Source organism: Streptomyces sp. NPDC056628 (assembly GCF_042792555.1).
GTDB lineage: Bacteria > Actinomycetota > Actinomycetes > Streptomycetales > Streptomycetaceae > Streptomyces.
Genome location: NZ_JBHTWG010000024.1, coordinates 56,529 through 108,053 on the forward strand (window position 1 = coordinate 56,529; position 51,525 = coordinate 108,053).

At 72.7% G+C, this 51,525-nt stretch carries 50 protein-coding genes, 2 tRNA genes and 1 pseudogene (1 of these 53 cut by a window edge); 32 read left to right on the forward strand and 21 right to left on the reverse strand.

The window, feature by feature from the left end:
- The 5 genes in view from ACFRAC_RS25180 to ACFRAC_RS25200 are tightly spaced (at most 36 nt apart) and all read right to left on the reverse strand, a layout consistent with a single transcriptional unit that may run on beyond the window.
- Positions 1-478, reverse strand: the 5' portion of a protein-coding gene (locus tag ACFRAC_RS25180; protein WP_382927957.1) for a sulfite oxidase. It extends 812 nt beyond the left edge of the window; only the first 478 of its 1,290 coding nucleotides appear in the window; the start codon lies at positions 476-478; its stop codon lies beyond the left edge, outside the window.
- 36 nt (positions 479-514) lie between these two features.
- Positions 515-1,279 carry an amino acid ABC transporter ATP-binding protein gene (locus ACFRAC_RS25185; protein WP_382927965.1) on the reverse strand — a complete coding sequence of 255 codons (765 nt, stop codon included), beginning with the start codon at positions 1,277-1,279 and terminating at the stop codon, positions 515-517.
- An 18-nt stretch (positions 1,280-1,297) separates the two neighbouring features.
- Entirely contained in the window at positions 1,298-2,251 is a 954-nt protein-coding gene (locus tag ACFRAC_RS25190; RefSeq protein ID WP_382927972.1) for an ABC transporter substrate-binding protein, read from the reverse strand.
- Positions 2,248-2,763 carry a GNAT family N-acetyltransferase gene (locus tag ACFRAC_RS25195; protein ID WP_382927978.1) on the reverse strand — a complete coding sequence of 172 codons (516 nt, stop codon included), beginning with the start codon at positions 2,761-2,763 and terminating at the stop codon, positions 2,248-2,250. Before ACFRAC_RS25195 ends, ACFRAC_RS25190 begins: the two co-directional genes overlap by 4 nt.
- Positions 2,760-3,887 carry an LLM class flavin-dependent oxidoreductase gene (locus tag ACFRAC_RS25200; protein ID WP_382927990.1) on the reverse strand — a complete coding sequence of 376 codons (1,128 nt, stop codon included), beginning with the start codon at positions 3,885-3,887 and terminating at the stop codon, positions 2,760-2,762. The genes ACFRAC_RS25195 and ACFRAC_RS25200 overlap by 4 nt, the downstream gene beginning before the upstream one ends.
- Positions 3,888-4,451: 564 nt before the next feature.
- Here ACFRAC_RS25200 and ACFRAC_RS25205 point away from each other — a divergent pair.
- The 6 genes from ACFRAC_RS25205 (at position 4,452) to ACFRAC_RS25230 (ending at position 10,625) form a co-directional block, all read left to right on the forward strand.
- Positions 4,452-5,456 carry an amino acid ABC transporter permease gene (locus tag ACFRAC_RS25205; RefSeq protein WP_382928402.1) on the forward strand — a complete coding sequence of 335 codons (1,005 nt, stop codon included), beginning with the start codon at positions 4,452-4,454 and terminating at the stop codon, positions 5,454-5,456.
- The gene (locus ACFRAC_RS25210; protein WP_382927998.1) at positions 5,453-7,429 is read left to right on the forward strand and encodes an FAD/NAD(P)-binding protein; all 1,977 of its coding nucleotides are present in this window, start codon (positions 5,453-5,455) and stop codon (positions 7,427-7,429) included. The genes ACFRAC_RS25205 and ACFRAC_RS25210 overlap by 4 nt, the downstream gene beginning before the upstream one ends.
- A gap of 83 nt (positions 7,430-7,512) precedes the next feature.
- Complete coding sequence (locus tag ACFRAC_RS25215; protein ID WP_382928005.1) at positions 7,513-7,614, forward strand: putative leader peptide; 102 nt, start codon at positions 7,513-7,515, stop codon at positions 7,612-7,614.
- 164 nt (positions 7,615-7,778) lie between these two features.
- On the forward strand, positions 7,779-8,888 hold the full coding sequence (locus ACFRAC_RS25220; RefSeq protein WP_382928014.1) for an ABC transporter substrate-binding protein: 1,110 nt from the start codon (positions 7,779-7,781) through the stop codon (positions 8,886-8,888).
- 41 nt (positions 8,889-8,929) lie between these two features.
- On the forward strand, positions 8,930-9,727 hold the full coding sequence (locus tag ACFRAC_RS25225; protein WP_382928023.1) for an ABC transporter ATP-binding protein: 798 nt from the start codon (positions 8,930-8,932) through the stop codon (positions 9,725-9,727).
- On the forward strand, positions 9,714-10,625 hold the full coding sequence (locus ACFRAC_RS25230; protein ID WP_382928034.1) for an ABC transporter permease: 912 nt from the start codon (positions 9,714-9,716) through the stop codon (positions 10,623-10,625). Before ACFRAC_RS25225 ends, ACFRAC_RS25230 begins: the two co-directional genes overlap by 14 nt.
- A 23-nt stretch (positions 10,626-10,648) precedes the next feature.
- Here ACFRAC_RS25230 and glpK read toward each other — a convergent pair whose 3' ends face one another.
- Positions 10,649-12,163 (reverse strand): glycerol kinase GlpK, encoded by a 1,515-nt coding sequence (gene glpK, locus ACFRAC_RS25235; RefSeq protein ID WP_382928043.1) that lies wholly within the window; start codon positions 12,161-12,163, stop codon positions 10,649-10,651.
- A 39-nt stretch (positions 12,164-12,202) separates the two neighbouring features.
- On the reverse strand, positions 12,203-12,970 hold the full coding sequence (locus tag ACFRAC_RS25240; protein ID WP_382928055.1) for an IclR family transcriptional regulator: 768 nt from the start codon (positions 12,968-12,970) through the stop codon (positions 12,203-12,205).
- Positions 12,971-13,113: 143 nt separating this feature from the next.
- Here ACFRAC_RS25240 and ACFRAC_RS25245 point away from each other — a divergent pair, with 143 nt between their 5' ends.
- Positions 13,114-13,530 (forward strand): ATP-binding protein, encoded by a 417-nt coding sequence (locus ACFRAC_RS25245; protein ID WP_382928072.1) that lies wholly within the window; start codon positions 13,114-13,116, stop codon positions 13,528-13,530.
- A gap of 90 nt (positions 13,531-13,620) precedes the next feature.
- On the opposite strand, the gene ACFRAC_RS25250 is transcribed toward ACFRAC_RS25245, so the two are convergent.
- A tRNA-Pro gene (locus ACFRAC_RS25250) sits at positions 13,621-13,694 on the reverse strand.
- A gap of 42 nt (positions 13,695-13,736) precedes the next feature.
- Positions 13,737-13,988: a hypothetical protein gene (locus tag ACFRAC_RS25255; protein WP_382928077.1), complete on the reverse strand. Its 252-nt coding sequence runs from the start codon at positions 13,986-13,988 to the stop codon at positions 13,737-13,739.
- Between the two features lie 321 nt (positions 13,989-14,309).
- Between ACFRAC_RS25255 and ACFRAC_RS25260 the strand changes: the two genes are divergently transcribed.
- Complete coding sequence (locus ACFRAC_RS25260; RefSeq protein WP_382928082.1) at positions 14,310-14,654, forward strand: cupin domain-containing protein; 345 nt, start codon at positions 14,310-14,312, stop codon at positions 14,652-14,654.
- On the opposite strand, the gene ACFRAC_RS25265 is transcribed toward ACFRAC_RS25260, so the two are convergent.
- Positions 14,644-15,648 carry a LacI family DNA-binding transcriptional regulator gene (locus ACFRAC_RS25265; RefSeq protein ID WP_382928090.1) on the reverse strand — a complete coding sequence of 335 codons (1,005 nt, stop codon included), beginning with the start codon at positions 15,646-15,648 and terminating at the stop codon, positions 14,644-14,646. The two genes, ACFRAC_RS25260 and ACFRAC_RS25265, sit on opposite strands and share 11 nt — an antisense overlap.
- A gap of 134 nt (positions 15,649-15,782) precedes the next feature.
- Between ACFRAC_RS25265 and ACFRAC_RS25270 the strand changes: the two genes are divergently transcribed.
- Entirely contained in the window at positions 15,783-16,943 is a 1,161-nt protein-coding gene (locus tag ACFRAC_RS25270) for a Gfo/Idh/MocA family protein (protein ID WP_382928099.1), read from the forward strand.
- A 313-nt stretch (positions 16,944-17,256) separates the two neighbouring features.
- Here the strand turns inward: ACFRAC_RS25270 and ACFRAC_RS25275 are convergent, their stop codons facing one another.
- On the reverse strand, positions 17,257-18,285 hold the full coding sequence (locus tag ACFRAC_RS25275; protein ID WP_382928108.1) for a LacI family DNA-binding transcriptional regulator: 1,029 nt from the start codon (positions 18,283-18,285) through the stop codon (positions 17,257-17,259).
- Between the two features lie 106 nt (positions 18,286-18,391).
- On the opposite strand from ACFRAC_RS25275, the gene ACFRAC_RS25280 reads away from it, so the two are divergent.
- From ACFRAC_RS25280 to ACFRAC_RS25295, 4 genes and pseudogenes are all read left to right on the forward strand, one after another.
- Positions 18,392-19,558 (forward strand): phytanoyl-CoA dioxygenase family protein, encoded by a 1,167-nt coding sequence (locus ACFRAC_RS25280; RefSeq protein WP_382928112.1) that lies wholly within the window; start codon positions 18,392-18,394, stop codon positions 19,556-19,558.
- Positions 19,559-19,579: 21 nt separating this feature from the next.
- Entirely contained in the window at positions 19,580-20,356 is a 777-nt protein-coding gene (locus tag ACFRAC_RS25285) for an SDR family oxidoreductase (protein ID WP_382928117.1), read from the forward strand.
- Positions 20,357-20,406: 50 nt separating this feature from the next.
- Positions 20,407-21,411, forward strand: a complete 1,005-nt coding sequence (locus tag ACFRAC_RS25290) for a Gfo/Idh/MocA family oxidoreductase (RefSeq protein WP_382928123.1) — start codon at positions 20,407-20,409, stop codon at positions 21,409-21,411.
- A pseudogene (locus ACFRAC_RS25295) lies at positions 21,408-21,821 on the forward strand (Gfo/Idh/MocA family oxidoreductase); the annotation flags it as partial. The gene ACFRAC_RS25290 and the pseudogene ACFRAC_RS25295, both read left to right, overlap by 4 nt.
- Positions 21,822-21,837: 16 nt before the next feature.
- Here ACFRAC_RS25295 and ACFRAC_RS25300 read toward each other — a convergent pair.
- From ACFRAC_RS25300 to ACFRAC_RS25320, 5 genes are read right to left on the reverse strand one after another with little or no spacing between them, the layout of a single operon-like run.
- Entirely contained in the window at positions 21,838-22,863 is a 1,026-nt protein-coding gene (locus ACFRAC_RS25300; RefSeq protein ID WP_382928135.1) for a Gfo/Idh/MocA family protein, read from the reverse strand.
- Positions 22,864-22,887: 24 nt separating this feature from the next.
- Positions 22,888-23,790 (reverse strand): sugar phosphate isomerase/epimerase family protein, encoded by a 903-nt coding sequence (locus ACFRAC_RS25305; protein WP_382928141.1) that lies wholly within the window; start codon positions 23,788-23,790, stop codon positions 22,888-22,890.
- 1 nt (position 23,791) lies between these two features.
- A complete protein-coding gene (locus ACFRAC_RS25310; protein ID WP_382928153.1) occupies positions 23,792-24,700 on the reverse strand; it encodes an ATP-binding cassette domain-containing protein in 909 nt (302 codons plus the stop codon).
- Between the two features lie 5 nt (positions 24,701-24,705).
- Positions 24,706-25,785: an ABC transporter permease gene (locus ACFRAC_RS25315; protein ID WP_382928165.1), complete on the reverse strand. Its 1,080-nt coding sequence runs from the start codon at positions 25,783-25,785 to the stop codon at positions 24,706-24,708.
- A complete protein-coding gene (locus tag ACFRAC_RS25320) occupies positions 25,785-26,801 on the reverse strand; it encodes a sugar ABC transporter substrate-binding protein (protein WP_382928180.1) in 1,017 nt (338 codons plus the stop codon). The genes ACFRAC_RS25315 and ACFRAC_RS25320 overlap by 1 nt, the downstream gene beginning before the upstream one ends.
- A gap of 296 nt (positions 26,802-27,097) precedes the next feature.
- Here ACFRAC_RS25320 and iolC point away from each other — a divergent pair, with 296 nt between their 5' ends.
- Genes iolC through ACFRAC_RS25350 form a run of 6 tightly spaced genes read left to right on the forward strand, consistent with a single transcriptional unit; the run spans position 27,098 to position 34,129 of the window.
- Positions 27,098-28,057, forward strand: coding sequence for a 5-dehydro-2-deoxygluconokinase (iolC, locus tag ACFRAC_RS25325; RefSeq protein WP_382928185.1), 960 nt, complete (start codon positions 27,098-27,100; stop codon positions 28,055-28,057).
- Between the two features lie 34 nt (positions 28,058-28,091).
- Entirely contained in the window at positions 28,092-28,970 is an 879-nt protein-coding gene (locus ACFRAC_RS25330) for a deoxyribose-phosphate aldolase (protein WP_382928189.1), read from the forward strand.
- 45 nt (positions 28,971-29,015) lie between these two features.
- Positions 29,016-29,903, forward strand: coding sequence for a 5-deoxy-glucuronate isomerase (gene iolB, locus ACFRAC_RS25335; protein ID WP_382928411.1), 888 nt, complete (start codon positions 29,016-29,018; stop codon positions 29,901-29,903).
- Between the two features lie 8 nt (positions 29,904-29,911).
- Entirely contained in the window at positions 29,912-31,789 is a 1,878-nt protein-coding gene (iolD, locus tag ACFRAC_RS25340) for a 3D-(3,5/4)-trihydroxycyclohexane-1,2-dione acylhydrolase (decyclizing) (RefSeq protein ID WP_382928194.1), read from the forward strand.
- 38 nt (positions 31,790-31,827) lie between these two features.
- The gene (locus ACFRAC_RS25345) at positions 31,828-33,321 is read left to right on the forward strand and encodes a CoA-acylating methylmalonate-semialdehyde dehydrogenase (RefSeq protein ID WP_382928230.1); all 1,494 of its coding nucleotides are present in this window, start codon (positions 31,828-31,830) and stop codon (positions 33,319-33,321) included.
- Between the two features lie 22 nt (positions 33,322-33,343).
- Positions 33,344-34,129: a GntR family transcriptional regulator gene (locus ACFRAC_RS25350; protein WP_382928241.1), complete on the forward strand. Its 786-nt coding sequence runs from the start codon at positions 33,344-33,346 to the stop codon at positions 34,127-34,129.
- A gap of 217 nt (positions 34,130-34,346) precedes the next feature.
- On the opposite strand, the gene ACFRAC_RS25355 is transcribed toward ACFRAC_RS25350, so the two are convergent.
- The gene (locus ACFRAC_RS25355) at positions 34,347-35,009 is read right to left on the reverse strand and encodes an NUDIX domain-containing protein (protein ID WP_382928251.1); all 663 of its coding nucleotides are present in this window, start codon (positions 35,007-35,009) and stop codon (positions 34,347-34,349) included.
- 140 nt (positions 35,010-35,149) lie between these two features.
- Positions 35,150-35,223 (reverse strand) — tRNA-Pro (locus ACFRAC_RS25360).
- A gap of 113 nt (positions 35,224-35,336) precedes the next feature.
- Here ACFRAC_RS25360 and ACFRAC_RS25365 point away from each other — a divergent pair.
- Both ACFRAC_RS25365 and cobF read left to right on the forward strand, forming a co-directional pair.
- Positions 35,337-35,861, forward strand: coding sequence for a DUF309 domain-containing protein (locus ACFRAC_RS25365; RefSeq protein ID WP_382928262.1), 525 nt, complete (start codon positions 35,337-35,339; stop codon positions 35,859-35,861).
- A gap of 55 nt (positions 35,862-35,916) precedes the next feature.
- Complete coding sequence (gene cobF / locus ACFRAC_RS25370) at positions 35,917-36,690, forward strand: precorrin-6A synthase (deacetylating) (RefSeq protein WP_382928271.1); 774 nt, start codon at positions 35,917-35,919, stop codon at positions 36,688-36,690.
- A 102-nt stretch (positions 36,691-36,792) separates the two neighbouring features.
- Here the strand turns inward: cobF and ACFRAC_RS25375 are convergent, their stop codons facing one another.
- Positions 36,793-37,548 carry a cobalt-precorrin-6A reductase gene (locus ACFRAC_RS25375; RefSeq protein ID WP_382928279.1) on the reverse strand — a complete coding sequence of 252 codons (756 nt, stop codon included), beginning with the start codon at positions 37,546-37,548 and terminating at the stop codon, positions 36,793-36,795.
- Between the two features lie 232 nt (positions 37,549-37,780).
- Between ACFRAC_RS25375 and ACFRAC_RS25380 the strand changes: the two genes are divergently transcribed.
- Positions 37,781-39,202, forward strand: coding sequence for a hypothetical protein (locus ACFRAC_RS25380; RefSeq protein WP_382928417.1), 1,422 nt, complete (start codon positions 37,781-37,783; stop codon positions 39,200-39,202).
- A gap of 15 nt (positions 39,203-39,217) precedes the next feature.
- Here the strand turns inward: ACFRAC_RS25380 and ACFRAC_RS25385 are convergent, their stop codons facing one another.
- Together ACFRAC_RS25385 and ACFRAC_RS25390 are read right to left on the reverse strand one after the other, a co-directional pair.
- Positions 39,218-39,991 (reverse strand): sulfite exporter TauE/SafE family protein, encoded by a 774-nt coding sequence (locus tag ACFRAC_RS25385; protein WP_382928287.1) that lies wholly within the window; start codon positions 39,989-39,991, stop codon positions 39,218-39,220.
- Positions 39,992-40,079: 88 nt separating this feature from the next.
- Positions 40,080-41,267: a thiolase family protein gene (locus ACFRAC_RS25390; protein WP_382928295.1), complete on the reverse strand. Its 1,188-nt coding sequence runs from the start codon at positions 41,265-41,267 to the stop codon at positions 40,080-40,082.
- A 270-nt stretch (positions 41,268-41,537) separates the two neighbouring features.
- Here ACFRAC_RS25390 and ACFRAC_RS25395 point away from each other — a divergent pair, with 270 nt between their 5' ends.
- From ACFRAC_RS25395 to ACFRAC_RS25440, 10 genes are all read left to right on the forward strand, one after another.
- The gene (locus ACFRAC_RS25395; protein ID WP_382928300.1) at positions 41,538-42,020 is read left to right on the forward strand and encodes a Dps family protein; all 483 of its coding nucleotides are present in this window, start codon (positions 41,538-41,540) and stop codon (positions 42,018-42,020) included.
- Positions 42,021-42,066: 46 nt separating this feature from the next.
- A complete protein-coding gene (locus ACFRAC_RS25400; RefSeq protein ID WP_382928306.1) occupies positions 42,067-42,399 on the forward strand; it encodes a DUF3140 domain-containing protein in 333 nt (110 codons plus the stop codon).
- Between the two features lie 300 nt (positions 42,400-42,699).
- Positions 42,700-43,557, forward strand: coding sequence for a hypothetical protein (locus ACFRAC_RS25405; protein ID WP_382928315.1), 858 nt, complete (start codon positions 42,700-42,702; stop codon positions 43,555-43,557).
- 133 nt (positions 43,558-43,690) lie between these two features.
- Positions 43,691-44,500 (forward strand): SAM-dependent methyltransferase, encoded by an 810-nt coding sequence (locus ACFRAC_RS25410; RefSeq protein WP_382928327.1) that lies wholly within the window; start codon positions 43,691-43,693, stop codon positions 44,498-44,500.
- A gap of 53 nt (positions 44,501-44,553) precedes the next feature.
- Positions 44,554-45,957, forward strand: a complete 1,404-nt coding sequence (locus ACFRAC_RS25415) for a glutamine synthetase (protein ID WP_382928337.1) — start codon at positions 44,554-44,556, stop codon at positions 45,955-45,957.
- A gap of 1 nt (position 45,958) precedes the next feature.
- Complete coding sequence (locus ACFRAC_RS25420; protein WP_382928348.1) at positions 45,959-47,143, forward strand: amidohydrolase family protein; 1,185 nt, start codon at positions 45,959-45,961, stop codon at positions 47,141-47,143.
- A gap of 16 nt (positions 47,144-47,159) precedes the next feature.
- Positions 47,160-47,687 carry an NUDIX hydrolase family protein gene (locus ACFRAC_RS25425; protein ID WP_361354668.1) on the forward strand — a complete coding sequence of 176 codons (528 nt, stop codon included), beginning with the start codon at positions 47,160-47,162 and terminating at the stop codon, positions 47,685-47,687.
- 122 nt (positions 47,688-47,809) lie between these two features.
- A complete protein-coding gene (locus ACFRAC_RS25430) occupies positions 47,810-48,022 on the forward strand; it encodes a hypothetical protein (protein WP_382928352.1) in 213 nt (70 codons plus the stop codon).
- 652 nt (positions 48,023-48,674) lie between these two features.
- Positions 48,675-50,825 carry an RICIN domain-containing protein gene (locus ACFRAC_RS25435; protein ID WP_382928426.1) on the forward strand — a complete coding sequence of 717 codons (2,151 nt, stop codon included), beginning with the start codon at positions 48,675-48,677 and terminating at the stop codon, positions 50,823-50,825.
- A 103-nt stretch (positions 50,826-50,928) separates the two neighbouring features.
- A partial coding sequence (locus ACFRAC_RS25440; RefSeq protein ID WP_382928362.1) for a lectin occupies positions 50,929-51,525 on the forward strand: 597 nt, incomplete at its 3' end.

A 51,525-nucleotide genomic window follows, 5' to 3' on the forward strand; every position in this document is an offset into this window, starting at 1 on the left:
ACTCCACGAACGCGGTCCGGGTGACGGACGGCAGGGCACGCAGGTCGTCGTAGCCGAACTCCACCGGCCGGTCCTCGGCGGGGGTGCCGCGCAGTCCGCCGCCCCACAGCCGCAGCCGCCAGTCGGCGGCCTCCAGGACGGGGGTGGCGGTGTGGTTGCGGACGAAGAACCGGTCGTTGGGGGTGTGGTGGCCGGTGCCGCGCAGTGCCTCCCAGCGGGTCTCCGCGTTGGTGCCGCGCTGGATGAACCACTCGGGCGGCAGCGGTTTGACGATGGGTCCGGCGGCGGCGTGGGCGGTTCGCGGCGCGGGCAGGGCGGTCACGGCCGCGGTGGCGGCGAGCAGGGTGAGCATGCGGCGCCTGCTGACGCCGTCCGCTCTGGCGTCACCGGCCAGCCACTGGCGCAGTCTGCGGCGGTCGTAGGCGGTCTCGTCGAGCCGGCCGGCGGGTGCGGCCGGGGCGGTGCCGGGCGGGATCATGGCGGGTCCTCCTCGAAGGGGCGGGGGGCGGACGGGTCAGAGGACCTTGGACAGGAAGGCGCGGGTGCGTTCGTGCCGGGGGGCGTCGAGGACGGCGCCGGGAGGTCCCTGTTCGACGACGAGTCCGTCGTCCATGAACACCACGGTGTCGGCGACCTCGCGGGCGAAGCCGATCTCGTGGGTGACGACGACCATGGTGGTGCCCGTGCCGGCCAGGTCCTTGATGACGTCGAGGACCTCGCCGACGAGTTCCGGGTCGAGCGCGGACGTCGGCTCGTCGAAGAGCAGCACCTTGGGTTCCAGGGCGAGCGCGCGGGCGATGGCCACGCGCTGCTGCTGGCCGCCGGAGAGCTGACGGGGATAGGCGTCGGCCTTGTCGGCCAGGCCCACCCGGTCGAGGAGCCGGCGGGCCGTCTCCACCGCCGTGGCCCGCGGTACGCGCCGCGCGGAGACGGGGGCCTCGACGAGGTTGTCCAGGACGGTCAGATGCGGGAACAGGTTGAAGTTCTGGAAGACGAACCCGATGCGGGTGCGCTGCCGCCGGACGTCCTTCTCCTTCAGTTCGTGCAGTCTGTCGCCCGCGCGGCGGTACCCGACGAGTTCGCCGTCGACGCTGATCCAGCCCCGGTCGACCTTCTCCAGGTGGTTGATGGTGCGCAGCAGTGTCGACTTGCCGGAGCCGGACGGGCCGAGGATCACGGTGACCTCGCCCGCCCGGACCCGCAGGTCGATCCCGCGCAGGACGTCCAGCGGCCCGAAGCTCTTGTGGACGCGGTGGACGTCGATCATGACGTCGCTCATGGGTCCTCCCCGGGCCTGTCAGGCGTGTTCGGGCGGGTTGATGCGCGAGGCGTCGATCGCGGAGGCGGTCGTGCCCCACTTGGCGAGGATGCGCCGGTAGGTGCCGTCCTCGATGAGCCGGTCGACGGCGGCGCGGAACGCCTTGGTCAGCGGGGAGCCCTTCTTGAAGGCGAAGCCGACGTCGAGGCGGTGGTACTCGCCGAGGAAGCGGGTGTGGGAGGCGGGCTGGGCCGCCTGGTACCGCAGTCCGTTGATGGTCGACATGATGACGTCGATCCGGCCCTGCTGGAGCGCGGTGAGGGTCGCGGCGTTCTCCGAGTAGACCTTCACGTCGTACGGCTTCTTGCCGGCCTTGGCGCACACGTCCTTCTGGGCGGTCAGGGTGGCCTCGAAGGTGGTGCCGGCGCCGGTGCCGATGGTCAGCCCGCACAGCTGGGTCAGGTCGGTGACCTTCTTGGTGAGGGTGCCGTTGTCGTCCTTCACGGCGAAGCCCTGGCCGTCGTTGATGTAGGTGACGAAGTCGATGGTCTTCAGGCGTTCGCTGGTGACGCCGAAGTTGCCCGTGCCGACGTCGTACTTGCCGCTGCCGAGGGCGGGCAGGATCGTCTCGAAGGACGCGTCCTGCCGCTCCAGCTTCAGGCCGAGGACCTTGGCCACGGCGTCGGCGAGGTCGATGTCCTGCCCCGCGGGCGCCTTGTCGGTGCCGTTCGGGTAGTACGCGCCGGGCGGGAAGCCGATCGAGCTGCCGATCTTGAGCGTGCCGGCCTCGCGGACGTCCGCGGGCAGCAGGGCGGCGACGGAGTCCACCTCACGGACGGCGGCGACCGGGTCGTCGGTGGGCGCGGGCGAGCCCTGGGCGCCCACGGCGGCCGCGCCGCTGTCGCCGGAGCCGCAGGCCGTCAGCGTGAGCAGGGGCAGCAGGGCGAGGGCGGCGGTGGCACGCAGCCGTGTGCCGAGGGGGCGGAGTGTCACTGGTCCTGGGCCTTTCCGGGGTGTTCCGGCGCGGTGAGGTCTTTCTCGAAGGGCAGCGGGCCGATGGTCTCCGGGTCGGCCCGGGTGTCGAACAGCGGTGTGTAGCCGGTGGCGAGGTAGAGGCCGCGCGCCTCCGGCTGGCGGGGCCCGGTGGTCAGGTACACCCGTTGGTATCCGCGCTCGCCGGCCTCGCGCTCCAGTTCGGCGACGACCCGGCGGGCGAGGCCGCGGCGGCGGTGCGCGGAGTGCGTCCAGATCCGCTTGAGCTCGGCCGTGGTGGCGTCGTGGCGGCGGAAGGCGCCGCCCGCGACGGGCTCGCCGCGTTCCAGGAGCAGCAGGAGCAGGCCGCCGTGGGCGGGGGTGAACTCCTCGTCGGGGTACCGGGTGATCTCGGCGTGCGCGTCCTTGCCGTAGCGCGTGGAGTACTCGTGCACGAGTTCGCGCAGGAGGGGTCTGACGCGCGGGTCGGAGACGGGGACGTGCACGACGGTCAGTTCGGGGGCGGAGGTCATCCGGTCACCGCCGCCAGGGTGTGGGTCCCGCGGGCGGTGCGCTCGGCGTCGCGCTTGGCGACCTCCTCGCGGACGATCGGGATGACGTGGCGGCCGAAGTCGATGGCGTCGTCGAGCAGGTGGTAGCCGCGCGCGGAGAGGATGTCGACGCCGAGGTCGTAGTAGTCGAGGAGAGCCTGCGCGACCGTCTCGGGCGTGCCGACCAGGGCGTTGGAGTTGCCCGCTCCCCCGGTGGCGGCGGCGGTCGGGGTCCACAGGGCGCTGTCGTAGCGCTCGCCGGCCTCGGCGATGGCGACGAGCCGCTGGGAGCCGGTGTTCTCGGGTGTGTCGCCGCGGTGGTGGCGGACGACTCCGGACGAGCGGCGCTCGCGGATGGCGCCGACGGTGCGGTGCGCCTTCTCCCAGGCCAGTTCCTCGGTGGGCGCGATGATCGGGCGGAAGGCGACCTGGATGCGGGGGACGTCGGTGCGGCCGGCAGCCCGGGCGGCGGCCTTGACGTGCTCGATCTGCTCGGCGGTCCTCGCGAGGGGTTCGCCCCACAGGCAGTAGACGTCGGCCTCGGCGCCGCCGGCCGCGTACGCCGCCGGGGACGAGCCGCCGAAGGAGACGCCGGGGCGGGGCCGCTGGACGGGGAAGACGTCGCTGACGAAGTCGTGGAAGCGGTAGTGCTCGCCCTCGTGGTCGAAGGGTTCGCGGGTGGTCCAGATCTTCTTGACGATCCGGATGTACTCCCGGGTGCGGGCGTACCGCTCGTCCTTGGTGAGGGTGTCGCCCTCGCGGCCCTGCTCGTGGTCGTTGCCGCCGGTGATGAAGTGCACGGTGAGCCGGCCGTCGCTGATCTGGTCGAGGGTGGCGAACGTCTTGGCGGCGAACGTCGGGTAGGAGACGTTGGGCCGGTGGGCGAGGAGGATCTGGAGGCGCTCCAGGTGGCTCGCGATGTAGGCGGCGGCCGGGGCGGGGTCGGGCGATCCCGATCCGTAGGCGAACAGCACCCGGTCCCAGCCGTGCTCCTCGTGGGCGCGGGCGAGCCGGAGCGTGTAGTCCTTGTCGAACGCGGGGCCGGAGCGCGGTGTGGTTTCGGATCCGTCGTTGGTGGCGGCGATGCCGAGGAACTCCACGGGCATGGAGGGGTGCCTTTCAGCGCGGGCGGCGGCCGGCGGGCATGGGGAACTGCCCTGCGGCGGCGCGCGGGTGAGGAGCCGTCAGGTGGACGGCGGGGATACGGGCGTGACGACGACGGACGTCGGTTCAGGAGGAGCTGCGGCAGCGCGCGTGAGAGGAGAGCTCGGCCCGCGACGGGGTCACCGAGGGAGGGAAGGGCCGGTCAGACGGCCCGCTGCCGCGTCAGGCGCAACACGCCGCGGACCACACCCGACCGAAGTCGATGTGATCGCGCGTGACCAAGCGCTGCTGGGCAGTCATGCGCACCATTGAGCAGTACATCGTCCGGTCCGTCAAGCAGCGCCCGTATGCCGGACCGGGCCGGGCCCGTGCGTCGCCGCCCTGTTGACACGGCGACGTCAGGGGCACATACGATCGACGGCGGACCGGCTGTGCGCTGTGCGGCAGCCTCTCCGGCCGCGTTGAGGGACGCGGCGAGCGTGACGACACCGGACACCCCCGGCACCCCCGTGCGTGCCGCGGGGGTCACCCACGCCCGCGTTCCCTCCCTCCCGGAGAGCCCTTCCATGGTCACCTCGCCCGACGTCTCGTCCCTCCCTGCCGCCAAGAGCCCCGGCACGTCCGGTCCTCCGGGCGCCGAACCCAGGATCGTGCCGCGCCGGCACACCGGCCGGTGGCTGACCGCCGCGCTCGCTCTGCTGCTGTTCGCGATGGTGGTGAACTCCGTCGTCCGCAACGAGGCCTTCCAGTGGGGCGTGGTGGGCCGGTACTTCACCACGACCGCCGTGCTCGACGGGCTGCTGCTGACCCTGTGGCTGACCGCCGTGGTCATGGTGCTGGGCTTCGCGCTCGGGGCCGTGCTCGCGGTGACGCGGCTGTCGGCGAACCCGGTGCTGCGCACGCTGAGCTGGGGCTATGTGTGGATCTTCCGGTCCACTCCGCTGCTGGTGCAGCTGCTGTTCTGGTTCAACATCGGCGCGCTCTACCCGGCGCTCGGACTCGGCATCCCCTTCGGTCCGCAGTTCGTCACCGTCAAGACGGTCAACCTGCTCGGTCCCACGCTCACCGCCGTCATCGGCCTCACTCTGCACGAGAGCGCGTACGCGGCCGAGGTGGTGCGCGGCGGCATCCTGTCCGTGGACGCCGGGCAGACGGAGGCCGCGCAGGCGCTCGGGCTCAGCAGGGGCCGTACGCTGCGGCGGATCGTCGTCCCGCAGGCGATGCGCTCGATCGTGCCGACCGCCGGGAACATGCTGATCGGCACGCTCAAGGGCACCAGCATCGTCAGTGTGCTCGCCGTGCACGACCTGCTGTACTCGGTGCAGCTGATCTACAACCAGACGTACCAGATCATCCCGCTGCTCATGGTCGCCACGCTCTGGTACATCGCCGTCACGACGGTGCTCGGCGCGGGGCAGTTCTACGTCGAGCGGTACTACGCGCGCGGCAACTCCCGTGCTCTGCTGCCCACTCCGCTGCAGCGGGCGCGTGACCGGCTGCGCCTGCTGCGCCGCCGGCTGGGTACGGCGACGGCGTCCGACGCCCGTCCGGTGATCGGCGGTGACCGGTGAGCGCGGACTCCTCGACACCGGTCCTGGTCGTCGTCGGCGCGGGACCCCGCGCCACGGGACTGCTGGAGCGCATCGCCGCCAACGCCCCCGAACTGTGGGGCGAGGGCGACCGTTTGCGCGTCCATCTGGTCGACCCGCACCCGCCGGGGCCCGGCCGTATCTGGCGCCAGGAGCAGTCCGCGCTGCTGCGGATGAACTCCATGGCGGAGGACGTCACCATGTTCACCGACGAGTCCTCCACCATCGACGGGCCCGTGCGGCCGGGGCCGTCGCTCGCCGAATGGGCCGCCCAGTTCTCCGGGCGGCAGCCGCGGCACGCGCCGTACGCCGAGCCCGCCGACCCGGACGTGCTGGCAGAGCTGCGGGAGCTCGCCGGCTCCGACTTCCCCACCCGGCGGGCCCAGAGCGCCTATCTGGACTGGGTGTTCCGCCGCGTGCTGACCGAACTCCCGTCAGGGATCACGGTCGAGTGGCACCGCACCACCGCGACCGCCGTCACCGGCCCGCCCGACGGGCCGCAGCACGTGCATCTGGCCGGCCGTTCCGCCCCGCTCGTCGCCGACCTCGTGGTGCTGGCCCAGGGGCACCTCGGCTCGGCACCGGACGCCGGGCACCGCGAGCACGCGGACTTCGCCCGCCGCCACGGGCGCTTCCACCTGCCGCCCGCGTTCTCCTCGGACGCCGACCTGTCCGCGCTGCGGCCCGGCGAGCACGTCGTCCTGCGCGGCTTCGGTCTGGCCTTCGTGGACCTGGTGTCGCTGCTCACCGAGGGCCGCGGGGGCGCTTTCCGCACCGAGGCCGACGGCACACTCACCTATGTGCCGTCCGGTCGCGAGCCGGTGCTGCACGTCGGCTCACGGCGCGGGGTGCCGTACCACTCGAAGACGCGCTACCGGCTCCAGGGACCGCGACCGCCCCTGCCCCGCCACTTCGGGCCCGCGGCCGTCGACGCGCTGCTCGCCGAGGGCCGCCCCCTGGAGCTGCGGCGCGACGTGTGGCCGCTGATGGCCAAGGAGATCGGGTTCGGCCACTACCACGAGCTGTTCCACGCCCACCCCGAGCGCACGGCGCTGCCCTGGGCGGAGTTCGCCGCCGCCTACGACCGGCTGGGCTGGTACGACGACGCCATGAGCGCCCTCGTGGCCCGGGCCGTGCCCGAGCCGGCGGACCGGCTGGACTTCGAGGCGCTCGACCACCCCCTGGACGGTCTCGCGTTCACTACGGCGGAGGCCTTCCAGGAACATCTGCGCGACCACGTGGCCGCCGACGTCGCCCGCCGCGAGGACCCGGCGTACAGCGCCGACCTCGGGGCGTTCCACGCCCTGCTCTCGGTGTACGGGCAGCTGCCGCGCCTGGTCGCCGCCGGACGGCTGACCGCGCGGTCCCTCGCCACGGAGCTGGACGGCTGGTGGCACGGGTTCTTCAGCTTCCTGGCCTCCGGGCCGCCCGGCTTCCGGCTGCGGCAGCTGCTGGCCCTCTCGCGCGCCGGTGTCGTCCGCTTCCTGGGCGCCGGCGTCTCGATCGGCACCGACGAGGAGACCGGCACCTTCACCGCGTCCAGCCCCACGGTGCCCGGTCACGTCGTCCGCGCGGACGCCCTGATCGAGGCGTATCTGCCGGGCCCCAGCCTGGAGCGGACCGAGGACCGGCTGCTGCAAGGGCTGTACCGGGCGGGTGCGCTGGCCGAGGAGGTCGTCTCCGACGCCGGGCACCGGCACCGCTCGGGCCTGCTGGCCGTCGTTCCCACGGACGGCCACGTCCTCGACCCGTCCCTGGGCGGCCCGCACCCGCGCCGGATCGCGCTGGGCGCCCCGACCAACAGCCGTGCCGTCGCCGCGTTCGCCCGTCCCCGCACGGACGCGCCCGGTTTCCGGCAGAACGACGCTGTCGCACGCGCTCTTCTGCGCGCCCTGCGCGCCTCCCCCGCGAGCTGCGACATCTCGGATGGCGAGAAGGAAGTGTCCATCATATGAAAAGCCTCTTGGGGTAGCGCCCGCCTTCTGCCACGATCCCCATCAACCAGGTAGGAAAACTATGGATCTGCGGGGTGGGGGCCATGAGCACGCGTGACCACGCAGACCTGTGCCGTCCGCTGCTGACCTCGCGGCGGCACATCGACTTCGCCCGCACGTCCAGCGCCATCTGTCGGGACCGCTGACGCCCGCGCGGGACCTGTCCTCACCATCCTGGGTCACCCCCGCCGGCACCGTCCGTGCCGGCGCTCCGCCGCGGCGCGCGATGTGCGCGCCGGCGCTCCGCCGCGGCGCGCGATGTGCGCGCCGCCGCCCTTTCCTGCTCACTCATCCCTGAGAGGACACCTCCGTGTCTGCCGCTCGCCCGCTCACCACCCTGCGCACCTTCGCCGTCATTGCGGCGCTTCCCCTGCTGCTGACCGCCTGCGGCTACGGCGCCGACTCCTCCGACGACGACGGCAAGCAGCCCGAGGTCGCGGCGGACGCCAAGAAGCTCTCCGCCGACACGGTGAAGATCGGCTACTTCCCGAACCTGACGCACGCCACCGCCCTGGTGGGTGTCCAGGAGGGCCTGCTCCAGAAGGAGCTCGGCGGCACGAAGATCCAGCCGTCGACCTTCAACGCCGGCCCGTCCGAGATCGAGGCGCTCAACTCGGGCTCGATCGACATCGGCTGGATCGGCCCGTCCCCCTCCATCAACGGTTACACCAAGGCGCAGGGCAAGAACCTGCGGATCATCTCGGGCTCGGCCTCCGGCGGCGTCAAGCTCGTCGTGAACCCGAAGAAGATCAAGTCCCTCAAGGACGTCAAGGGCAAGAAGATCGCCACCCCGCAGCTCGGCAACACCCAGGACGTGGCCCTGCTCAACTGGATCTCCGAGCAGGGCTGGAAGGTCGACGCCGAGAGCGGCAAGGGCGACGTGTCCGTCGTCCGCACCGACAACAAGATCACCCCGGACGCCTACAAGTCCGGCTCGATCGACGGCGCCTGGGTGCCCGAGCCGACCGCCTCCAAGCTGGTCGCCGACGGCGCCAAGGTGCTCCTGGACGAGTCCGACCTGTGGCCCGACAAGAAGTTCGTGATCACGAACATCATCGTGTCGCAGAGCTTCCTGAAGGACCACCCGGACGTCGTCGAGGCCGTGCTGCGCGGTTCGGTGAAGACCAACGAGTGGATCAACGCCAACCCGGACCAGGCCAAGGCGTCCGCGAACAAGGCGCTGGAGAAGCTCTCCGGCAAGGCACTGCCCGCGAACGTGCTCGACCCGGCGTGGAAGTCGGTCACCTTCCTCGACGACCCGCTGGCGGCGACCCTCGACACCCAGGCCGAGCACTCGGTGGCGTCCGGCCTCCTGGAGGAGACCGACCTGAAGGGCATCTACGACCTTCGTCCGCTGAACAAGGTCCTGAAGGCCGAGGGCAAGGACTCGGTCGACGACGCCGGTCTCGGCGTCAAGTAGCCGCACCACCGCATCCGTTCAGTCCCCAGGAGGTGACGACCATGGCCACCACGACGGCCACGACCGAGAAGGTCGCCGAGGACGCCGCGCCGGCGCCCCGGGCCGCCCGGATCGAGCACGTCTCGAAGTCCTTCGCCGGCCCGGGCGGGCAGCAGCTCGTCCTCGACGACATCACCCTCGACGTCGCCCCCGGCGAGTTCGTCACCCTCCTGGGGGCCTCCGGCTGCGGCAAGTCCACCCTGCTCAACCTGGTCGCCGGCCTCGACCGGCCCAGCGCGGGCACCCTCACCACCGACGGCCGCCCCGCCCTGATGTTCCAGGAACACGCCCTGTTCCCCTGGCTCACCGCGGGCAAGAACATCGAACTCGCCCTCAAACTCCGCGGCGTGGCCAAGGCCCAGCGGCGCGAACGCGCCGAGGAACTGCTGGAGCTGGTCCGCCTGAAGGGCGCGTACGGCAAGCGCGTGCACGAGCTGTCCGGCGGCATGCGCCAGCGCGTCGCCCTGGCACGGGCCCTCGCCCAGGACAGCCGCCTGCTCCTGATGGACGAGCCGTTCGCCGCGCTGGACGCAATCACCCGGGACGTCCTGCACGACGAACTCACCCGCATCTGGCGGGAGACCGGCGTGTCCGTGCTGTTCGTGACGCACAACGTCCGCGAGGCCGTCCGGCTCGCCCAGCGCGTCGTACTGCTGTCCTCCCGCCCCGGCCGCGTCGCCCGGGAGTGGACGGTCGACATCCCGCAGCCCCGCCGCATCGAGGACACCGCGGTCGCCGAACTGTCCGCCGAGATCACCGAAGAACTGCGTGGGGAGATCCGCCGCCATGGCCGGCACTGACAACGGCGTCGACACCAAGGTCGACACCGGCAAGAACGACACCGAGGACCTGGCCGGACTGGAGGCCGGGCTCGACGCCCTGGACTCGGTGCGGGTCCGCCGGACGTCGCTGCGCGAGACCCTGATCCGCAAGGTGCTGCCGCCGGTCACGGCGGTGGCGCTGGTGCTGGCGGTGTGGCAGGTGCTCGTCTGGGCGGAGGTCGTCCCCGCCTACAAGCTGCCCTCGCCGTCCGAGGTGTGGGGCGAGGTGCGCGACGCCTGGCTCCAGGGCACCCTGCTCGACTACATCTGGACGTCGGTCTCGCGCGGCCTGCTCGGATTCCTGCTGGCACTCGCGATCGGCACCCCGCTCGGACTGCTGGTCGCCCGGGTGCGGTTCGTCCGGGCCGCCATCGGCCCGGTCCTGTCCGGACTGCAGTCGCTGCCGTCCGTGGCCTGGGTGCCGCCCGCCGTGCTGTGGCTGGGCCTGGACAACTCGATGATGTACGCCGTGATCCTGCTGGGCGCGGTGCCCTCGATCGCCAACGGGCTCGTCGCGGGCATCGACCAGATCCCGCCGCTGTTCCTGCGGGCCGGCCGCACCCTGGGCGCCACCGGGCTGCGCGAGGCGAGGCACGTGGTGATGCCGGCCGCGCTGCCCGGCTATCTGGCGGGTCTGAAGCAGGGCTGGGCGTTCTCCTGGCGGTCCCTGATGGCCGCGGAGATCATCGCCTCCTCCCCCGACCTGGGCGTGGGCCTCGGCCAGCTCCTGGAGAACGGCCGCAACAACAGCAGCATGTCCCAGGTGTTCCTGGCGATCCTCCTCATCCTGCTCGTCGGTGTCGCCATCGACCTGCTGATCTTCAGCCCGCTGGAGCGCCGGGTGCTGCGCGGCCGGGGCCTGCTGGTCAGCGGCTGACGCGGGGCCCGCGCCCCGCGGGCTCACGGGCGCCGGGGAGCACGGACCCAGCCGAGCGACCGCTCGACGGCATGCTGCCAGGACTCGTACTCCCACTCCCGGCGCTCGGCGTCCATGTCGGGCAGCCACTGCGCGGCCCGGTGCCAGTTGCGGCGCAGGACCGCCAGGTCCGGCCAGTACCCGGCGGCGAGCCCGGCCGCGTAGGCGGCGCCCAGCGACACCGTCTCGGCGACCAGGGGCCGTACGACGGGGACGTCGAGGACGTCGGCGAGGATCTGCATGAGCAGGTTGTCCGAGGTCATGCCGCCGTCGACCTTGAGCTGTTTCAGGGCGAGTTCGGAGTCGGCGTTCACCGCGTCCACGACCTCGCGGGTCTGCCAGCCGGTGGCCTCCAGGACGGCCCGGGCGAGATGCCCCTTGGTGATGTAGGAGGTGAGGCCGACGATGACGCCCCGGGCGTCGCTGCGCCAGTGCGGGGCGAACAGGCCGGAGAACGCGGGCACGATGTAGCAGCCGCCGTTGTCCTCGACGGTGCGGGCCAGCGTCTCGATCTCGGGGGCGCTGTGGATCAGGCCCAGCCGGTCGCGGAACCACTGCACCAGGGAGCCGGTGACGGCGATCGGTCCCTCCAGCGCGTAGACGGTGGGCTGATCGTCGATCTTGTAGGCGACCGTGGTGAGCAGCCCGTGCTCGGAGCGCACGAGGTCGGTGCCGGTGTTCATGACCAGGAAGCTGCCGGTCCCGTAGGTGCACTTCGCCTCGCCCGGTGAGAAGCAGGTCTGGCCGAACAGGGCAGCCTGCTGGTCGCCGAGGGCGGCCGTGATGGGGACGCCGGGCAGCACGGCGCGAGCCTCGCCGTAGCGCTCGGCGGAGGAGCGGATCTCGGGGAGCATGGTGCGCGGCACCCCGAAGAAGTCCATGAGCGCCCGGTCCCAGGTGAGCGTCCGGATGTCCATGAGCATGGTGCGGCCGGCGTTGGTGGCGTCGGTGATGTGCAGTCCGCCGTCCGTGCCGCCGGTGAGGTTCCAGATCAGCCAGCTCTCGATGGTGCCGAACAGCACCTCGCCGTCCCGGGCGCGCCGCTCGAGTCCGTCGACATGGTCGAACAGCCAGCGGATGCGGGGCGCGGAGAAGTAGGTCGACGGGGGCAGGAGGCAGTGGTCGAGGAAGAAGTCGTCGCCCGGGTCCCGGCGCAGTTCCTCGACGAACGGGGCGGTGCGGGTGTCCTGCCAGACGATCGCCCGGCCCAGCGGGACGCCGGTGCGCGGATCCCACAGGACCGTCGTCTCGCGCTGGTTGGCGATGCCGATGGCGGAGATCTGGTCCGGTGCCACCTGGGCGTTGGCCAGGGCTTCGGGGACGACGCGCTGGAGGTTGCGCCAGATCTCGACGGCGTCGTGCTCGACCCAGCCGGGCTGCGGGAAGTACTGCTGGTGCTCGCGCTGGGCGACGGAGACCAGCCGTCCTCCGTGGTCGAACAGGATGCACCGGGTGGAGGTGGTGCCCTGGTCGATGGACATCACATACCGCTCCACCATGATCGGCCCTCCTTCCGGTGTGTCGTGGGGTGCCCCGGCCTACCAGCGGGCCGCGCCGAGGTCCCTGGAGATCGCGCGAGCCGCCTCGCGCAGCACGGTGATCAGCGCCGGCTGGGGCCGGCCTTTGGTGTCGCAGATCCGCTCGACGGCGCCGGACACGCCGATCGCCCCCACGACGAGCCCTCCCTGCCCTCGGATCGGCGCGGCGATCCCGGCCTCGCCCATGCTCATCTCCTGCACCTCGGCGCCCCATCCCAGGTCCCGTATCTCGGCGAGCGCGCGGTGGAGGTCGGCGAAGTGGACCAGGGTGTGCCGGGTGTACGCCTCCAGGGCGGTCTCCAGCAGCTGCTCGACGGGGGCGGCGCCGAAGGCCAGCAGGACCTTGCCGAGCGAGGACGCGTGCAGCGGCAGCAGCGCGCCGACGTCCAGGGTCTGGAGGGTGTCGTCGGGCCGGAAGACATGGTGGATGACGAGCACCCTGCCCTCCAGGGGGGTGCCGAGCCGGACGGCCTCACCGCTGCGGGCGGCGAGGGCGTCGGCCCAGTTGATCGAGCGGGACCGCAGTTCGTTGACGTCGAGGTAGCTGGTGCCGAGGTGCAGCAGCGCCGCCCCGAGCTGGTACTTGCCGGTCGCCGGGTCCTGTTCGACGAAGTCGACGTGCTGCAGGGTGCGCAGGATGCCGTGGGCGGTGCCCTTGGCGAGGCCCAGGGAGGAGGCGACCTCGCCGAGTCCCAGCCGCCGGGAGCCGCCGGCGAGCAGCCGGAGGATCGCCGCGGCCCGCTCGATGGACTGGACGGGGCCGGCCATGGCATGAGCCTAGTCCGATTTACCCCTTTGGGGACTGTCGTTCGGTAATGCCGACTCGGGTTCGTTGACCGGGTCTGCTTACCTTTCTACCGTTTTTATCGACCCAGCTTTTACCGGAGGGCTTTCCCCGAGGAGGAGGACCGATGATCACTGCGCTGCCGTGTGCCGCGCCCCAGGGGGAAGTCGAGCACGTCTTCAGCCTGCCGCACGCGCCGGAGACCGCGGGCGGCGTACGCCGCAGGGTACGCGGCGTGCTGGCGGACTGGAACCTGACGGCGGACGCCGCCGCGGACGTCCTGCTGGTGGTCTCCGAGCTGGTCACGAACGCGATCGTGCACGCCCTGCCGCCCGCGACCCTGCGGGTCTCCCGCGACCGGGGGGAGGCGTGCGTGGCGGTCCGCGTCGAGGTGACCGACACCGGTCCCGCCGCCCCGCCGTCCGCCGTCGACCCGGACGAGCACGGCCGGGGTCTGGAGATCGTCAGCACGCTGGCCGAGCGCTGCGGGGTGCGGGTGCAGTCCGGCGGCACGTGCCGATGGGCGGAGCTGCGGGTGAACTAGGGGGTGACACCACGAGGAGGGCCGGCCCCGCGGCGCCCGCCATGCGAAAGGGCCCCCGCGGACTGCCGCCCGCGAAGGCCCCGCACACCGTCGGGACGACAGGATTTGAACCTGCGACCCCTTGACCCCCAGTCAAGTGCGCTACCAAGCTGCGCCACGTCCCGGTGTCCACCACACGGGCAACCGTGTGATCACGCAGGTCAACCCTACCGCATGGGCGGCGCGGCGCCGACGGACGCCTCGTCCGAGGGCGCGGCCGCATCCCGGTCGGCCATGGGGTGCGCGGGTCGGCCCGCCGGACCCCGGGGGACGCTGCCGTGCCGCCCCCGGCCGGGACTCCAGGACATGCCCCCGACGAACCCCGCCATCAACATGGTCACCAGCGCGACCACCCACCACGGCAGACCCGCCGTCGCCATGAAGGCGACGACCGCCACCAGCGCGAGAAGTGCCACCACGTCCCGCTCCCCCTTCACCCGTACCTCACCGGCCCCCGGTCTCCCGAAAGCAGCCACGCGTCACAGCGGGCATATGACGCAACAATACGCGAGACCGTCGTACAACCCACTTCGGACCATCCGCACATATGACAGGACGGTTCATATGACGGGCAGGCCGGGGTCGCTCGGGTGCGTCGACGTGGTCCAGGCGCCCTGACGCCGTTCGCCCGGTCTCGCCCCCTCGGCGCCTCGGGCACGACGGAGTGTCCGTCCGGCACCTTCGCCACCCCACACTGTGTACGGACCGGACGGTCACCGCCCCCGGCTAGGGTCGGCCGCATGACGCACAGCTTCGCTCTCCACATCCCCGACGCCGAGCTCGAACCCGAGCCCCTGGCCCCGGAGCAGATCGTCTCCGGTACGCCCGAGGTGACCGGGAAGGTGGTGTGGGAGTCCGCCGACGGACGTCAGGTGCGGGGCATCTGGCAGATCACGCCGGGCGTGGTCACCGACACCGAGGCCGACGAACTCTTCGTCGTGGTCCGGGGATCGGCCACCATCGAGGTCGAGGGCGGCCCGACGCTCCGGGTCGGGCCCGGTGACATGGCCGTGCTGCGCGAGGGCGACCGTACGACGTGGACCGTGCACGAGACGCTGCGCAAGGCGTACGCGATCACTCTGTGAGCGGGGGGCCCGTGGTGCCCCTGATCTCCAGCGCGGGCGCGGCGAGCCGGACCCCGCCCGCTCCCCCGGTGCCGGCGAACCGGTCCAGCAGGCACCGGGCGGCGCGCCGGCCGACCTCGTAGCCCGCGTTGTCGACGGTGGTCAGCCAGACGTGGCGGAGCCGGGCGATGCTGGTGTTGTCGTAGCCGACCACCGACAGGTCGTGCGGCACCCGCAGCCCCGACTCCTCGGCCGCGGACAGCGCGCCGATGGCGCAGATGTCGTTGACCGCGAAGACGGCCGTCGGCCGCTGCGCACGGCTCAGCAGCCGGACCGTCGCCCGGTAGCCGCCCTCCTCGGTCATGTCGCTGCCCTCGACGACCGCCCCGTCCGCCAGGCCGTGCTCGCGCATCACCGCCTCGAAGCTGCGCCTGCGCAGCTCGCCGACCGCCCCGTAGCCCGCGATGTGCGCGATGCGCCGGTGGCCGAGGCCGATGAGGTGCTCGGTGACCAGTCGGGCGCCGCGCTCGTCGTCGTTGGCCACCACGTCCACCCCCGCGGGCGCCGGTTCGCGCGCCCCGGCGACCACCACCGGCAGCCGCTCGGCCGCCTCGGCGAGCGCCGCCGGATCGGGCAGGGTGCCGACCACGACCAGCCCGTCCACGCGCAGGTCCAGCAGCGGGCCCGCGGGGTCCTGGCCGGTACGCCGGTTGAGGCGGGCGTCGGCCAGCAGCATGTGCAGGCCGTTGTCGTGGAGCAGGGAGTTCAGGCCGTCGAGGAGTTCGACGAACCAGGGGTTGCGCAGGTCGTTCAGCAGGACACCGACCGTGCGCGTGCGCTGTTCGCTGAGGCTGCGCGCGGCGGCGTTGGGCCGGTAGCCGAGCTCGCGCACAGCGCGCAGGACGGCCTCGCGCTTCTCCGGGCGCACCTGCTCGGAGCCCCGCAGCACCAGCGAGACCAGCGACTTCGAGACGCCGGCGCGGTCGGCCACGTCGCGGATGGTCGGGGGTCTCATGGAGATGGACCGTTCCACGCGTTCAGGGTGCTTGTCAAAGGCGGACGCCGCGCGGGAAGAGGGGTTGACACCGGTCACGGCGGCGACCGAAGGTGGCCCCGACAGAGAATGGACCGGTCCAATGAGGGGCTGCAATGGTGGACACGCTCGGCGTCGCCGTCGTCGGATTCGGCTGGATGGGGCGCGTGCACACACAGGCGTACGCCCGCCTCGCGCACCACTACCCGGACCTGCCCCTGCGCCCGGAGCTGGTGACCGTCGCCGAGGAGGTGCCCGGCCGGGCCGAGGAGGCCGCCGCGCGCTTCGGGTTCGCCTCGGCGACCCGGGACTGGCGCGAGGTGGCCGCAGACCCGCGCGTCCGGGCGGTCAGCGTCACCGCGCCGAACTTCCTGCACCGGGAGATCGGCGTGGCAATGGCCGAGGCCGGCAAGCACCTGTGGATCGAGAAGCCGGTCGGGCTGACCGCCGGGGACGCCCGGGCCGTGGCCGACGCGGCCGCACGGGCCGGGGTGCGCTCAGCGGTCGGCTTCAACTACCGCAACGCGCCCGCCGTCGAGACCGCCCGCGACCTCATCGCGTCCGGTGACATCGGCACCGTGACCCATGTGCGCATCCGCCTGTTCAGCGACTACGCGGCCCATCCGCAGGGGGCGCTGACCTGGCGTTACGAGCGTGAGCGCGGCGGCAGCGGCGTGCTGGGCGACCTCGCCTCGCACGGCGTGGACCTCGCCCGCTTCCTGCTCGGTGACATCGCCTCCCTGACCGCCGACACCGCGGTCTTCGTCCCCCAGCGGGCCCGGCCGACCGGCGCCACCGCCGGGCACACCCTCGCGACCGGCGAGCTCGGCCCGGTCGAGAACGAGGACTACGTCAACTGCCTGCTGCGGTTCGCCTCCGGGGCGCGCGGCGTGCTGGAGGCCTGCCGGGTCTCGGTCGGCGAGCAGAACAACTACGGCTTCGAGGTGCACGGCACACGGGGCGCGGTGTTCTGGGACTTCCGGCGGATGGGCGAGCTGAGGGTCAGCCGCGGCACCGCCTACCAGGACCAGCCGGTCGCCACCGTCCACGTCGGCCCCGGTGACGGCGAGTTCGGCGCGTTCCAGCCGGGTGCGGCGAACGCGATGGGCTACGACGACCTCAAGGTCGTCGAGGCGTACCGGTTCCTGCGCTCGATCGCCGAGGGCACGTCGTACGGGGCCACCCTGGACGACGCGGTGCACAGCGCGGCCGTACTGGACGCGATGGTGCGCTCGGCGGGCAGCGGCACCTGGGTGGACGTGGCGGCGGAGGACTGAGGGCGCGCCTCGGCGCGCCCTCAGGGAGCGCCTCCCGACGGCAACCTCGACGGGCGCCGTCACCAGCCAGAGCCACACGGCCGCCTGGGCGAGGGGCACGCCGGCGACGAACACCACCACCGTCACCGTGAGGTCGAGGTTGAACAGCCGGAAGCCCTCCGGCGGTCCCGCCGTGTCACGCGGCCAGGGGCGCCGGGCCAGGACGGGGACCACCGCGAGGCCGGCGGCGCCGAGGGCGGCGACCGTCGCCGCGAACACGGCGACCGCCTCGGGCTCCCCGCCGTACTGCACGCCCGGCCCGGTCCCCCGTCCGTCACCCGACGGGCGCCGGCATGTTGTACGGCGTCACCACCTGGATCGCCGACGGCACCGTCGGGCCGGCCGGCGGCAGCGCGCCGTGCGCCCGCATCACGACGTGGCACACCTCGCGCAGATCGTGCCGCAGGTCGTGGTGGAGCACGACGGACAACCGGTGCTCGCGCAGCAGCCGGGTGTTGTCCCCGTCGAGGTCGTGGGCGACGAACACCGCGCACTCGCGTCCAAGGTCCTCGAAGGCGCGCAGGGTGGCGATGTTGCCGCCACCGATGGAGTAGACGGCGCGGATGTCCGGGTCGCGTTCCAGCGCGGCCCGCACCAGGTCGTACTGGGTGGCGTCCAGTCCGTGCCCCTCGGCGATCTCCACGAGGGTGCGCTCTGGGTGCAGGCTCCGCATGGCGCTGCGGAAGCCCATCTCGCGCTCCTCCTCGTTGCGGAAGAACCCGCTGCTGAGGCTGGTCAGCACATTGCCGGGCCGGTCCCCCAGCCACTGGCCCATGAGATAGGCGGCGGTGGCGCCCGCGGCCCGGTTGTCGATGCCCACGTAGGCGAGACGGGCCGTGGCGGGAAGGTCCGTCACCAGGGTGACGACCGGGATGCCGGCGTCCACGAGCCGGGCGACGGCGGCGGTGACCTCGGGGACGTCCGGGGCCTTGAGGATCACGCCCTGCGAGCCGCGCCGGGCGATGCGGTCGAGCGTGCCGGTCAGTTCCGCGACCGGACCCGTCTCGCGGAAGTGGAAGCGGGAGCGCACCACGGCGGGGTGCAGGGACGGCAGTTCGGCCTCCAGGGCCGCGCGGACGGCCGTCGTGAACCGCTGCGGGGCCTGCACGACCATGTCGACCATGAAGGTACGGCCCTGGAGGCGGACCTGGGTGCGCTGGCGGTCCAGGTCGGCGATGGCCCGGCGGACCTCGCGCGCGGTGCTCTCGCGCACGCCTTTGCGGCCGTTCAGGACCCGGTCGACCGTGGCCTCGCTCAGACCCGCCTGACGTGCGATCTCACGGATCGGGAAGGGATGGCCCATGCGACGGCTCCTGAGGGGTTTTTGATGGCTTCCTGCTGGTTGTTCGAGGGTATTGTCAGGACAAGAATGACATCACTGAGCCGCCCCTGTCATCGAGAGGACGACGATGTCTCTCACCTCCGCGCACCGCCCGGCCTGGCTGTCCGAGCGCGACTGCGACCTCGCGGACTTCCGTGAGCTGGTCGAACGGACCACGGATCGCGCCGACTACCCGTACGCCCGTGCCGTGGAGCAGGGCGTCCTCGTGTACGACAGCGACCGCCTGCGCGCGGCCGGCGACCCGCGGGACGTGCGGGCCGAGCTGGTGCGCGCCCTCGCGGACGGGCCCGGCATCGTGGTCCTGGAGGGCGCCTTCCCCGCCCCGGCGGTCGTCGACCGGCTCACCGCGGTGTTCGACGCGCTGATCGCCGAGCAGCGCGCCGCGGGCACCGCCGCCGGCGACCACTTCGCCCCGCCCGGCGCCAACGACCGGGTCTGGAACGCCCTGGAGAAGGCAGCCCTGTACGATCCCGCCGCGTTCGCCGACTACTACGCCAACGACATGCTCGCCCTGGTGTCGACGGCCTGGCTGGGTCCCGGCTACCAGGTCACCTCGCAGGTGAACGTGGTCAACCCGGGCGGCGCCGCGCAGACCGCGCACCGCGACTACCACCTGGGCTTCCTGTCCGCCGAGGCCGCGGCCGCCTACCCGGCGCACGTGCACACGCTGTCCCCCGCGCTCACCCTCCAGGGCGCCGTCGCGCACTGCGACATGCCGGTGGAGTCCGGACCGACGATGTACCTGCCCCACTCGCAGCGCTACGAGCCGGGCTACCTGGCCTGGCGGCTGCCCGCGTTCCAGGAGTACTTCGAGGCGCACCACGTGCAGCTCCCGCTCGCCAAGGGCGACGCGGTCTTCTTCAACCCGGCGCTGTTCCACGCCGCCGGCACCAACCGCTCGGCGGACATCCGGCGCACCGCCAACCTCCTGCAGGTGTCGTCCGCGTTCGGGCGGGCCATGGAGACGGTGGACCGCGAGGCCGTGGCCAACGCCGTCTACCCCGTGCTGCTGGACCGGGTCGCCGAGGGCGCCGGCGCGACCTGGGCGGAGAACGTGATCGCCGCGAGCGCCGAGGGCTACCCGTTCCCCACGAACCTGGACAACGACCCGCCGGTCGACGGGCTGGCCCCGCCGTCCCAGGCGGACGTCGTGCGGCGGGCGCTCGCCGCGGGCCGGACACCCGAGGCGCTGCGCGCGGAGCTGCGGGCCGGCGCCGAGCGGCGCAAGAGCTGACTGAAAGGACCCGGAACACCCATGGGACTTCTCGACGACAAGGTCGTCCTCGTCAACGGCGGCAGTCAGGGCGTCGGTGCCGCCGTCGCCCGGGCCGCCGTGCGCGAGGGGGCGGTCGTGGCCGTCACCGGGCGCCGCGCGGACCCCGGTGAGGCCCTGGTGGCCGAACTGACGGCCGCCGGGGGCAAGGCGCTGTTCATCCGCGCCGACCTCGCGGACGCCGAGCGGGCCAGGTCCTCGGTCGCCGAGGTCGTGGCCGCGTACGGCCGGATCGACTGCCTGGTCAACTCGGCGGGGCTGACGTCCCGGGGCACGCTCCTGGACACCACGCCCGAACTGTTCGACCAGCACATCGCGATCAACCTGAAGGCGCCGTTCTTCGCCATGCAGGCCGCCGTGGCCGACATGGTGGCGCGCGGGGCGCCCGGCACCGTCGTCAACATCATCACGTCCTCCGCGCACGGCGGGCAGCCGTTCCTGGCGCCGTACGTCGCCGCCAAGGCCGGTCTCGTGGGCCTCACCCGCAACGCCGCGCACGCGCACCGCTGGGACCGGGTCCGGATCAACGGCCTGAACATCGGCTGGACGGCGACCGAGGGTGAGGACGTCACCCAGCGGACGTTCCACGCCGCGTCGGACGACTGGCGGGAGCGGGCCGCCGCGAAGCTGCCGATGGGCAAGCTCGGACAGCCCGACGAGATCGCCGACTTCGTGGTGCTCCTGCTGTCGGAGCGGTCCGGTGTGGTCACCGGATCGGTGATCGACTGGGACCAGAACGTCCTCGGCGGCCTCGACTAGCGGCGCGCCTCCTCCTCCTCACTCACCCTGCTCGACAAGGAAGTTGAAGCATGCGTATCGGAATCCTCGGCCTCGGCCGTATCGGCGCCTTCCACGCCGAGACCCTCGCGGGGCTCGACGTGGTGGACTCCCTCGTCGTCACCGACCCGTTCGCGGACGCCGCCAAGGCCGCCGCGGAACGGTTCGGCGCCGAGGTCGTGGACTCGCCGCAGGCCCTGCTGTCGGCGGGCGTGGACGGCATCGTCGTCGCCGCCGCGACCGACGCCCACCCCGCGCTGATCCTGGCCGGCGTCGAGGCGGGCGTACCCGTCTTCTGCGAGAAGCCCGTCGCCCGCACCATGAGTGAGGGCGTCCAGGTCCTCAAGGCCGTCCAGGACAAGGACGTGCCCATCCAGATCGGCTACAACCGGCGCTTCGACGCCGGCTTCGTCGCCGCCCGGGCCGCCGTGCGCTCCGGTGAGCTGGGCGAGCTGCACACCGTACGGTCGACGACGCTGGACCCGGCGCCACCGCCGGCCGCGTACATCGCCGCCTCCGGCGGCATCTTCCGCGACTGCTCCGTGCACGACTTCGACATCATCCGCTGGGTGACCGGACGCGAGGTCGCGGAGGTGTACGCGGTCGGTGGCAACAAGGGCGCCGAGTACATCGCGGACGCGAACGACGCCGACACCACCGGCGCGATCCTCACCCTGGACGACGGCACCATCGCGGTGGTCTCCAACTCGCGTCACAACGCGCGCGGCTACGACGTCCGTATGGAGATCCACGGCTTCGCGGACTCCATCGCGGTCGGCCTGGAGGACAAGCTGCCGCTGCGCTCGGTGGAGCCCGGCGTGACGTTCCCCGCGGGCACCCCGCACGACTTCTTCATGGACCGTTTCACCGACGCCTACCGCGCCGAACTCACCGCGTTCACCGAGGTCGTGGCCGGCTCCCGGCCCTCCCCCTGCACGGTCGAGGACGCCCTGGAGGCGGGCTGGATCGCGGACGCGTGCACGCTGTCGCTGCGCGAGCACCGCCCGGTGACGATCGACGAGGTGCGGCAGGGGTGACCGGGCGCGGACCCGAACCGGTGCGCGTCGGCGTCCTGGGTCCGGTCCGCATCACCGAGCGCGCCCTCGTGGGTCCCGCCCGTGCGCGCGGCCACCGCCTCGTGGGTCCGGCCCGCGCGACCGGCCACCGCCTCGTGGCGGTGGCCGCGCGCGACCGGTCCCGCGCCGAGGCGTTCGCCGCCGCCCACGGCGTCGAACGGATGGCCGCCTCCTACCCGGACCTGCCGGCCGACCCGGCCGTCGAGGTCGTCTACGACCCGCTCGTCGACGGCCTGCACGGCCCGTGGAACCTGGCCGTGCTCGCGGCCTGCCAACACGTCCTGACGGAGAAGCCGTCGGCGAGCAACGCCGAGGAGGCCGCCGAGGTGGGCCGGGCGGCGGCGTCCTCGGGCACGGTCTCCACGGAGGCGTCCCCTACCTGTTCGGTCAGCGGGCGTACAGGGCCGGCCGCTCCGCCAGTTCCACCGGCACCCGCCCGCCCTGCTCCAGTGCCCGTACGCCCGCCGCCGACACCGCCGACACGGCGTAGCCGTCCCAGGCGCTCGGGCCGGTGACCTCGTCCCGGCGGGTGGCGTCGACCCACGCCTGGACCTCGCGGTCGTAGGCGCCGGCGAAGCGTTGCAGGTAGTCCTGGGCGATGGTGCCGCCCCAGTGGCCGGCGGTCTGGGTGACCACGGCGTGGCCGTCGCCGACGCGGGCGGTGCCGCGTTCGCAGACGACCTCGGCCTGGACCTGGTAGCCGAAGCCGCAGTTGACGAAGATCTCGACGTCGACGACGGCTCCGCCGTCCGTCTCGAAGACCACGAACTGGGGGTCGCGGACGCCGTCCGGCGCGTCGCCGGACGGTGTCGGGGTGAGCACGGTGACGGCCGTGATCTCGTGGCCGAGGAGCCAGCGGGTCACGTCCATCTCGTGCGCCACGGAGTCCTCGACGAGCATCGCGGACGTCCAGCCGGGCGGGCTCGCCACGTTGCGGTGCCGGTTGTGCAGCAGCAGCGGGCGGCCCAGCCGGCCCGTGTCCAGCAGGGCCTTCAGTTCCCGGTACTCGCTGTCGTAGCGCCGCATGAAGCCGACCTGGACCCGGCGCCGGCCGAGGGAGCACTCGGCCCGGACCACCCGCAGGGCGGCGGCCGGGTCCGGGGTGAGCGGCTTCTCGCAGAGCACCGGCAGGCCGTGCTCGAACGCCGCCATGAGCGCCGCCTCGTGGGCGGGGCCGGGCGAGGCGACGATCACCGCGTCGACGTCGGGCGAGGCCATCGCGGCGGCCGGGTCGGTGTGCACGGCGCAGCCGTCGACCCGGGACGCGACGGCCTCGGCGCGTCCCCGGTCGACGTCCACCACGGCGGTCACGCGGGCCCCGCTGACGGTCTCCTGGACGCGGCGCACATGGTCGGCGCCCATCCTCCCGGTGCCGACGACGGCGACGCCCAGGTCGTCCGGACGGTGGGCCATGGAGATCGGCGTCCTCTCGGGGCGTCAGGCGCCGCAGGACCTCAGGAACCTGCGGGTGCGGACCGCGATGGGCAGGGGCTTGTCCGGCTCGCAGGGGTACATGTCCTGCTCGACGATCGCGAACAGGTCGACGTCCAGCTTCTGCGCGGCCTGCAGGACCGGGCCGAGCTCCGGCACGCCGGCCGGGGGCTCGCACATGACGCCGCGTGCCACGGCCGGTCCGAACGGGATCCCGTTCTTCACGACGTCCGCGAGGATCTCCGGATCCACCTGCTTGAGGTGCAGATAGCCGATGCGCTCGCCGTAGGTCTCGATCAGTTTGACGCTGTCGCCGCCGCAGTAGGCGTAGTGCCCGGTGTCCAGGCAGAGGTTGACGAGGTCGGAGTCGGTCGAGTCGAGGAACCGTTCGACGTGGGCCTCGGTGTCGATGTGGGTGTCGGCGTGCGGGTGCACGACGATGTCCAGCCCGAACCGCTCGCGCACCTCGCGGCCGAGCCGTTCCATGCCCTGGGTGAGGTGCCCCCACTGCTCGGCGGTGAGCTCGGAGGGCTCCAGGATCTCGGCGGTCTTGTCGTCGCGCCAGAAGGACGGGATGACGACGAGGTGCTTCGCCCCCATGGCCTGGGTGAGCGAGGCGACCTCGCTGACGTGCTCCCAGGTGGAGTCCCAGACGGCGGGGCCTCGGTGCAGCCCGGTGAAGATCGTGCCGGCCGACACCTTGAGGCCGCGCCGGGCGATCTCGTCGGTCAGCCGGGCCGGGTCGGTGGGCAGGTAGCCGTACGGTCCCAGCTCGATCCAGTCGTAGCCGGCCTCGGCGACCTCGTCGAGGAAGCGGTCCCAGGGCACCTGGGCCGGGTCGTCGGGGAACCAGACGCCCCAGGAGTCGGGGGCCGAGCCCACCCGTATACGGTCCAGCGCAGGGGGCATGTCAGGACTTCCCTTCCGAGGAGGGCACGGGTGCGGTGAGGGCGTCGGCTTCCGGGAGCTCCTCCACGTCGACGCCGCGGACCTGCGACAGCTCGTGTTTGAGGGCGGCGAGTTCGGTGCCGCCGGCCATGTGGTTGGTGAGCTCTTCGAGGCTGACCTCGTCGCGGGAGGCGCTGAGCTCCATGGTGCCCAGGCGCAGGACGCTGAAGTGGTCGCCGACCATGTAGGCGTGGTGCGGGTTGTGGGTGATGAAGATGACGCCGAGGCCGCGGTCGCGGGCGGCGGCGATGTACTTCAGGACCACGCCGGACTGCTTGACGCCGAGGGCGGCGGTGGGCTCGTCCAGGATGAGGACGCGGGCGCCGAAGTAGACGGCGCGGGCGATGGCCACGCACTGGCGCTGGCCGCCGGAGAGGGTGCCGATGGGCTGCTCCAGGTCGTCCAGGACGATGCCCATGTTGCGCAGTTCCTCGTCGGCGGTCCTCTTCATCCGCTCGATGTCGAGCCGGCGCAGGGGCCAGGGGCCCTTGGTCATCTCGGAGCCGAGGAAGAAGTTGCGCCAGACCGGCATCAGCGGGACGACGGCGAGGTCCTGGTAGACGGTGGCGATGCCCTTGTCGAGGGCCTCGCGCGGGGTGGAGAAACGCACCGGTGCGCCGTCGACGAGGAACGCGCCCTCGGTGTGCTGGTGCAGCCCCGAGATGATCTTGATCAGGGTGGACTTGCCGGCTCCGTTGTCGCCCAGGACGCAGGTGACCTGACTGGGGAAGACCTTCAGGTCGACGCCGTGCAGGGCACGGATGTTGCCGTAGGACTTGCCCGCGCCGCGCAGTTCGACGAGCGGGGCGTCCCCCTCCGCGGTCCGGTCCTTCACCACGGCACCCTGTGTGCCGGTTCCTTCGGTGGTCATGTCGGTCACCTCCTGGTCGCCGTGCGCTGGACCCACTGGTTGATGAGGACGGCGCCGAGGAGCATCACGCCGAGGAACGCCTTGAACCAGTCGGGGTTCCAGCCGGCGTAGACGATGCCCTGCTGGACCATGCCGAACATGAAGGCGCCGAAGACCGGGCCGATGGCCGAGCCGGCTCCGCCGGTGAGCAGACAGCCGCCGATGACCGCCGCCGCGATGTAGATGAGCTCCTGGCCGACGCCCTCGCCGGACTGCACGGTGTTGAACGAGAACAGCTGGTGCATGCCGACGAACCAGGCTCCGAACCCGACCAGCATGAACAGGGAGATCTTGGTGAAGGTGACGGGCACACCGACGGCTCGCGCGCTGTCCTTGTTGCCGCCGACGGCGAAGATCCAGTTGCCGTACCGGGTGCGCAGCAGCACCCAGGTGGCCAGGGCCGCGAAGACCAGCCACCAGACGACGGTGATCTTCACGTTGACGCCGCCGACCTCGAAGGACGAGGCGAAGACCGCCTTGGCCTGGTCGAAGCCGTCCATGTCGCTGATGTCGTCCGTGGCGACGTTGCCGGTGACCAGCTTGGTCACCGCGAGGTTGACGCCTTGGAGGATCAGGAAGGTGCCCAGGGTGACCAGGAAGCTCGGCAGCCCGGTCCTGACCAGCATCCAGCCGTTGAACAGCCCGACCGCCAGCGAGACGACGAGGGCGACGATCACACCGACCCAGACGTTCATCGTCAGCTGGTAGCTGACCATGCTCGCGGTCAGGGCCGAGGTGATCACGGCGACGCCCGCCGAGAGGTCGAACTCGCCGCCGATCATCAGCAGAGCCACGGGCAGTGCCATGATCCCGATGGTCGACGACTGGTACAGGATGTTCGCCATCGAGCCGCCGTCGCGCACGGCGGGTGCCGTGATGAGGAAGAAGACCAGCACCGCGACGGCGCCGAGGAAGACGCCCACCTCGGGCCGGGCCAGCAGACGCAGCGCCAGCGGGCGCCGGGCGGTCCGCCCGTCGGTCTCCTGGCCCGGGCCGGAGGCCGGCGGTGTGGTCACCGCCGGCTCAGCCTGTCGGGTCATGCTCATCACCGGGTGCCCTTCGCGGCGAACTTGTCGATGGTCTCGACGTTCGCCTTGTCGACGAACGCCGGGCCGGTCAGCACCGGCGCCTCGCCGCCGCCCATGTAGTTGCCGTTGTTCTTGTACAGCCACAGGGAGTCGATCGCCAGGTAGCCCTGGAGGTAGGGCTGCTGGTCGACCGCGAACTCGATGTCGCCCTTGCCGATCGCCTTGGTCAGGTCCTTGTTGAGGTCGAAGGTCGCGACCTTCGCCTTGCTGCCGGCCTCGGACACCGACTGCACCGACGTCAGCGCGAACGGGGCGCCGAGGGCGACGACGTAGTCGATGTCGCTGTCCGTCTTCAGTTTGGCGGTGATCGTGGACTTCACGCTCGGCATGTCGGTGCCGTTGACGTTCAGGGTCTCCAGGGAGCCCTCGAACGTCTTCTTCACACCGTCGCAGCGCTGGGTGAGTCCGATGTTGCCCTGCTCCTGGATGACACAGACGGCCTTCTTGGCGCCGGACTCGTTCAGCCGCTTGCCGAGGGCCTCGCCGGCCACCGTCTCGTCCTGCCCGAAGAACTCCGTCAGGCCGAGCTTCTGCCACTCGCTGACGCCGGAGTTCAGGCCGACGACGGGGATGTTCTGCGCCTTGGCCTTGCCGACGACCTCCTTGAGGGCGTCCGGCTTGGCCAGGGTGATCGCGATGCCGTCGACCTTCTGGTCGATGGCGTTCTGCACCAGGTTGGCCTGGCTTCCGGCGTTGGGGTCGGCGGAGTAGATCAGCTTGATGTTGTCCTTGGCGGCGGCCGCCTCGGCACCCTTGCGGACTATGTCCCAGAAGGTGTCGCCGGGCGACTGGTGCGTCACCAGGGCGACCGTCATCCGGGGCGTGTCGGCCTTGCCCGCAGAGGCGTTCGCCCCGCTCTCGTCGGCCTCCTTGCCGCCGGAGCTGCTGGAGCAGCCTGCGAGGGTGAGCGCGGCCGCGGCGGCCACGGCAACGAGGGAGGCCAGCTTGCGCGAGCGGGGGTAAGAGCGGTCCATCTTTCCAGCACCTCACTGTGCGACGGGTGTGCGACGGGGGGAAAGGGTGATCACCGGGTTACACGGTCCGGGCCTTCCCTGGGCCGGGCAGTGTGTCGTGGAACACGACGGTTGCGCTGGGACGGGATCAAATCCCTAGATGCGCCCGCTGTCAATACTTTGTTAAGACATTATTTCACTCTCAGGTCCGAATGTAAGTACAAAGTATTGACAGCATCGGTCTCCGCGTCCTACACCTGGGAGGCGGCAGGCCCCTCGGGACCCGCACCCCCTGTCCAGCTCTAGGAGCGTCACGCATGGCCGAGACAGCCAAGCCCTTCGACTTGATCACGATGGGAAGAATAGGAGTCGACCTCTACCCCCTACAGTCCGGCCTCCCTCTGGAGCGGGTGGAGACGTTCGGCAAGTTCCTCGGAGGGTCGGCCGCCAACGTCGCCGTCGCCGCCGCCCGGCTCGGCCGCCGCACCGCCGTGATCACGCGCACCGGAGCCGACCCGTTCGGCACGTACCTGCACGAGGCGCTGAAGGACTTCGGCGTGGACGACCGCTGGGTGACCCCGGTCACCGCCCATCCGACCCCCGTGACGTTCTGCGAGATCTTCCCGCCCGACGACTTCCCGCTGTACTTCTACCGGCAGCCCAAGGCGCCCGACCTGGAGATCCGCACCGACGAGCTGGACCTCGACGCGATCGCCGCGGCCCGGGTCTTCTGGATCACCGGCACCGGCCTGAGCGAGGAGCCCAGCCGTACGGCGACGCTCGCGGCCCTCGCCCACCGCGCCAAGGCCGGCGTCACGGTCTTCGACCTCGACTGGCGCCCCATGTTCTGGCGCGACCCCGACCAGGCGCGCCCGTACTACGCCGAGGCCCTGCGGCACGCCACGGTCGCCGTCGGCAACCTCGACGAGTGCGAGGTCGCCACCGGCGTCCGCGAGCCGCAGGCCTGCGCGGAGGCGCTGCTCGCGGCCGGCGTCGAGCTGGCGGTCGTCAAGCAGGGCCCCAAGGGCGTGCTGGCGGTCCACCGGGACGGCACCCGCGCCGAGGTGCCGCCGGTGCCGGTGGAGGTCGCCAACGGGCTGGGGGCGGGCGACGCCTTCGGCGGCTCCCTGGTCCACGGCCTGCTGTCCGGCTGGGACCTGGAGCGGACCGTGCGGCACGCCAACGCCGCGGGGGCCCTCGTCGCCTCCCGCCTCGCCTGCTCCTCCGCCATGCCCACCGGGTCCGAGGTCGCGGACCTCCTCGCCCGGGCGTCGTGAGCGCCCGCCGAGCCACCCCTGAACGGAGCTTTCGTTGAGTCTCTCCATCCCCGACCTCACCGCGGTCAGAGCCCGGCACCCCGAGGCGATCGCGGAGGCCGCCGCCCGGCGGGTGCGCCGCCCGCTGATCGGCGCGAGCGGGCGCCTGATGATCGTGGCCGCCGACCATCCGGCCCGCGGCGCCCTCGGCGTGGGCGACCGGCGCCTCGCCATGGCCAACCGGGCCGAACTGCTGGAACGTCTCTGCATAGCGCTGTCCCGGCCCGGCGTCGACGGGGTCCTGGCCACCGCCGACATCCTGGAGGACCTGCTGCTCCTCGGCGTCCTCGACGGCAAGGTCGTCATGGGCTCCATGAACCGGGGCGGCCTGGCCGGCGCCTCCTTCGAGATGGACGACCGCTTCACCGGCCACCGCGCCGAGGACATCGAGCGCATGCGGTTCGACGCGGGCAAGCTGCTGGTCCGCATCGACCACGCCGACCCCGGCTCCCTGACCACGCTGGAGGCCTCGGCCCGCGCCGTCGACGCCATGGCCGCGCGCCGGCTGCCGCTGTTCGTCGAGCCCTTCGTCTCCCGGCGCGTCGACGGCAAGGTGCGCAACGACCTGTCCGCCGAGGCCGTCACCCGCTCGATCGCCATCGCCTCCGGCCTGGGCGGCACCTCCGCCTACACCTGGCTGAAGCTGCCGGTCACCGACGACCCCGACCACATGGCCGAGGTCCTGGAGACCTCCACGCTGCCCGTGGTCCTGCTCGGCGGCGAGGTGGGCGGCGACCAGGAGGGGGCGTACGACCGCTGGCGCAAGGCGCTCCGGCTGCCCACGGTCCAGGGCATGGTCGTCGGCCGCTCGCTGCTCTACCCGGCCGAGGGCACTGTGGAGACGGCGGTGGACACGGCCGTCGGCCTGTTGTGACACGCACTGCGACGCGGAGGAACGACTGTGACGCTTGAGGACGCGATGACGTACCACCTCCCCGCGGGAAAGACGCCCGACGGCCCGTACGTCGTGGACGTCACGCCCGAGAAGGCCCGCTGGGGGTACTCCAGCCTGCGGGTCCTGGAGCTGCCGCCCGGCGGCACGCACACCTTCGAGACCGGCGACAGCGAGTGGATCGTCCTGCCGCTGGCCGGCGGCTGCTCGGTGACGGCCACCGACGACTTCGGCCACGACACCTTCACGCTCACCGGCCGCGAGAGCGTGTTCGGCGCCGTCACCGACTTCGCCTACGTCCCGCGCGACGCCCGGGCGACCGTCTCCTCCGCGGGCGGCGGGCGGTTCGCGCTGACCGGGGCGCGCTGCACCCGGCGGCTGCCGGCCCGCTACGGACCGGCCTCCGCGGTGCCGGTGGAGCTGCGCGGCACCGGCAGCAGCAGCCGCCAGGTGAACAACTTCGGCGCGGCCGGGGTCTTCGAGTGCGACAAGCTCATCGCGGTCGAGGTGATCACCCCGGGCGGCAACTGGTCGTCGTTCCCGCCGCACAAGCACGACGAGCACCGGCCCGGCGAGGAGTCGGTGCTCGAGGAGATCTACTACTTCGAGTTCGCCGGCCACGAGGGCATCCCCGGCCTCGGCTACCAGCGCGTCTCGCCGTCCGGCCACGGCCGCGGCACCGACGTCCTCGCGGAGGTGCGCGACGGCGACGTCGTGCTGATCCCCGACGGCTGGCACGGGCCGTCCATGGCGGTGCCCGGCCACCACATGTACTACCTGAACGTCATGGCGGGCCCCGAGGACGAGCGCGCCTGGCTGATCTGCGACCACCCCGACCACGCCTGGATCCGCGGCACCTGGCCGGACCAGCCCGTCGACCCCCGTCTGCCCCTCTACACCGCCCCGTCCCAGTGAGGTCACCGATGAGCTCAGCCACCGTCCGCCTGACCGTCGCCCAGGCTCTGGTGCGGTTCCTGTCCGTCCAGTACACCGAGCGCGACGGTGTACGCCACCGGCTGATCGCCGGCACCTGGGGCATCTTCGGGCACGGCAACGTGGCCGGCGTGGGCCAGGCGCTGCTGGAGGCGGGCGAGGACACCATGCCGTACCACCAGGGGCGCAACGAGCAGTCCATGGTGCACGCGGCCGTGGGCCACGCCCGCCAGCTCAACCGGCTCTCCGCGCAGGCCGTGACGACGTCGATCGGCCCCGGTGCCACCAACCTGGTCACCGGGGCGGCCCTCGCCACCATCAACCGCCTGCCGGTCCTGCTGCTGCCCGGCGACTACTTCGCCTCGCACGCCCCGGACCCGCTGCTCCAGCAGCTGGAGCACCCGACCGAGGCGGACGTGTCGGTCAACGACACACTGCGCCCCGTCTCCCGGTACTTCGACCGGATCACCCGCCCCGAGGCCCTGATCCCGTCCGCGCTGCACGCCATGCGGGTGCTCGCCGACCCCGCCGAGACCGGCGCGGTGACGCTGGCCCTCCCCCAGGACGTCCAGGCGGAGGCGTACGACTGGCCGCGGGAGTTCCTCGCCGAGCGCGTCTGGCCCGTACGGCGTCCCGCGCCGGACCCGGCAGAGCTGGCGGCGGCCGTCGAGGCGGTCCGCTCCGCGCGGCGCCCGCTGCTCGTCGCGGGCGGCGGCGTGCACCACAGCGAGGCCGAGGAGGCGCTGCGGGCCTTCGTCGAGGCGACCGGCGTCCCGGTGGCGTCGACGCAGGCGGGCAAGGGCGCACTGCGCTTCGACCACCCGGCCGACCTCGGCGGCATCGGCCACACCGGCACCTCGGCGAGCGACGACATCGCCCGCACCGCGGACCTGGTGATCGGCGTCGGCACGCGGTACACCGACTTCACGACGGCGTCCGGCACCCTCTTCCAGAACCCGGACGTGAGGTTCCTGAACGTCAACATCACCGGCTTCGACGCGCACAAGCTGTCCGCGCGGACGCTCGTGTGCGACGCGCGGTCCGGGCTCACGGCCCTGACCGAGGCGCTGGCCGGGCACCGCGTGGACGCGGCCTACGAGGCCGAGTACGGGGCCGGCCGGGAGCGCTGGGACGCGGTCGTGGAGGCCGCCTACCGCGCCGGCGACGACACGGCCGTCCCGACGCAGACGCAGGTGCTGGGCGCGCTCGACGCGGTCGTCGGCGACGACGACGTGGTGATCAACGCGGCCGGTTCGCTGCCGGGCGACCTGCACAAGCTGTGGCGCGCGCGCTCGCCGCGCCAGTACCACCTGGAGTACGGCTACTCCTGCATGGGCTACGAGATCCCGGCCGCGATCGGCGTCCAGCAGGCCGCGCCGGGCACCCCGGTGTGGGCCCTGGTCGGCGACGGCACCTATCTGATGATGCCGACGGAGATCGTGACCGCCGTGCAGGAGGGCCTGCCGGTCAACGTCGTCCTGATCCAGAACCACGGCTACGCCTCCATCGGCGGCCTGTCCGCCGAGACCGGCGGCGAGCGGTTCGGCACCGCCTACCGCTACCGGGCCGCCGACGGCACCTTCACCGGCGCCCCGCTGCCCGTGGACCTGGCCGCCAACGCGGCCAGCCTCGGCATGGAGGTGCTGCGTGCCAAGACCGTGGGCGAGCTGCGCGAGGCGCTGGCCGCGGCCCGTGACTCGGACCGGCCGACCTGCGTGTACGTCGAGACGGATGTGACGCGGTCGACCTCGCCGGGCGCCGAGGCGTGGTGGGACGTCCCCGTCGCCGAGGTCGCCGGACGCGAGGCCGCCGTCGAGGCCCGCGAACGCTACGACCGGCAGGTCACCGCCCGCCGCCACCACCTCTGAGCCCCTCCCCCGCTCCCCCCGAAAGGCCCCCGCATCCCATGAAGACCCTCACGCACTGGATCGACGGCAAGCCCGTCGAGAGCACGTCCGGCCGCTACGGCCCCGTCTACGACCCCGCCACCGGCACCCAGGAGAAGCAGGTCGGCTTCGCGACCGTGGAGGAGGTGGACGCGGCGGTCGCCTCGGCGAAGACGGCGTTCGAGAGCTGGGGGCAGTCGTCGCTGGCCCGGCGCACCGCGATCCTGTTCAAGTACCGCGAGCTGCTCGACGCGCACCGCGACGAGCTGGCCCGTCTGATCACCGCCGAGCACGGCAAGGTGCACTCCGACGCGCTCGGCGAGGTCGCGCGCGGACTGGAGATCGTCGAGCTGGCCTGCGGGATCTCCGTGCAGCTGAAGGGCGAGCTGTCGACGCAGGTGTCGACCCGGGTGGACGTGGCGTCGATCCGGCAGCCGCTGGGCGTGGTCGCCGGCATCACGCCGTTCAACTTCCCGGCCATGGTGCCGATGTGGATGTTCCCGCTGGCGATCGCGTGCGGCAACACCTTCGTGCTGAAGCCCAGCGAGAAGGACCCTTCGGCGTCCCTGCTGCTGGCCCGGCTGGCCGCCGAGGCGGGACTGCCGGAGGGGGTGCTGAACGTCGTGCAGGGCGACAAGGTGGCCGTGGACCGGCTCCTGGAGCACCCCGACGTGGAGGCGGTGTCCTTCGTCGGCTCGACGCCGATCGCGAAGTACATCCAGCTCAAGGCCGTCGAGCACGGCAAGCGCGTGCAGGCGCTCGGCGGCGCCAAGAACCACATGCTGGTGCTGCCCGACGCCGACCTGGACCTCGCCGCCGACCAGGCGATCAACGCGGCGTACGGTTCGGCGGGCGAGCGCTGCATGGCGGTCTCGGTCGTGGTCGCGGTCGGCGGCACCGGGGACGAGCTGGTCGCGAAGATCGCCGAGCGGGCGCGGAACCTGCGCGTCGGCCCGGGCGACGACCCGGCCTCCGAGATGGGCCCGCTGATCACCCGTGAGCACCGCGACACGGTGGCGTCGTACGTGGCGTCGGCCGCCGCGCAGGGCGCGGAGGTCGTCGTGGACGGCACCGGCCACACGGTCGAGGGGCACGAGGACGGCTTCTTCCTCGGCGTCTCGCTGCTGGACCGGGTGCCGCTGACGGCGGACGCGTACCGGGACGAGATCTTCGGCCCGGTGCTGTGCGTGGTGCGTGCGGAGACGTACGAGGAGGGCCTGAAGCTGATCAACGACTCGCGCTGGGGCAACGGCACCGCCATCTTCACCCGCGACGGCGGCGCGGCCCGCCGCTTCCAGCTGGAGGTGAAGGCGGGCATGGTCGGCGTGAACGTGCCGATCCCGGTGCCCGTCGGCTACCACTCCTTCGGCGGCTGGAAGGACTCCCTCTTCGGCGACCTGCACGTCTACGGCAACGACGGCATCGCCTTCTACACCCAGGGAAAGGTGATCACCACCCGCTGGCCGGACCCGTCCGACGGCGGCATCAACCTCGGTTTCCCCAGCAACTCCTGACCCGGACAGGGAGGTTCGTCCGATGGCGAGGACCCGCGGCGCCGCCCGTGCCGGATCCGTCTCCGCGCTGGACCCGCTGGACTTCGCCCTGGACCGGGGCAGTCCGGTGCCGCTGTACCACCAGCTCGCACAGCAGCTGGAGGCGGCGATCACCCGCGGGTCGCTCGCCCCGGGCGACCTCCTGGGCAACGAGGTCGACCTGTCGGTGCGGCTGGGCCTGTCCCGGCCCACCGTCCGGCAGGCCATCCAGTCGCTGGTCGACAAGGGGCTGCTGGTCCGGCGGCGCGGGGTGGGCACGCAGGTGGTGCACAGCCAGGTGAAACGCCCCCTGGAGCTGAGCAGCCTCTACGACGACCTGGAGGCGGCCGGGCAGGGCCCGACGACGGGGGTCGTCCGCAACGAACGCGTCCCGGCGCCCGCTGACGTGGCCGCCGCGCTCGGTGTCGCGCAGGGCGCCGAGGTCACGGTCCTGGAGCGGCTGCGCAGCACGCACGGCCAGCCGGTGGCGATCCTGTGCAACTACCTGCCGGCGGACCTGCTCGACCTGGACACGGCCCGGCTGGAGGCGACCGGCCTGTACCGCATGATGCGGGCGGTCGGCATCACCCTGCACAGCGCCCACCAGACGGTGGGCGCGCGCCGCGCCACCGCCGAGGAGGGCGTCCGCCTTGGCGAACGCGAAGGCGCGGCCCTGCTGACGATGCAGCGCACGGCGTACGACGACACGGGGCGGGCGGTGGAGTACGGGAGGCACATCTACCGGGCGTCGCGGTACGCGTTCGACTTCCAGTTGATGGTCAGGTCCTGAGACCCGCGGTGAAGGGCGTGGCCGGCCGCCGCGGCGGCCGGCCGTCCACCGCGATGTCCACGCCCTTGTCGTAGAAGGGCCAGGAGCCCGTAGAAGGCCAGGAGCCCCTTGACCGGCGCGACAGCCGCCGGCGGCTCGGCGTAGCTCCCCACGATGTTCCGCGGCACGTCGCCTTCGGCGCGCCGGGTCAAGTACCCGGCGATGCCCCGGGGACCGGTCACTTCGCGAACGGCCCCTCCAGCGCGGCCCACTGCAGCAGCATGATCGTCTTGGCGTCGGCGATCTCCCCCGTGCGGATCATCTCCAGGGCCCGGCGGAAGGGCAGTTCGACGATCTCGATGTCCTCACCCTCCTCCTCCAGTCCCCCGCCCTCGTGGGTGCGGGTCGACGGGCCGTACTCGGCGGCGTAGAAGCTGACGCGTTCGGTGACCGAGCCGGGGCTCATGTAGACGTCGAAGACGTGCTGGACGGCGCCGATGGTGTGCCCGGTCTCCTCGACCACCTCGCGGCGCACGGCGATCTCCGGGTGCTCGTCGTCCTCGTCGAGCAGTCCGCCCGGGGTCTCGACCAGCATGCCGTCGGGGTGGCCGTTGACGTAGACGGGGAAGCGGAACTGGCGGGTGAGCAGGACGGTCTCGCGCGTGGTGTCGTACAGGAGCATGGTGGCCCCGTTGCCCCGGTCGTGGGTCTCGCGCTGCTGGGTCCTCCAGGTGCCGTCGGCGTGCCGGAAGTCGAAGGTGGTGGTGCGCTCGACGTACCAGTGGCTGGACAGCAGCTGCACGTCGCGGACCCGGACCCGGGGGTTGCCGGTGAGGTCCCGGCCGGCCTGGTCGAGTCCGGTGCGGCCGCGGCGGTCGGGGGTGTCGATGCCGGCGGTCATCGGGCACCGGCCGGGTGGCTGAGCGAGTTGGTCATAGGGCGATTCCACCATCCCGGCCCCACCCGCGCCGCCGGACCCGGCCCACCGCCGAAAGCGGTCAGCGGGCCCGCCGCGAACGGCGGACCCGCTGATCGAAACCGTCGGGACGACAGGATTTGAACCTGCGACCCCTTGACCCCCAGTCAAGTGCGCTACCAAGCTGCGCCACGTCCCGGTGCCTGCCGCGCGGAGCACCGCGCGTTCGGGCGGACAGCACTTTACCCCACTCCGTCCCCCGCGCCGAAGCGGCCGTCCGTGTCGGACGGGCGGGGAGGGACAATCGGGTCCATGGGCAGCACATCGTCGGGACGAGGACAGGCCACGGCGCGGGACCGGGACGCCGAGGGCCGCGCACGCAACGCACGGCCCCGGGACGGGCTGGGGCGCCCGCTGCCGTACGGCGCGGACGGGGTCGCCCGGCAGCCCGAGGGGGTCGTGCGCACGCCCGGGGAGACCGTCGTCGAGGCCCAGGAGCTGCTGGACGCGGGAAAGCCGTTCCACGCGCACGAGGTGTTCGAGGACGCCTGGAAGTCGGGTCCCGAGGTCGAGCGGGCCCTGTGGCGGGGGCTGGCGCAGCTCGCCGTGGGGCTCACCCACGCGGCCCGCGGGAACGTGACCGGCGGGGCGCGGCTGCTGCGGCGCGGGGCCGGTGCCGTGGAGGAGTGGGGGGCGCGGGCCGGGGTGGAGCGGCCCTACGGGCTGGACCCGGCGGCCCTGGCGGCGTGGGCGCGGGAGCTCGCGGACGACGTGGAGCGGGACGGCCGGCCCGTGGACGCGCGGGAGCGGGCGCCGAGGCTGCGGGGAGCGGCGTAGCGGGCGGCGCGGACGCGGTGTCGGGGCTCCCGGCGGGGTGCGGCAGACTCAGGGCGTGCGAACCATTCATGTGATCGGCATCGGCGCGGGCGATCCCGAGCAGCTGACGCTCCAGGCGGTCAGGGCGCTGCGGGACACGGACGTGTTCTTCATCCTCGACAAGGGCGAGGTGAAGTCGGACCTCACCGGGCTGCGCCGGGACCTGCTCGACGCGCATGTGCCGGAGGGGACGTACCGGGTCGTCGAGGCGCGGGACCCCGAGCGGGACCGCTCGGCCGGCGGCGCCGCGTACTCGCCGGCGGTCGGCGACTGGCGCAGCGCGCGGGCCGGGATCTACGCGCGGCTGATCGCCGAGGAGCTGGGCGCGGAGGAGACGGGCGCGTTCCTGGTGTGGGGCGATCCCGCGCTGTACGACAGCACGCTCGCGATCCTGGAGGAGGTGCTGGCGTCGGGGACGGTCGCCTTCGCGTACGACGTCGTGCCCGGCATCAGCAGTGTCTCCTCGCTGGCCGCACGGCACCGCACGGGCCTGAACCGGGTGGCGCGGCCGGTGCAGATCACCACGGGGCGGCGGCTGGCCGAGGGGTTCCCGCAGGGCGTGGACGACGTGGTGGTGATGCTGGACGCGCACCAGGCGTTCCGGCAGTACGCCGGCGAGGACGTCGACATCTATTGGGGCGCCTATCTGGGGACGCCCGACGAGATCCTGGTCTCGGGCCCGATCGCCGAGGCCGCGCCCCGCATCGAGCGGTTGCGGGCGGAGGCGCGGGAGCGCAAGGGGTGGATCATGGACACCTATCTGCTGCGCAGGAACCCGCGGGAACTGTAGGGCGCTCCCGCTCACGCGGTGTCCGTCCCTTGATCCGCACTCTTCCGTGGTCGGGTCGGGTCGGGTCAGGTCGGGTCAGGGAGGGGATGCCCGTGGTGACGGTCACGCGGTCCGGTCGTCCAGGCCGAGTCGTTCCAGGACGCTCCGCACGTCCGGCACCGCCTCCACTCCCTCCGGGAGCGCGGGGCGGCGTACGACCACCACGGGGAGGCCGAGCCGGCGGGCGGCCGTGAGTTTGGGCGCGGTCGCCGTGCCGCCGCTGTCCTTGGTGACGAGCACGTCGATGCGGTGGTCGCGCAGCAGGTCCGTCTCACCGGGCACGGTGAACGGGCCGCGCGCCAGCAGCACTTCGGTGTGCGGCGGCATGGGCGGCTCGGGCGCTTCGACGCAGCGGACGACGAAGCGCAGGTCGGTGAGGTGGGCGAAGGCGGCCAGGCCCAGGCGGCCGGTGGTGAGCAGCACGCTCGGGCCGAGGTCCGGCAGGAGCGCGGCGGCGTCGTCCAGGGAAGCGGCCTCGTGCCAGCGGTCGCCGCGCTCCGGGCGCCAGCCGGGACGGCGCAGCACCACGGCCGGGACACCGGTGGCGCGGGCGGCGCGCACCGCGTTCGCGGTGATCGACGCGGCGAAGGGGTGGGTGGCGTCGACGAGGGTGCCGACGTGTTCGGCGCGCAGCCAGGCGGCCAGACCGTCGGCGCCGCCGAAGCCCCCGACACGTACGTCCCCCGCGACCGCGCCCGGGCGGGACACGCGTCCGGCGAGCGAGGTGGTGACGCGCACGCCGGGGTGTGCCGCGAGCGCGGCGGCGAGTTCGCGGGCCTCGGTGGTGCCGCCGAGGACCAGGACGTGACGGGAGGACATGGGGCGAGCGTACGAGGTGGGCCGCCGGGGCCGGTCGGGGCCCTGACAGCGGACGAACAGCCCTGACGGCGGACGAACACTATGAACACAACGGCCGGACCGTGGTGGCCGCGCCCACCCCCTCCCTAGCATCGCCGCGCACGGCTCGACGAGGCGTCGACGAGGACGAGGGCGAGGGAGCAGCGTCGTGGACAGGACGAGAACCCAGGCAGTGAGCCGCAGGTCGGTGCCGATGGCGGCGGCCAGGCGCACGGCGCTCGCCGCCGCGCTCGCGGGCACCCTCGCCGCCGGGCTGCTGGCCGGCGCCTCCCATGCGCGCGGGGAGACCGCCGGGCCGGTCCGCACCGCGTGTCCGGAAACCCTCGCCGGGCGCGCCGACTGCTACTCCGGCCGGGACGCGAACGGCGCCCACTACGCGCTCGCGGTGCCCGCGGACTGGAACGGTTCGCTGGTGGTGCACGCGCACGGCGGCCCGGACCTCGGCGCGGAGTCCGACCCGGCGCGCAGCCTGGACGACCTGGGCCGCTGGTCGGTGATGGTGAAGGAGGGGTACGCCTGGGCCGGCTCGTCGTACCGGCGGGGCGGGTACGGGACGCGGATGGCGGCCGCCGACACGGAGAGCGTGCGCCGGGTGTTCGTCGGCGCGTTCGGCAAGCCGCGGCGCACGTTCGTGCACGGGCAGTCGTGGGGCGGTGACGTCGCGGCGAAGGTCGTGGAGACGTACGGCCGCCGGGGCGGGGCCTACGACGGGGCGCTGCTCACCAACGGGGTGCTCGGCGGCGGTTCGCGCGGCTACGACTACCGGGTCGACCTGCGCGTCGTCTACCAGTACTACTGCGGCAACCACCCGCGCCCGAGCGAGCCGCAGTACCCGCTGTGGGAGGGGCTGCGGGCGGGGTCGGCCATGACGTCGGCGGGGCTGCGCGCCCGCCTCCAGGAGTGCACCGGCCATGCCTCCGCGCCGGGCGAGCGCACCGCGCTCCAGCAGCGCAACCTCGACGACATCCTGGCGGTCACCGGCATCCCGGAGCGCACGCTGGAGTCCCATCTGCGGTTCGCGACCTTCACGTTCCGCGACATCGTGCACGAGCGCCTCGGCGGCCGGAACCCGTTCGGGAACCGGGGGGTGCGCTACTCCGGTTCGCACGACGACGAGGCGCTGAACGCGGGCGTCGAACGCTTCTCCCCCGACCCGACGGCGGTGCGCGACCTGTCGTACGACAGTGATCTGACGGGACGGGTCGGCGTGCCGGTGCTGACGATGCACGCGATCGACGACCCGACGGCGTTCGTCGAGCACGAGGCGGCGTACCGGGACACCCTCCGGGGCGCCGGGCGGGACCGGTTCCTGGTGCAGTCGTTCACGCGGGAGCACCAGCACAGCGCGCTGAGCGACGCCGAGTACGCCACCTCCATCGCCGCGCTGGACACCTGGGTGCGCACGGGCCGCAGGCCGACGGCCCGGTCCCTGGCGGCGGCGTGCGGGGCGTTCGACCGGACGTACGGCACGGGCTGCTTCTACGATCCGGCGTTCCGTCCCGCGCCGTACGCCTCGCGGGTGGAGCCGCGTCCGGGCGGTCTGCGGTGGCCGGCGATGACGGCGGCTCAGGAGCGGGCGTGGAGCAGGGTCGAGGGGGTCGGGATCGCCCCCTGAGCGCAGGGGCGGGTGTCAGCGCAGCAGGAGCTGGAGCCCGCCCACGACCGTCGCCGCGATCACCAGCTGCTCGAACAGCCGCTGGTTGATCCGGCTGACGGCCCATCTGCCGAGCAGCGCGCCGGGGACGACGAAGACCACCAGCGCGGCGTCCAGCAGCAGCGAGGAGCCGTCGATCAGGCCGAGCCCGGCGCTGAACGGCACCTTGGAGGTGTTGACGATGAGGAAGAAGAAGGCGGAGGTGCCGAGGAAGCCGAGCTTGCGGAAGCCGGCCGACAGCAGGTACATCGACATGACGGGGCCGCCCGCGTTGGCGACCATCGTGGTGAAGCCGCCGAGGACGCCGTAGGAGCGGGCCTTGAGGCGGCCGGAGCGGGTGGTGACGGCGTCGGGGTCGTCCTCCTGCTCGGCGGCCCGGCGGCGCCAGACCGTCACGGCGGCCATCATCAGCAGGATCGCGCCGATCGAGGTGCGGACGATCCCGTCGTCGGCCCATACGAGGAAGAGCGTCCCGAGCACGACGCCGGCCGCGACCGCCGGGAACAGGCGCCAGAGCGTGGGCCAGTGGGCGTGCCGCCGGTAGGTGAGGACGGCGAGCACGTCGCCGGCGATCAGGATGGGCAGGAGGACCCCGGTGGAGGCGCGGGCGGGCAGTACGGCGGCGAACACCGCCAGACTGACCGTGTTGGCGCCGCTCACCGCGGTCTTGGAGAAGCCGACCAGGAGGGCCGCGCCGGCGAGTGCGGCGAACTCCCAGCCCGTTATGTGCCACAGCGTCATCGTGTTCATGCGGGGACCGATGTTATGTGCGGACATCAGGTCCTGGTAGGTCCGTCTCGCCTGCCGGGAGATCGCCGGCGGGTGCGCGCCGGGCGCCTCAGTGCCGTTCGACCAGCACCGCGCTGCCCTGGCCGACCCCGACGCACATCGTGGCGAGGCCGCGCTCGGCGTCCGTGCGGCGCATCCGGTGCAGGAGGGTGGTCAGGATGCGGGCCCCGGAGCAGCCCAGCGGGTGGCCGAGCGCGATGGCGCCGCCGCTCGCGTTGACCAGGTCCGGGTCGATGCCGAGGGCGTCGACGCCGGCGAGGGCCTGCGCGGCGAACGCCTCGTTGAACTCGGCCTCCTGGAGGTCGGCGACGGCCCAGCCGGCCCGGTGGAGGACCTTGCGGGTGGCGGGGACCGGTCCGATGCCCATGACGTCGGGGTGCACGCCCGCCGAGCCGCCCGCGACATAGCGGCCCAGGGACTCCAGGCCGAGGTCGTTCAGGGCCTCCTCGCTGACCAGGAGGAGACCGGCGGCGCCGTCGTTCATCGGGGAGGCGTTGCCCGCGGTGACGGTGCCGTCCGCGCGGAAGACGGGCTTGAGCCGGGACAGCTTCTCGTAGGAGGTGTCCTCGCGGACGCACTCGTCGCTGTCGACGAGCACGCCGTCGGGCCGTTCCACCGGCAGGATCTCGTCGTCGAAGTGGCCGTTCTTACGGGCTTCCGCGGCCCGCTGGTGGCTGCGGAGCGCGAATTCGTCCTGCCGCTCGCGGGAGACGCCGTGGCGCCGTGCGACCTCCTCGGCGGTCTCGCCCATGGACAGCAGGCCGTGCAGGTCCTTCATGGCCGGGTTGACCAGCCGCCAGCCCAGGCGGGTGTCGACGGTCTCGATGCGGTGGGGCAGCGCCTCGTCGGGGCGGGGCAGGACGAAGGGGGCGCGGCTCATGGACTCGGAGCCGCCGGCGAGCACGATGTCGGCCTCGCCCGCCGCGATGGTGCGGGCGGCCGTCGTCACCGCTTCCAGGCCGGACGCGCACAGCCGGTTCACGGTGGCGCCCGGCACCGAGTCGGGCAGTCCAGCCAGCAGGGCCGCCATCCGGGCCACGTTGCGGTTGTCCTCGCCGGCCTGGTTGGCGGCGCCCCAGTAGACGTCGTCGACACGCGCCGGGTCCAGCGCGGGGACGTCGGCGACGATCCCCCGGATCACGGCGGCGGCGAGGTCGTCGGGACGGACGGACGACAGCGCTCCACGGAGCTTGCCGATGGGGGTGCGGCGGGCGGCCGCGAAGTGGACGGGACGCACGACTGGACTCCTGACCGGGCGGGTGGGATCGGCACTCCGTTAATTAGCACCGCTAGTTTTGGACTATAGACCGACCCCCGCCCCGCTGGGAAGACACGCCGGCCCGGGGCCGTGGGACCACGACGGCGACCGGCTCGGCCGCCTCAGCGCCGTACGTTTTGCACCGGTTCGCTCTGGGCACCCGCGCAGGCAAGGAGTGGCGCGGCACCGCTGTGACGGACGGCGCCGCACCGCTCCGCCGGCCTCGACCACGCCAGAGAGGGGCTCGACATGACCGTGATCACCAGCACGCTTCCGGAGGCGGCCCGCGGGATCGCGGGGGACGCCCTGCAGGACACCCTCGTCGATCTGCTCGGGCTGTCGCTGATCGGGAAGCAGGCGCACTGGGCCATCGTCGGCCCGCGCTTCCGCTCGATCCACCTCCAGCTCGACGAGGTGGTGACACTGGCCCGGACGCACGCCGACACGGTCGCCGAGCGCTGCGCCGCGATCGGGGTGGCCCCCGACGGCCGCCCGGAGACCATCGCGGCGGCCTTCGCGCTGCCCGGCCCCGAGGCGGGCTGGCTGCGCGACACCCGCGTCGTGCAGCTGGTCGTGGACGCCCTCGGCTCGGCCGTCGCACGGCTGCGCGAGCGCGTCGCGGCGACCGCCGAGCCGGACCCGGTGACGCAGGACCTGCTCATCACCATCACCAGTGACCTGGAGAAGGAACGCTGGATGTTCGACGCCGAGAACTGGCCGCGCGAGGGCTGAGACACACGCCGGACGGGACAGAGGAGAAGAGGAGAAGGGGAACCCCGTGACCGACGCTCTCGAACTCGACGCCCTGTGGGAGGACTTCCACCGCGTGGTGAACATGACCTCCCAGGAGCTCGCCGCCTGGCTGCGGGTCAGCGACGCGGGCGAGGCGGCCGAGCCGCTGCCGGACCAGGCCGGCACCCCGACCGGGCGGCACGTCCTCGCGATCCTCCAGAAGCGGCGCACCGATCTCACGGAGGACGACGTACGGGTCATGTACGACGTCGTGGACACCGTGTCCGCGCGCGCCGACCTGGCGGACGAACCCGAACCGGAGCAGACCCGCCACCGGCACCAGCTCATGACGATCGGGCACGACCCCCTGAAACCGTGAGCCCCGGCGGGGGGCGGCCCGGCAACTGGTCCCCGTGCCTCGCGAGTTCCACCGCGCGCGGCGAGAAGCCCACCGCGGCCACGACGTCCGCCGGGCGGGGAAACGCCCGGCGGGCGTCCGTGCGGGGAGCCCGTCCAGCACCGGCTCCGGGGTCGGGGCGTGCACCAGCCCGCGGATCCCGGCGACGACCGTGGCCCGTCCGGGCGCCGGTCACCCGATCGGTCCGTGGCCGATGGTGGGCCCGTGGAGCCGGTGATGGGCTGAGCAGGACACGCGTCCCCTCCCCAGGAGGCACTCCCGATGACCGGTCGTACCGTCCGACTCGCCCACGTCCTGTCCACGGTCCTGACGGCGGGCACCCTGCTCGCCACCGCCGCCTGCGCCCAGGAGGGGGGCCGGGAGACGGGGGCCTCCCGCGTCAGCGCGTCGCCCGCGGCGGCCCGGCAGCAGACGGAGTCGCCGACGGACTCCCCCACGGACTCCCCCAGCGGTTCGCCGACGGGCACGCTGTCCGAGTCCGGCGCCGAGACCGCGCTGATCACCGCGGCGGACATCGAGGACGACTGGAAGCAGGTGAAGGACACGGAGGCGGAGAACTGGCATGACGGACTGCTGATCGGCAAGGTCGACGTCTCCGACTTCCTGTCCGCCAGGACCGACGCCGCCGACTGCCGGCGGCTGATGGACTCGCTGTTCGGCGACGACCTGCTGGGCAGGCCGTCGGGGGCGAACGCGCTGCGCGGATTCACCGAGGACGACTCGCGGCTGCTGTACCAGGTCGCCGCCTACGACCGGACGGACGTCCAGGACTCCCTGGACTGGTTGGGCAAACTGCCGCAGAAGTGCGACCGATTCACGATGACCGAGAACGGCGAGCAGCGGACCGTCCAGGTCACCGAGAGCGACCTGCCCTCGGTGGGCGACGCCCGTGAGGGCGTGCAGGTGTCGGTGCGCGGTCCCGTCGACGGCACGGACGCGACGCTGACCCTGGACGTGGCCGCGGTCCGGGTGGGCGACAACGCGATCACCGTCACGGCGGGCGGCCTCGACGGCGACAAGCACGACTCGGTGGAGTCGGCGGTGAGGCTGGGCACCCAGCGGCTCCAGGACGTCCTAGCCGGGAAGTCCCCGGCGGCCTCGCCCAGCCAGTTCGACTGACGCGTCCGCGGCGCCCCGCCCGCGCGCCGACGACCGTACCGGCTGTGCCGATTCCCGGGACAACGTGATCAACGGGGCGGCACAATGGCGGTGATGACCGGTTTCGGTCGTGCGTGCGAGGAGAGGACGAGTCGTGAGCGATGGCCACACCCCGTCGAGCGGGTCGGCGAGGCTGAACACCGGTGTGGCACACAACGCGCGTGTGTGGAACTACTGGATCGGCGGCAAGGACAACTACGAGGTCGACCAGCAGGTGGGCGAGCACGTGGCCGGGATGTTCCCGATCATCCGTGACATCGCGCGCGCCGACCGCGACTTCCTCGGCCGCGCGGTGCGCTTCGTGACCGGGGAACGCGGCGTACGGCAGTTCCTCGACATCGGCACCGGACTGCCGACGGCCGACAACACCCATGAGATCGCCCAGCGCATCGCGCCCGAGTCGCGGATCGTGTACGTCGACAACGACCCGATCGTGCTGGTGCACGCCCGGACCCTGCTGACCGGCACCCGGGACGGCGTCACCGCGTACATCGACGCGGACGTGCACGACCCGGACGCCATCGTCGAACGGGCCTCGCAGACGCTGGACTTCACCGAGCCGGTCGCCGTGATGATGCTGGGCATCCTCAACTTCGTGCTGGACTACGACCAGGCCCGGGACATCGTGCGGCGCGTCATGGCCGCCGTCCCCTCCGGCAGCCTCCTGGTGCTGACGCACCCCACCTACGACGCGGAGCTCGGCGGCGAGGGACAGATCCCGGCGATGCGGTTCTGGAACGAGAACGCCACCCCGCCGATCACGGCCCGCAGCGGCGAGGACATCGCCGCCTTCTTCGAGGGACTGGAGCTGCTGGAACCGGGCATGGTCTCCTGCGCCCAGTGGCGGGCCGACGGCTCCCCCACCCCGGTGCCGCAGTACGGCGCGGTGGCCGTGAAGCCCTGACGCCCCCGGAGACGCACCGCCCGCCCGGAGGCCGAGCTCGTCGAGGAGACCGTATGACCACCCTTGCCGATCCCGTCCCGGGAGGGCGTCCCGGGGACGTCGAACGGGCCACCGCGCTGAGCGGCGAGCTGGCCGGCCGGGGCGTGCACGGAGTGGTGCTGGCGTACGTGGACACGGCCGGGATCGGCCGGGTGAAGACGGTCCCGACGGCCAAGCTGCCCTCCGCGGCGGCCTGGGGCGTCGGGATGTCACCGGTGTTCGACACGTTCCTGGCGGACGACTCCATCGTGACCACGGACGTCCTCGGCTCCCCGGACGGCGATCTGCGCCTGTATCCGGACCTGACGGCGCTGGTGGAGCTCGCCGCCCAGCCCGGCTGGGCCTGGGCGCCGGTCGACCGGACGACCCAGGAGGGCGAGCCGCATCCGGCGTGCGCCCGCACGTTCCTGCGGCGCACGGTCCGGGAGGCCGCCGAACGGCACGGGCTGACCTTCCGGGCGAGCATCGAGATCGAGTGGGCCTTCGCCCACCCGCCGGGCGCCGACGGGGCCTTCGTGCCCGCGGTCACGGGTCCCGCGTACGGCGCCACCCGGCAGGTGGAGCTGAGCGACTGCGCGGCGGAGCTGCTGGCGGCGCTGGCCCGGCAGGGCGTGGAGGCCGAGCAGTTCCATCCCGAGTACGCGGCCGGGCAGTTCGAGCTGTCGGTGGCCGCGCTGGACCCGGTCGCCGCGGCCGACCGCAGCGTGCTGGTGCGGCAGACGATCCGCGCGGTGGCCCGGCGCCACGGGCTCGCGGTGTCCTTCGCGCCCGCGGTGCTCGGGCGCGGCGTCGGCAACGGCGGTCACGTCCATCTCTCCGTCTGGCGCGACGGCGTCAACCTGCACGCGGGCGGCGACCGCCGCTACGGCCTGCGCCCCGCGGCCGAGTCCTTCGCGGCCGGGGTGCTCCGCCGGCTCCCGGCCCTCACCGCGGTGACCGCGCCGAGCCCGGCGAGCTATCTGCGGCTGCGGCCCTCCCAGTGGGCCGGGGTGTTCACTGCGTGGGGCCGCGAGACCCGCGAGGCCGGCCTGCGGCTGGTGACCGGCACGGTCGGCCGGCGCACGCAGACCGCCAATATCGAGGTCAAGCCGGTCGACCTGGCCGCCAACCCCCATCTCGCGCTCGGCTGCCTGATCGCCGCCGGTCTCGACGGCATGGCGTCGCAAGCGCGGCTGCCCGAGGAGATCACCGGTGATCCCGCGCACCTGGGCACGCGGGAGGCGGCGGCGCTAGGGGTGCGCCGGCTGCCCGTCTCGCTGGGCGAGGCCGTCGGGGAGTTCCGCGCGGACGAGGTGCTGCGCGCCGCGCTCGGGCCGGTCCTCGCCGACGCCGTGATCGCCGTACGGGAGGGCGAGTCCGCCCGAGTCGCCGGGCTGGACGACGACGGGATCGCGGCGGCCTACCGGTGGGTGTACTGACGTGGGCGGCACCGGGCCGGTCCATGAGGCGCTCGCGGAGCTGCCGCTGGTCGACCACCACTGCCACGGGGTGGTCACCGCCGACCTGGACCGCGGCGCGTTCGAGTCCCTGCTCACCGAGGGCGAGCCCGGCGCCGGCTGGTCCGCCTTCGACACCCCGGTGGGGGTGGCCGTGCGCCGGGACTGCGCGCCCCTGCTCGACCTGCCCCGGCACGCCCCCGCCGACGCCTACCTGGCCCGGCGCGCCGAACTGGGCGCGCGGGAGGTGAACCGGCGGTTCCTGCGGGCGGCGGGTGTGGCGGCGCTCTGTGTGGACACCGGACACACACCGGTGCCGCTGACGACGCCCGCGCAGCTCGCGGAGCCGGCCGAGGCGACCGCCCACGAGGTCGTCCGCCTGGAGGCGGTCGCCGAGTCGGTCGCGGCTTCGGGGGTGGAGGCCGACGGATACGCCGAGGCATTCCGGGCGGCCGCCGAGGGGGCCGTACGGCGGCCCGGTGTGGTGGCCGTGAAGTCGGTGGCCGCGTACCGCACCGGCTTCGACCTGGATCCGGCGCGCCCGGCGGACGCACTGGTCACCGCCTCGGCCCGGCAGTGGCTGGCGGACGGCGGCCGGCTGACCGACCCGGTGCTCACCCGGCATCTGCTGTGGACGGCGGTCGGACTCGGCCTGCCCCTGCAGCTGCACACCGGGTTCGGCGACGGCGACCTGCGGCTGCACCGGGCGAACCCGGCCCTGCTGACCGACTGGCTGGATCTGGTCCGGGGCACGATCCCGGTGCTGCTCCTGCACTGCTGGCCGTACCAGCGTGAGGCCGCCTATCTCGCCGCCGTCTTCGACCACGTGCACCTGGACGTCGGTCTCGCGCTGCACCACGTGGGGCCCGCCCGGGCGCGGGCGGTGCTCGCGGAGGCCCTGGAGATCACCCCGTTCCGCAAGCTGCTGTACAGCTCCGACGCCTTCGGCCTGGCCGAGTTCCACACCCTGGGGGCCCTGGCGTTCCGCCGGGGCCTGGGGGAACTGCTCCAGGACCGGGTGGACACCGACGACCTGAGCCTGCCGGACGCTCTGCGTATCGCCGCGTGGACGGCCGGCGACAACGCCCGCCGCCTGTACGGTCTCTCCCCCGCCGCCCCGTCCGCCGTCCCGACCACGACCGAGCGTCCGCACTCCCGGAAAGTATGATCAAGCAATGTCTGACATGACCGAAACCACGCCCGGCTGGCTGTCCACGGACGACCTGGAGCAGGCGCGCGCCCGCATGCCGATCCTGTACGTCGAGGCGGTGCCCGTGCGCGTCGACGACAGCGGCGAGGTCACCAGCATCGGGCTGCTGCTGCGCATCGGACCCGACGGAACGGTCAGCCGGACCCTGGTCTCGGGCCGTGTGCTGCACCACGAGCGTGTCCGCGACGCGCTGCTGCGCCACCTGGAGAAGGATCTCGGACCGGTGGCGCTGCCCCGGGTGCCGACCTCGCTGCAGCCGTTCACCGTGGCCGAGTACTTCCCGACGCAGGGCGTCACGCCGTACCACGACCCCCGTCAGCACGCGGTGTCCCTCGCGTACGTCGTCCCGGTCAGCGGCGACTGCCGGCCCCGGCAGGACGCCCTCGACCTGGTCTGGTTCAGCCCTCAGGAGGCCCTGTCGCCGGCGGTGCAGAGCGAGATGCCTGGCGGACACGGAGTGCTGCTGAAGCAGGCGCTGGCGCATGTGGGATGCGTGGTCTGAGGGGTCGCGCCGGTACCGCCGGCGCGTGCGGTGGACGGCGCCGACTCAGCAGTGAACTCGGTGTCGGGGCGGTGGCGTTGTACCGCTGCGCCGCCTCCTAGGACGCCCTGCTGGACGGGCTGGTGGAGGCCCCGCACACGGAGCCGGAGGACCGGCTGACCGCCGGGGACGCGGCCGACGGCCGGCCGGCCGAGCCGCGGCGGGTGGCGCCGGCGACGTACGACGTCTGCCTGGACCACCCGCAGACGGTGCCGCTGCCCGCGCGGAAGAACCGTGCGGAGCCGGCCGTGTCGAACCCGGTCCCCTCGAACAGCGCGAGCCCCCGCTCGTGGTGACGCGGCGTCGTCCGCGGGTGCCGGGCGAGCGGCGCCGCCAGCCTGCGCGTGCCCTCACCGGCTGGGTGCTCGCCTGTGTGTCGGCGGAGCTCCGGGCCGTGGTGGACAACCCCCGGGAAGCGGAGTCCGGTTCCGGCTGGGCCTTCACCCCATGGACCCGCGGGAGCTGCCGCGGTTGCGCGCCACCGCCCCGGCCCTGGCCTACGGGGCCGGGCCGCGCGCCCTGACGGACGGCCCGGACGCGCCCGTGGACCGGTTCACGCGGCCGGACCGAGCCGTCCCACCTTTTCCGCAACCCGGCGGTCCGTCACCCCGCACCGCCAAGTCCGCTGCACGCGTGCTTACTTCATGTCTTGACGAAAGTGGTCCATACCTTTAGGTTCACGGGTCAGCCAGACCGGCGCGTGTCACGTTCACCGTTCATGGCCTGAACGCGGCAGCGTCCGCACACCCCCCACGAAGGGCCACCCGCATGCCCGGAATCCCTGACCCCCGCACCGGCTGAGCCGCCTTCTCACCAGCGTCGCACCCGCCCGGGCCCCGGCCCGGGACCCCCCAACCCGCCTTCGCTCGGCAAGGAGAGCCCGTGCACACCTTCCTGCCCCCCGCGCTGCGCCGGCTGCGCAGATCCGGAGCGGCCACGCTCGTCACCATGGCCGCCGCCTCCCTGCTCACCTCGGCGCCCGCGCCGGCGAGCGCTGCGGACAGCGCCGCCGCCGCGCTGCCCACCGGGTTCGCCACCGTGATGAACGCCGCGAGCGGCCGCTGCCTGGACGCCAGGGCGGCCGCCACCGCCAACGGCACCGTCGTGCAGCAGTACGCCTGCAACAACACGACGGCCCAGCAGTGGAGTTTCACCACCACCGGCGACGGCTACGTCCGCATCGGCAACCGGAACAACACCGCCCAGGTCGTGGACGTCGCCGACGTCTCCAGCGCCGACGGCGCGCCCGTGCACCTGTGGGCCTACGGCGGCGGCGCCAACCAGCAGTGGCTGCCGGTCGACCTGGGCGGCGGCGCCTACCGGTTCGTCAACCGGCACAGCGGCAAGTGCCTGGACGACCCGGGCGCCTCACTCGCCGACAGCGTGCAGTTCGTGCAGTACGCGTGCAACGGCAGCGCCGCCCAGCGGTTCCAGGTCGTGCCCGTGAACCAGTCGGCGCCGGCCCCGGACCTCGGGCCGAACGTCGCCGTGTTCGACCCGTCGATGTCCGCGTCGGCCATCCAGAGCAAGCTGAACTCGATCTTCCAGCAGCAGGAGACCAACCAGTTCGGCACCCAGCGGCACGCGGTGCTGTTCAAGCCGGGCTCCTACGACGCCGACGTCAACGTCGGCTTCTACACGCAGGTCTCCGGTCTCGGCCTCACCCCGGACGCGGTCACCGTCAACGGGGCGGTGCACGCCGAGGCGGACTGGTTCCCGCCGCAGAACGCCACCCAGAACTTCTGGCGCGGCGCCGAGAACCTGTCGGTCAACCCGGCGGGCGGCCGCGACCGCTGGGCGGTCTCGCAGGCGGCCCCGTACCGCAGGATGCATCTGCGCGGAGACATCGCCCTGGACGACGGCGGCTGGGCCAGCGGCGGCCTGTTCGCCGACACCAAGGTCGACGGACGGGTCGACTCCGGCAGCCAGCAGCAGTGGCTGACCCGCAACTCCCAGCTCGGCAGCTGGACCGGCTCCAACTGGAACATGGTCTTCGTCGGCAGTCAGGGCGTGCCGAACACGACGTTCCCGACGCCGCCGTACACCACGGTCGCGCAGTCCCCGGTGACCCGGGAGAAGCCGTTCCTGTACGTCGACGGCGACAACTCCTACAAGGTGTTCGTGCCCTCGGTCCGGACCAACTCCTCCGGCGTCAGCTGGGCGAACGGGGCACCCTCCGGCACCTCGCTGTCGCTCGACACGTTCCACATCGTCAAGCCGGGCGCGAGCGCCGCCTCCCTCAACGCCGCGCTGGCCGCGGGCAAGAACCTGCTCGTCACCCCGGGGGTCTACCACCTCGACCAGACGCTCCAGGTGAACCGCCCCGGCACGGTCGTCCTCGGCCTGGGCCTCGCCACGTTCGTCCCGGACAACGGCGTCACCGCGATGAAGGTCGCCGACGTCGACGGGGTGAAGGTCGCGGGCCTCCTCTTCGACGCGGGCACCACCAACTCGCCCACGCTCATGGAGGTCGGCCCGGCGAACTCCTCGGCCTCGCACGACGCCGACCCGACCTCGCTGCACGACGTGTACTTCCGGGTCGGCGGCGCGGCCGTCGGCAAGGCGACCACCAGCCTGGTGATCAACAGTGACGACGTCATCGGCGACCACATGTGGATCTGGCGCGGCGACCACGGCAACGGCATCGGCTGGAACAGCAACACCGCTGACACCGGTCTGATCGTCAACGGTGACGACGTCACGGCGTACGGCCTGTTCGTCGAGCACTACCAGAAGTACCAGACCATCTGGAACGGCAACGGCGGCCGCACGTACTTCTACCAGAACGAGATGCCGTACGACCCGCCCAACCAGGCGGCCTGGATGAACGGTTCCACCCAGGGCTACGCCGCCTACAAGGTCGCCGACTCCGTCACCAGCCACCAGGCGTGGGGCCTCGGCAGCTACTGCTTCTTCAACGTCAACCCGAGCGTCACCGCCGAGCGTGCCATCGAGGCGCCGAACCGGCCGGGGGTGCGCTTCACCAGCATGGTGACGGTCTCCCTCGGCGGCACCGGCACCATCCGGCACGTCGTCAACAGCACGGGCGGGCCGTCCAACTCGGCCACGAACGTGGCGAATCTGCCCAGCTATCCGTAGAGCGCCACCGCTGTCCGTGCGGCGCCACCGCTCAGCGTCATCCGGCCGTCCCTCGCCCGAGGGACGGCCGGTCCACCCCCGACACCCGAGGAGTGTGCTCCCCATGTCCTCTTCCGTGCGCAGACCCCGTCTCGCCGTCCTCACGGTCCTCGCCGCCGTGCTGGCCGCCCTGTTCACGGCGGCGCCCAGCGCCCGCGCCGCCCAGGGCACCATCACCGGCCTCGCCGGCAAGTGCGTCGACGTGGCGGGCGCGAACAGCGCCAACGGCACGGCCGTGCAGCTCTACGACTGCAACGGCACCAACGCCCAGATCTGGTCGAACTCCGGTGACGGCACCCTGCGCGCGCTCGGCAAGTGTCTGGACGTCTCCGAGCGGAGCACCGCGGACGGCGCGACCGTCCACCTGTGGGACTGCACGGGCGGTGCCAACCAGCAGTGGGTGGTCTCCGGGGCCCGGGACATCGTCAACCCTGCCGCGAACAAGTGCCTGGACGTCCGAGGCAACAGCAGCGCCAACGGCACGCCGTTGCAGATCTGGACCTGCACCGGCGGGGCCAACCAGAAGTGGAACGCCCCGGCGAGCGGGGGCGGGGGCGGCAACCCGTCCGGATTCGTCGTCAGCGAGGCCCAGTTCAACCAGATGTTCCCGGGCCGGAACTCGTTCTACACCTACAGCGGCCTGGTCGCGGCGCTCAGCGCC

What these genes read in the sequence shown, in the direction of transcription:
- ACFRAC_RS25310 (WP_382928153.1), bottom strand. Translation starts at nt 24,700, where the DNA reads ATGACCACCGAAGGAACCGGCACACAGGGTGCCGTGGTGAAGGACCGG.
- ACFRAC_RS25425 (WP_361354668.1), top strand. Translation starts at nt 47,160, where the DNA reads ATGACCGAAACCACGCCCGGCTGGCTGTCCACGGACGACCTGGAGCAG.
- ACFRAC_RS25355 (WP_382928251.1), bottom strand. Translation starts at nt 35,009, where the DNA reads ATGACCGCCGGCATCGACACCCCCGACCGCCGCGGCCGCACCGGACTC.
- ACFRAC_RS25205 (WP_382928402.1), top strand. Translation starts at nt 4,452, where the DNA reads ATGGTCACCTCGCCCGACGTCTCGTCCCTCCCTGCCGCCAAGAGCCCC.
- ACFRAC_RS25270 (WP_382928099.1), top strand. Translation starts at nt 15,783, where the DNA reads ATGGTGGACACGCTCGGCGTCGCCGTCGTCGGATTCGGCTGGATGGGG.
- ACFRAC_RS25385 (WP_382928287.1), bottom strand. Translation starts at nt 39,991, where the DNA reads ATGAACACGATGACGCTGTGGCACATAACGGGCTGGGAGTTCGCCGCA.
- ACFRAC_RS25260 (WP_382928082.1), top strand. Translation starts at nt 14,310, where the DNA reads ATGACGCACAGCTTCGCTCTCCACATCCCCGACGCCGAGCTCGAACCC.
- iolB (WP_382928411.1), top strand. Translation starts at nt 29,016, where the DNA reads ATGACGTACCACCTCCCCGCGGGAAAGACGCCCGACGGCCCGTACGTC.
- ACFRAC_RS25350 (WP_382928241.1), top strand. Translation starts at nt 33,344, where the DNA reads ATGGCGAGGACCCGCGGCGCCGCCCGTGCCGGATCCGTCTCCGCGCTG.
- iolC (WP_382928185.1), top strand. Translation starts at nt 27,098, where the DNA reads ATGGCCGAGACAGCCAAGCCCTTCGACTTGATCACGATGGGAAGAATA.
- ACFRAC_RS25185 (WP_382927965.1), bottom strand. Translation starts at nt 1,279, where the DNA reads ATGAGCGACGTCATGATCGACGTCCACCGCGTCCACAAGAGCTTCGGG.
- ACFRAC_RS25345 (WP_382928230.1), top strand. Translation starts at nt 31,828, where the DNA reads ATGAAGACCCTCACGCACTGGATCGACGGCAAGCCCGTCGAGAGCACG.
- ACFRAC_RS25435 (WP_382928426.1), top strand. Translation starts at nt 48,675, where the DNA reads ATGGCCGCCGCCTCCCTGCTCACCTCGGCGCCCGCGCCGGCGAGCGCT.
- ACFRAC_RS25280 (WP_382928112.1), top strand. Translation starts at nt 18,392, where the DNA reads ATGTCTCTCACCTCCGCGCACCGCCCGGCCTGGCTGTCCGAGCGCGAC.
- ACFRAC_RS25200 (WP_382927990.1), bottom strand. Translation starts at nt 3,887, where the DNA reads ATGCCCGTGGAGTTCCTCGGCATCGCCGCCACCAACGACGGATCCGAA.
- ACFRAC_RS25300 (WP_382928135.1), bottom strand. Translation starts at nt 22,863, where the DNA reads ATGGCCCACCGTCCGGACGACCTGGGCGTCGCCGTCGTCGGCACCGGG.
- ACFRAC_RS25195 (WP_382927978.1), bottom strand. Translation starts at nt 2,763, where the DNA reads ATGACCTCCGCCCCCGAACTGACCGTCGTGCACGTCCCCGTCTCCGAC.
- glpK (WP_382928043.1), bottom strand. Translation starts at nt 12,163, where the DNA reads ATGGTGGAGCGGTATGTGATGTCCATCGACCAGGGCACCACCTCCACC.
- ACFRAC_RS25365 (WP_382928262.1), top strand. Translation starts at nt 35,337, where the DNA reads ATGGGCAGCACATCGTCGGGACGAGGACAGGCCACGGCGCGGGACCGG.
- ACFRAC_RS25230 (WP_382928034.1), top strand. Translation starts at nt 9,714, where the DNA reads ATGGCCGGCACTGACAACGGCGTCGACACCAAGGTCGACACCGGCAAG.
- ACFRAC_RS25290 (WP_382928123.1), top strand. Translation starts at nt 20,407, where the DNA reads ATGCGTATCGGAATCCTCGGCCTCGGCCGTATCGGCGCCTTCCACGCC.
- ACFRAC_RS25315 (WP_382928165.1), bottom strand. Translation starts at nt 25,785, where the DNA reads ATGAGCATGACCCGACAGGCTGAGCCGGCGGTGACCACACCGCCGGCC.
- ACFRAC_RS25240 (WP_382928055.1), bottom strand. Translation starts at nt 12,970, where the DNA reads ATGGCCGGCCCCGTCCAGTCCATCGAGCGGGCCGCGGCGATCCTCCGG.
- ACFRAC_RS25285 (WP_382928117.1), top strand. Translation starts at nt 19,580, where the DNA reads ATGGGACTTCTCGACGACAAGGTCGTCCTCGTCAACGGCGGCAGTCAG.
- ACFRAC_RS25305 (WP_382928141.1), bottom strand. Translation starts at nt 23,790, where the DNA reads ATGCCCCCTGCGCTGGACCGTATACGGGTGGGCTCGGCCCCCGACTCC.
- ACFRAC_RS25225 (WP_382928023.1), top strand. Translation starts at nt 8,930, where the DNA reads ATGGCCACCACGACGGCCACGACCGAGAAGGTCGCCGAGGACGCCGCG.
- iolD (WP_382928194.1), top strand. Translation starts at nt 29,912, where the DNA reads ATGAGCTCAGCCACCGTCCGCCTGACCGTCGCCCAGGCTCTGGTGCGG.
- ACFRAC_RS25375 (WP_382928279.1), bottom strand. Translation starts at nt 37,548, where the DNA reads ATGTCCTCCCGTCACGTCCTGGTCCTCGGCGGCACCACCGAGGCCCGC.
- ACFRAC_RS25245 (WP_382928072.1), top strand. Translation starts at nt 13,114, where the DNA reads ATGATCACTGCGCTGCCGTGTGCCGCGCCCCAGGGGGAAGTCGAGCAC.
- ACFRAC_RS25320 (WP_382928180.1), bottom strand. Translation starts at nt 26,801, where the DNA reads ATGGACCGCTCTTACCCCCGCTCGCGCAAGCTGGCCTCCCTCGTTGCC.
- ACFRAC_RS25265 (WP_382928090.1), bottom strand. Translation starts at nt 15,648, where the DNA reads ATGAGACCCCCGACCATCCGCGACGTGGCCGACCGCGCCGGCGTCTCG.
- ACFRAC_RS25405 (WP_382928315.1), top strand. Translation starts at nt 42,700, where the DNA reads ATGACCGGTCGTACCGTCCGACTCGCCCACGTCCTGTCCACGGTCCTG.
- ACFRAC_RS25395 (WP_382928300.1), top strand. Translation starts at nt 41,538, where the DNA reads ATGACCGTGATCACCAGCACGCTTCCGGAGGCGGCCCGCGGGATCGCG.
- ACFRAC_RS25380 (WP_382928417.1), top strand. Translation starts at nt 37,781, where the DNA reads ATGGCGGCGGCCAGGCGCACGGCGCTCGCCGCCGCGCTCGCGGGCACC.
- ACFRAC_RS25275 (WP_382928108.1), bottom strand. Translation starts at nt 18,285, where the DNA reads ATGGGCCATCCCTTCCCGATCCGTGAGATCGCACGTCAGGCGGGTCTG.
- ACFRAC_RS25415 (WP_382928337.1), top strand. Translation starts at nt 44,554, where the DNA reads ATGACCACCCTTGCCGATCCCGTCCCGGGAGGGCGTCCCGGGGACGTC.
- ACFRAC_RS25215 (WP_382928005.1), top strand. Translation starts at nt 7,513, where the DNA reads ATGAGCACGCGTGACCACGCAGACCTGTGCCGTCCGCTGCTGACCTCG.